48 protein-coding genes, 4 pseudogenes and 1 riboswitch (1 of these 53 only partly in view) are annotated in these 56,265 nt (G+C 63.3%); of the genes and pseudogenes, 25 read left to right on the top strand and 27 right to left on the bottom strand.

From position 1 onward, the window contains the following. The 3 genes from DBO86_RS13850 to DBO86_RS13840 form a co-directional block, all read right to left on the bottom strand. Positions 1-1,252, bottom strand: the 5' portion of a protein-coding gene (locus tag DBO86_RS13850; protein WP_108233956.1) for an alanine/glycine:cation symporter family protein. The gene continues 230 nt to the left of window position 1, outside the view; 1,252 of the gene's 1,482 nt are visible here — the first part of the coding sequence; it begins with the start codon at positions 1,250-1,252; its stop codon lies beyond the left edge, outside the window. A 207-nt stretch (positions 1,253-1,459) separates the two neighbouring features. Continuing rightward, positions 1,460-2,185: a 16S rRNA (uracil(1498)-N(3))-methyltransferase gene (locus DBO86_RS13845; protein WP_108233955.1), complete on the bottom strand. Its 726-nt coding sequence runs from the start codon at positions 2,183-2,185 to the stop codon at positions 1,460-1,462. A 67-nt stretch (positions 2,186-2,252) separates the two neighbouring features. Beyond that, the gene (locus DBO86_RS13840) at positions 2,253-3,656 is read right to left on the bottom strand and encodes an adenosylmethionine--8-amino-7-oxononanoate transaminase (RefSeq protein WP_108233954.1); all 1,404 of its coding nucleotides are present in this window, start codon (positions 3,654-3,656) and stop codon (positions 2,253-2,255) included. Between the two features lie 258 nt (positions 3,657-3,914). Between DBO86_RS13840 and DBO86_RS13835 the strand changes: the two genes are divergently transcribed. Both DBO86_RS13835 and DBO86_RS13830 read left to right on the top strand, forming a co-directional pair. Beyond that, complete coding sequence (locus DBO86_RS13835) at positions 3,915-4,460, top strand: cytochrome b (protein ID WP_108233953.1); 546 nt, start codon at positions 3,915-3,917, stop codon at positions 4,458-4,460. A gap of 60 nt (positions 4,461-4,520) precedes the next feature. Continuing rightward, on the top strand, positions 4,521-5,096 hold the full coding sequence (locus DBO86_RS13830; RefSeq protein WP_108233952.1) for a YceI family protein: 576 nt from the start codon (positions 4,521-4,523) through the stop codon (positions 5,094-5,096). A gap of 104 nt (positions 5,097-5,200) precedes the next feature. On the opposite strand, the gene rhlE2 is transcribed toward DBO86_RS13830, so the two are convergent. From rhlE2 to ahcY, 5 genes are all read right to left on the bottom strand, one after another. Beyond that, positions 5,201-7,078 carry an RNA helicase RhlE2 gene (rhlE2, locus tag DBO86_RS13825; protein WP_108233951.1) on the bottom strand — a complete coding sequence of 626 codons (1,878 nt, stop codon included), beginning with the start codon at positions 7,076-7,078 and terminating at the stop codon, positions 5,201-5,203. A gap of 187 nt (positions 7,079-7,265) precedes the next feature. Then, positions 7,266-8,024, bottom strand: coding sequence for a substrate-binding periplasmic protein (locus DBO86_RS13820; RefSeq protein WP_108233950.1), 759 nt, complete (start codon positions 8,022-8,024; stop codon positions 7,266-7,268). A 52-nt stretch (positions 8,025-8,076) separates the two neighbouring features. Continuing rightward, complete coding sequence (ppnN, locus tag DBO86_RS13815; RefSeq protein WP_108233949.1) at positions 8,077-9,450, bottom strand: nucleotide 5'-monophosphate nucleosidase PpnN; 1,374 nt, start codon at positions 9,448-9,450, stop codon at positions 8,077-8,079. Positions 9,451-9,525: 75 nt separating this feature from the next. Then, positions 9,526-10,371, bottom strand: a complete 846-nt coding sequence (gene metF / locus DBO86_RS13810; protein WP_108233948.1) for a methylenetetrahydrofolate reductase [NAD(P)H] — start codon at positions 10,369-10,371, stop codon at positions 9,526-9,528. Between the two features lie 99 nt (positions 10,372-10,470). Beyond that, positions 10,471-11,865 (bottom strand): adenosylhomocysteinase, encoded by a 1,395-nt coding sequence (gene ahcY / locus DBO86_RS13805; RefSeq protein WP_108233947.1) that lies wholly within the window; start codon positions 11,863-11,865, stop codon positions 10,471-10,473. A 21-nt stretch (positions 11,866-11,886) separates the two neighbouring features. Then, positions 11,887-11,968: riboswitch (S-adenosyl-L-homocysteine riboswitch) on the bottom strand. Between the two features lie 141 nt (positions 11,969-12,109). On the opposite strand from ahcY, the gene DBO86_RS13800 reads away from it, so the two are divergent. Further along, positions 12,110-12,730, top strand: a complete 621-nt coding sequence (locus DBO86_RS13800) for a TetR/AcrR family transcriptional regulator (RefSeq protein WP_003458822.1) — start codon at positions 12,110-12,112, stop codon at positions 12,728-12,730. Positions 12,731-12,888: 158 nt separating this feature from the next. Here the strand turns inward: DBO86_RS13800 and preA are convergent, their stop codons facing one another. From preA to hydA, 3 genes are all read right to left on the bottom strand, one after another. Continuing rightward, the gene (preA, locus tag DBO86_RS13795; RefSeq protein WP_003458824.1) at positions 12,889-14,163 is read right to left on the bottom strand and encodes an NAD-dependent dihydropyrimidine dehydrogenase subunit PreA; all 1,275 of its coding nucleotides are present in this window, start codon (positions 14,161-14,163) and stop codon (positions 12,889-12,891) included. After that, positions 14,164-15,531, bottom strand: coding sequence for an NAD(P)-dependent oxidoreductase (locus DBO86_RS13790; RefSeq protein WP_074855200.1), 1,368 nt, complete (start codon positions 15,529-15,531; stop codon positions 14,164-14,166). A 111-nt stretch (positions 15,532-15,642) separates the two neighbouring features. Further along, the gene (gene hydA / locus DBO86_RS13785) at positions 15,643-17,082 is read right to left on the bottom strand and encodes a dihydropyrimidinase (RefSeq protein WP_090336024.1); all 1,440 of its coding nucleotides are present in this window, start codon (positions 17,080-17,082) and stop codon (positions 15,643-15,645) included. Between the two features lie 576 nt (positions 17,083-17,658). Here hydA and DBO86_RS13780 point away from each other — a divergent pair. From DBO86_RS13780 to DBO86_RS13760, 5 genes are all read left to right on the top strand, one after another. Continuing rightward, positions 17,659-19,146 (top strand): NCS1 family nucleobase:cation symporter-1, encoded by a 1,488-nt coding sequence (locus tag DBO86_RS13780; RefSeq protein ID WP_108233946.1) that lies wholly within the window; start codon positions 17,659-17,661, stop codon positions 19,144-19,146. Positions 19,147-19,222: 76 nt separating this feature from the next. Further along, on the top strand, positions 19,223-20,506 hold the full coding sequence (locus tag DBO86_RS13775; protein WP_108233945.1) for a Zn-dependent hydrolase: 1,284 nt from the start codon (positions 19,223-19,225) through the stop codon (positions 20,504-20,506). Positions 20,507-20,603: 97 nt separating this feature from the next. Continuing rightward, positions 20,604-20,990 (top strand): MAPEG family protein, encoded by a 387-nt coding sequence (locus DBO86_RS13770; protein WP_108233944.1) that lies wholly within the window; start codon positions 20,604-20,606, stop codon positions 20,988-20,990. A 171-nt stretch (positions 20,991-21,161) separates the two neighbouring features. After that, positions 21,162-22,751, top strand: a complete 1,590-nt coding sequence (locus DBO86_RS13765; protein WP_003458836.1) for a methyl-accepting chemotaxis protein — start codon at positions 21,162-21,164, stop codon at positions 22,749-22,751. 111 nt (positions 22,752-22,862) lie between these two features. Beyond that, positions 22,863-23,312 carry a c-type cytochrome gene (locus DBO86_RS13760; protein WP_108233943.1) on the top strand — a complete coding sequence of 150 codons (450 nt, stop codon included), beginning with the start codon at positions 22,863-22,865 and terminating at the stop codon, positions 23,310-23,312. Here DBO86_RS13760 and DBO86_RS13755 read toward each other — a convergent pair. Next, positions 23,306-23,701, bottom strand: a pseudogene (locus DBO86_RS13755) (DUF1090 domain-containing protein). The gene DBO86_RS13760 and the pseudogene DBO86_RS13755 overlap by 7 nt on opposite strands. 84 nt (positions 23,702-23,785) lie before the next feature. Continuing rightward, positions 23,786-25,477, bottom strand: a complete 1,692-nt coding sequence (ligB, locus tag DBO86_RS13750; RefSeq protein ID WP_108233942.1) for an NAD-dependent DNA ligase LigB — start codon at positions 25,475-25,477, stop codon at positions 23,786-23,788. A 216-nt stretch (positions 25,478-25,693) separates the two neighbouring features. Between ligB and DBO86_RS13745 the strand changes: the two genes are divergently transcribed. Beyond that, positions 25,694-26,005 (top strand): hypothetical protein, encoded by a 312-nt coding sequence (locus DBO86_RS13745; RefSeq protein ID WP_108233941.1) that lies wholly within the window; start codon positions 25,694-25,696, stop codon positions 26,003-26,005. Between the two features lie 64 nt (positions 26,006-26,069). On the opposite strand, the gene metK is transcribed toward DBO86_RS13745, so the two are convergent. The 3 genes from metK to DBO86_RS13730 all read right to left on the bottom strand — a co-directional run bounded on the left by metK (position 26,070) and on the right by DBO86_RS13730 (position 29,217). After that, the gene (metK, locus tag DBO86_RS13740; RefSeq protein WP_003458847.1) at positions 26,070-27,260 is read right to left on the bottom strand and encodes a methionine adenosyltransferase; all 1,191 of its coding nucleotides are present in this window, start codon (positions 27,258-27,260) and stop codon (positions 26,070-26,072) included. Next, a complete protein-coding gene (locus DBO86_RS13735; RefSeq protein ID WP_108233940.1) occupies positions 27,261-28,262 on the bottom strand; it encodes an ArsR/SmtB family transcription factor in 1,002 nt (333 codons plus the stop codon). 73 nt (positions 28,263-28,335) lie between these two features. Then, on the bottom strand, positions 28,336-29,217 hold the full coding sequence (locus tag DBO86_RS13730) for a LysR family transcriptional regulator (protein WP_108233939.1): 882 nt from the start codon (positions 29,215-29,217) through the stop codon (positions 28,336-28,338). Positions 29,218-29,327: 110 nt separating this feature from the next. On the opposite strand from DBO86_RS13730, the gene DBO86_RS13725 reads away from it, so the two are divergent. Next, on the top strand, positions 29,328-30,482 hold the full coding sequence (locus tag DBO86_RS13725; RefSeq protein WP_108233938.1) for a TDT family transporter: 1,155 nt from the start codon (positions 29,328-29,330) through the stop codon (positions 30,480-30,482). 46 nt (positions 30,483-30,528) lie between these two features. Here the strand turns inward: DBO86_RS13725 and DBO86_RS13720 are convergent, their stop codons facing one another. Genes DBO86_RS13720 through DBO86_RS13705 form a run of 4 tightly spaced genes read right to left on the bottom strand, consistent with a single transcriptional unit; the run spans position 30,529 to position 36,329 of the window. Further along, entirely contained in the window at positions 30,529-32,433 is a 1,905-nt protein-coding gene (locus DBO86_RS13720) for a class I SAM-dependent DNA methyltransferase (protein ID WP_108233937.1), read from the bottom strand. After that, complete coding sequence (gene dinD, locus DBO86_RS13715; RefSeq protein WP_108233936.1) at positions 32,433-33,278, bottom strand: DNA damage-inducible protein D; 846 nt, start codon at positions 33,276-33,278, stop codon at positions 32,433-32,435. The genes DBO86_RS13720 and dinD overlap by 1 nt, the downstream gene beginning before the upstream one ends. Position 33,279: 1 nt before the next feature. Continuing rightward, on the bottom strand, positions 33,280-33,897 hold the full coding sequence (locus DBO86_RS13710) for a restriction endonuclease subunit S (RefSeq protein ID WP_108233935.1): 618 nt from the start codon (positions 33,895-33,897) through the stop codon (positions 33,280-33,282). Beyond that, the gene (locus DBO86_RS13705; RefSeq protein WP_108233934.1) at positions 33,894-36,329 is read right to left on the bottom strand and encodes a DEAD/DEAH box helicase family protein; all 2,436 of its coding nucleotides are present in this window, start codon (positions 36,327-36,329) and stop codon (positions 33,894-33,896) included. Before DBO86_RS13705 ends, DBO86_RS13710 begins: the two co-directional genes overlap by 4 nt. A 210-nt stretch (positions 36,330-36,539) precedes the next feature. Between DBO86_RS13705 and tkt the strand changes: the two genes are divergently transcribed. The 9 genes from tkt to DBO86_RS13660 all read left to right on the top strand — a co-directional run bounded on the left by tkt (position 36,540) and on the right by DBO86_RS13660 (position 44,994). Then, positions 36,540-38,540, top strand: a complete 2,001-nt coding sequence (tkt, locus tag DBO86_RS13700) for a transketolase (RefSeq protein ID WP_108233933.1) — start codon at positions 36,540-36,542, stop codon at positions 38,538-38,540. Between the two features lie 102 nt (positions 38,541-38,642). Beyond that, positions 38,643-39,713 (top strand): erythrose-4-phosphate dehydrogenase, encoded by a 1,071-nt coding sequence (gene epd / locus DBO86_RS13695; protein WP_108233932.1) that lies wholly within the window; start codon positions 38,643-38,645, stop codon positions 39,711-39,713. 3 nt (positions 39,714-39,716) lie between these two features. After that, positions 39,717-40,877 carry a phosphoglycerate kinase gene (locus tag DBO86_RS13690; protein WP_108233931.1) on the top strand — a complete coding sequence of 387 codons (1,161 nt, stop codon included), beginning with the start codon at positions 39,717-39,719 and terminating at the stop codon, positions 40,875-40,877. Positions 40,878-40,981: 104 nt separating this feature from the next. Then, positions 40,982-41,167: a hypothetical protein gene (locus DBO86_RS13685; protein ID WP_084341276.1), complete on the top strand. Its 186-nt coding sequence runs from the start codon at positions 40,982-40,984 to the stop codon at positions 41,165-41,167. Positions 41,168-41,179: 12 nt separating this feature from the next. Further along, positions 41,180-41,506: an MliC family protein gene (locus tag DBO86_RS13680; protein WP_074855211.1), complete on the top strand. Its 327-nt coding sequence runs from the start codon at positions 41,180-41,182 to the stop codon at positions 41,504-41,506. Between the two features lie 123 nt (positions 41,507-41,629). Next, positions 41,630-42,694: a class II fructose-bisphosphate aldolase gene (fba, locus tag DBO86_RS13675; RefSeq protein WP_084341275.1), complete on the top strand. Its 1,065-nt coding sequence runs from the start codon at positions 41,630-41,632 to the stop codon at positions 42,692-42,694. A gap of 169 nt (positions 42,695-42,863) precedes the next feature. Beyond that, complete coding sequence (locus DBO86_RS13670) at positions 42,864-43,340, top strand: hypothetical protein (RefSeq protein ID WP_108233930.1); 477 nt, start codon at positions 42,864-42,866, stop codon at positions 43,338-43,340. A gap of 13 nt (positions 43,341-43,353) precedes the next feature. Beyond that, positions 43,354-44,454 carry a PQQ-dependent sugar dehydrogenase gene (locus DBO86_RS13665; protein WP_108233929.1) on the top strand — a complete coding sequence of 367 codons (1,101 nt, stop codon included), beginning with the start codon at positions 43,354-43,356 and terminating at the stop codon, positions 44,452-44,454. A gap of 48 nt (positions 44,455-44,502) precedes the next feature. Continuing rightward, entirely contained in the window at positions 44,503-44,994 is a 492-nt protein-coding gene (locus tag DBO86_RS13660) for a YgjP-like metallopeptidase domain-containing protein (RefSeq protein WP_003458870.1), read from the top strand. A 25-nt stretch (positions 44,995-45,019) separates the two neighbouring features. On the opposite strand, the gene DBO86_RS13655 is transcribed toward DBO86_RS13660, so the two are convergent. The 4 genes from DBO86_RS13655 to yccS form a co-directional block, all read right to left on the bottom strand. Beyond that, complete coding sequence (locus DBO86_RS13655; protein ID WP_003458871.1) at positions 45,020-45,253, bottom strand: DUF2789 domain-containing protein; 234 nt, start codon at positions 45,251-45,253, stop codon at positions 45,020-45,022. A 65-nt stretch (positions 45,254-45,318) separates the two neighbouring features. Then, entirely contained in the window at positions 45,319-45,801 is a 483-nt protein-coding gene (locus DBO86_RS13650) for a GreA/GreB family elongation factor (RefSeq protein ID WP_108233928.1), read from the bottom strand. A 251-nt stretch (positions 45,802-46,052) separates the two neighbouring features. Beyond that, on the bottom strand, positions 46,053-47,858 hold the full coding sequence (locus DBO86_RS13645; protein ID WP_108233927.1) for a diguanylate cyclase: 1,806 nt from the start codon (positions 47,856-47,858) through the stop codon (positions 46,053-46,055). Between the two features lie 57 nt (positions 47,859-47,915). Then, positions 47,916-50,087: a YccS family putative transporter gene (gene yccS / locus DBO86_RS13640; RefSeq protein ID WP_108233926.1), complete on the bottom strand. Its 2,172-nt coding sequence runs from the start codon at positions 50,085-50,087 to the stop codon at positions 47,916-47,918. Positions 50,088-50,466: 379 nt separating this feature from the next. Between yccS and DBO86_RS26260 the strand changes: the two are divergent. The 6 genes and pseudogenes from DBO86_RS26260 to DBO86_RS13610 all read left to right on the top strand — a co-directional run. Continuing rightward, positions 50,467-50,847 (top strand): annotated as a pseudogene (locus tag DBO86_RS26260) (NfeD family protein); the annotation flags it as partial. A 249-nt stretch (positions 50,848-51,096) separates the two neighbouring features. Then, a pseudogene (locus DBO86_RS27295) lies at positions 51,097-51,532 on the top strand (hypothetical protein); the annotation flags it as partial. Continuing rightward, positions 51,451-51,816: a glutathione S-transferase family protein gene (locus DBO86_RS27290; RefSeq protein ID WP_425266790.1), complete on the top strand. Its 366-nt coding sequence runs from the start codon at positions 51,451-51,453 to the stop codon at positions 51,814-51,816. The pseudogene DBO86_RS27295 and the gene DBO86_RS27290, both read left to right, overlap by 82 nt. Then, positions 51,813-52,496: a glutathione S-transferase N-terminal domain-containing protein gene (locus tag DBO86_RS13620; RefSeq protein WP_003458883.1), complete on the top strand. Its 684-nt coding sequence runs from the start codon at positions 51,813-51,815 to the stop codon at positions 52,494-52,496. The genes DBO86_RS27290 and DBO86_RS13620 overlap by 4 nt, the downstream gene beginning before the upstream one ends. Before the next feature lie 92 nt (positions 52,497-52,588). After that, positions 52,589-53,531, top strand: a pseudogene (locus DBO86_RS13615) (alanine dehydrogenase). A gap of 44 nt (positions 53,532-53,575) precedes the next feature. Further along, positions 53,576-54,211 (top strand): dioxygenase family protein, encoded by a 636-nt coding sequence (locus DBO86_RS13610; protein WP_003458886.1) that lies wholly within the window; start codon positions 53,576-53,578, stop codon positions 54,209-54,211. 8 nt (positions 54,212-54,219) lie between these two features. Here DBO86_RS13610 and DBO86_RS27285 read toward each other — a convergent pair whose 3' ends face one another. The 3 genes from DBO86_RS27285 to DBO86_RS13600 form a co-directional block, all read right to left on the bottom strand. Further along, positions 54,220-54,399, bottom strand: coding sequence for an anion permease (locus tag DBO86_RS27285; RefSeq protein ID WP_039964269.1), 180 nt, complete (start codon positions 54,397-54,399; stop codon positions 54,220-54,222). 41 nt (positions 54,400-54,440) lie between these two features. After that, the gene (locus DBO86_RS27280) at positions 54,441-54,599 is read right to left on the bottom strand and encodes a hypothetical protein (RefSeq protein ID WP_371254501.1); all 159 of its coding nucleotides are present in this window, start codon (positions 54,597-54,599) and stop codon (positions 54,441-54,443) included. 137 nt (positions 54,600-54,736) lie between these two features. Beyond that, positions 54,737-55,921 carry a BaiN/RdsA family NAD(P)/FAD-dependent oxidoreductase gene (locus DBO86_RS13600; protein WP_108233925.1) on the bottom strand — a complete coding sequence of 395 codons (1,185 nt, stop codon included), beginning with the start codon at positions 55,919-55,921 and terminating at the stop codon, positions 54,737-54,739. Positions 55,922-56,265 lie beyond the last annotated feature (344 nt).

Raw genomic sequence — 56,265 nt, 5'->3', positions numbered from 1 at the left:
CCAAGTCCCAGGCGAAGGTGGCGGTGTGCACGGTGCCGTACACGGTGGCCGCGATGATGCCGAACTTCAGCAGCAGGGTGAGGATGGGGCGCTTCACCTTGCGGTTGATGTAGGCGATGTTGGTTTCGGCGATGTAGTAGTAGGCCAGGATGGTGGTGAAAGCGAAGAAGAACAGAGCAATGGCGACGAAGGCGTTACCGAAGCCGGGCATCATGTTCTCCATCGCGGTCTGCACGTAGCCCGGACCTGCGGCTACGCCAGCGATACCGGTGAACAGCGCGCTGCCATCCGGGGCCTGCACGTTGTACTGACCAGTGATCAGTAGCATGAAGGCGGTGGCGGAGCAGACAAACAGGGTGTCGATATAGACCGAGAAGCCCTGTACCAGACCTTGCTTGGCCGGGTGGCTGACGGCAGCGGCGGACGAAGCGTGCGGACCAGTACCCTGGCCGGCTTCGTTGGAATACACACCACGCTTGACGCCCCACTGGATGGCCATGCCGACGATGGCGCCGAAACCGGCCTCGAGGCCGAATGCGCTCTTGACGATCAGCAGCACGACTTCCGGCAGCTTCTCGATGTTCAGCAGGATGATGACCAGGGCGACCAGAATGTAGCCCAGCGCCATGAACGGTACGACTACCTGGGTGAAGTGGGCGATACGCTTGACACCACCGAAGATGATCAGGCCGATCAGTATGGCCAGCACCGCTGCGGTGACGTTCGGGTCAATACCGAACGCGGTTTGCGCACTGGAGGCAATGGAGTTGGCCTGAACGCCCGGCAGCAGCAGGCCTGTGGCGAACACGGTGACGATGGCGAACAGCCAGGCGTACCACTTCAGACCCAGGCCGCGCTCGATGTAGAAGGCCGGGCCGCCGCGGTATTCACCGTTGAGCTTTTCCTTGTACACCTGACCGAGGGTGGACTCGACGAATGCCGAGCTGGCGCCGAGGAAGGCGACCATCCACATCCAGAACACGGCACCCGGACCACCGAAGGTGATCGCAGTGGCCACACCAGCAATGTTGCCGGTACCGACGCGACCGGCGAGGGTCATGGTCAGGGCCTGGAAGGAGGTGATGCCATGCTCATCGGTCTTGCCGGTGAACATCAGGCGAATCATTTCTTTGAAGTGGCGAACCTGGAGGAAGCGGCCGCGCAGGGAGAAGTAGAGACCAACGCCGAGACATAGAAAGATCAGCGCCGGGCTCCAGATCAGACCGTTTAGGGTCGAGACCAGTTCGTTCATGCAATGCTCCTGGGCATGCGGCCGCTTTTTGGGCGGTGCCGAGGCCCGTTGTTTGTTATTGGAAGAGAACCGACGCTAACGGGCGTCGGCCTCGGCCGTGCGCGGTTCGCTGGTGAGCGGCCCGCGCATGCGGCGCGAAGAGCATGACAAAGACTGTCGATCTTGCAATCTCTTGAAATCACATTTTGTTACGTCCAAGCGACATTCTTATGCCTGGAGGTCGCCCCAGAGCTGTTGAGCGACAGTCAGCGCCACCACGGGGGCCGTTTCCGTGCGCAGAACGCGTGGGCCTAGGCGGGCGGCGTGGAAGCCTGCGCCCTTGGCCTGGTCGACTTCGGCATCGCTCAGGCCGCCTTCCGGGCCGATCAGAAAGGCCAGGGAATGGGGCTTTTCATGGCTTTGCAGAGCAGCGGCAACGGGGTGCAGCACCAGCTTCAGCTCGGCTTCGATCTGCTGCAACCAGGTGTCCAGCTCCTGCGGCGGGTTGATCAACGGCAACACCGAGCGGCCACACTGTTCGCAAGCGCTGATCGCCACCTGACGCCAATGCGCCATGCGCTTGTCGGCGCGCTCGTCCTTCAGGCGTACCTCGCAGCGTGCCGAGACGATGGGGGTGATTTCGCTGGCCCCCAGTTCGGTGGCTTTCTGGATGGCCCAGTCCATGCGTTCGCCGCGTGACAGGCCCTGGCCGAGGTGAATATGCAGCGGCGACTCGCTTAGGCCGGCAAAGGCTTCACGCAGCTCGACGCGCACGCTTTTCTTGCCCACTTCGATCAGCTCGCCGAGGTATTCCTGGCCGCTGCCGTCGAACAGCTGCACGGCATCGCCCACGGCATGGCGCAGCACGCGGCCGATGTAATGGGCCTGGGCCTCGGGCAGTTCATGCTGGCCGAGAGACAGCGGGGCATCGATAAAGAAGCGGGACAGGCGCATGACGTATCAACCTTGAGCAGAGGCGCGAATTCTAGCTGTAGGGTGCGCTGTGCGCACCGCTCCTGAGTCAGCCCGGATCGCGATGATCGGGGTAACGGTTGTCCACTGCCACGCTGATTGACTCTCGGGTGGCGATATCAATGCCCTCACTGGCCACCTCGGCGAGGAAATCGATCTCCTCGGGTGTGATGACGTAGGGCGGCAGGAAATACACCACGCTACCCAGTGGGCGCAGCAGCGCCCCCCGTTCCAGTGCATGCTGGTAGACGTGCAGGCCGCGCCGCTCCTGCCATGGATAGGCTGCCTTGCTGGCCTTGTCCTGCACCATCTCGATGGCCAGAGCCATGCCGGTCTGGCGCACTTCGGCGACGTGCGGGTGATCGGCCAGGTGCGTCGTGGCGCTTGCCATACGCGCCGCCAGGGCCTTGTTGCGTTCGATCACATCGTCGTCACGGAAGATGTCCAGCGTCGCCAGCGCGGCGGCGCAGGCCAGCGGGTTGCCGGTGTAGGTGTGCGAGTGGAGAAAGGCGCGCAGGGTGGCGTAGTCGTCGTAGAAGGCGCTGTACACCTGATCGGTGGTCAGCACCGCAGCCATCGGCAGGTAACCACCGGTCAGTGCCTTGGACAGCACCAGAAAGTCCGGGGTAATGCCGGCCTGTTCGCAGGCGAACATCGTGCCGGTACGGCCGAAGCCGACAGCAATCTCGTCATGGATCAGGTGCACGCCATAGCGGTCGCAGGCCTCGCGCAGCAGCTTGAGGTAGACCGGATGATACATGCGCATGCCGCCGGCACCCTGGATCAGCGGTTCGATGATCACCGCGGCGACTTCGTGGTGATGCTCGGCCAGGGTCTGTTCCATGTGGGCGAACATGACGCGCGAATGCTCTTCCCAGCTCACGCCCTCGGGGCGCAGGTAACAGTCTGGGCTGGGCACCTTGAGGGTGTCGAGCAGCAGCGGCTTGTAGGTGTCGGTGAACAGCGACACGTCTCCCACCGACATCGCTGCCACGGTTTCACCGTGATAACTGTTGCTCAGGGTGACGAAGCGCTTCTTGTTCGCCTGGCCGTTGTTGAGCCAGTAGTGAAAGCTCATCTTCAGCGCCACCTCGATGCCCGAGGAGCCGTTGTCGGCGTAGAACACCTTGTTCAGGCCGGCCGGGGTGATCTGCACCAAGCGCTCGGACAGTTCGATCACCGGCTGATGGGTGAAGCCGGCTAGCATGACGTGCTCAAGGCTGTCCAGTTGCTCGCGGATGCGCGCATTGATACGTGGGTTGGCGTGACCGAAGACGTTGACCCACCAGGAGCTGACGGCATCCAGATAACGCTTGCCGTCGAAGTCTTCCAGCCACACGCCGGACGCCTTGCGAATCGCTACCAGCGGCAGGCGCTCGTGATCCTTCATCTGGGTGCAGGGGTGCCACAACACGTCGAGATCGCGTTGCATCCAGTGATCGTTCAGGCTCATGAGCTATCTCCCAAGGTTCGGCGGCACAGCCTACCAGAAGCCGTCACCGAGTCACGGGCGTTGCTGCTGGTCTGGCAGAATGTACCGCTGCTGCCGTTGCCGGGGAACTCCATGGGCGGCGCGTCATACCAACGGGGTCGGCTTGAGGGGGGGGAAGCGCGAAATATCGCATTTCCTGATATTTCATAGCGAAATTTTCCGCTTTAAATCGATATATTTGCCGTTAGTCTTGCTCGGATCTGGATTAGGAAAGCCACCATGCAATGGCGCAACACTTCTGCTCGTTATGGTCTGGTCAGCGTGCTGCTGCACTGGTCGGTCGCGCTGGTCGTCTTTGGCCTGTTCGGCCTCGGCTTCTGGATGGTAGGGCTTAGCTACTACGATCCGTGGCGCCAGAGTGCGCCTGACCTGCACAAGAGCATTGGCATTCTGTTGTTCGTCGTCATGCTCCTGCGCGTGCTGTGGCGTTTGCTCAACCCGGCGCCCGCGCCGCTTGCCAGCCATGGCAAGCTCACTCGCCAGGCCTCCAGGCTGGGCCACGCCTTGCTTTATCTCGGCCTGTTTGGCGTGATGCTCTCCGGTTACCTGATTTCCACCGCTGATGGTCGTGGCATCGAGGTATTCGGCCTGTTCAGTGTGCCGGCCACCCTGAGCGGCATCGCGCAGCAGGCAGACATTGCCGGCGCCATCCACGAATACCTGGCCTGGGGCCTGGTGATCTTCGCCGCCCTGCATGGCCTGGCTGCACTCAAGCATCATTTCATCGACCGCGACAGCACCCTGCTGCGGATGTTCGGGCGCTGAAGCATTTCATAACCGGGCCAAGGCCCACATAGATCGACAACCTCGCAAGGAGAACACCCCATGTTGAAGAACGCCCTCGCTGCACTGGTTCTGGGCTCGGCCCTGATGGGCGGCCAGGCCATGGCCGCCGACTACGCCATCGACAAGCAAGGCCAGCATGCCTTCGTCAACTTCAAGATCAGCCACCTGGGCTACAGCTGGCTGTACGGCACCTTCAAGGATTTCGACGGTACGTTCAGCTATGACGCTGCCAACCCCGAGGCGAGCAAGGTCAACGTGACCCTGAAGACTGCCAGCGTCGACACCAACCATGCCGAGCGTGACAAGCACCTGCGCAGTGCCGACTTCCTCAATGTCAGCAAGCACGACACCGCCACCTTCGAATCCACCTCGGTCAAGTCCACCGGTGAAGGCAGCGCTGACGTCACCGGCAACCTGACCCTGAATGGCGTGACCAAGCCGGTCGTCATCGCTGCCAAGTTCATCGGTGAAGGTCAGGATCCGTGGGGCGGCTACCGCGCCGGCTTCGAAGGCACCACCACGCTGAAGCTGAAGGACTTCGATATCGCCATGGACCTCGGCCCGGCTTCGGAAACCGTCGAGCTGATCATCTCGATCGAAGGCATCCGCAAGTAAGGAAAACGGCCGCTCTAGCGGCCACCGGATGTGGCCGCATGTTCAGCCTACGGCAATAACGAAAACGCCACCCTATGGGGTGGCGTTTTCGTTAGCGCGGCAGCTTACTCTTCGCGGTTACGCGTCAGCAGCGCCGGCTTCTCGCTGCGTGGACGAGTGCTGTTGCTCAACTCGTCGAGCTGCTCGGCGCTGGGGAAACGATCCAGGCGAGAGCCCTTGTGCACGATGATCGGCTGCTTTTCGCGCGGGTTGCGCACGGCCGCTTCGGCGCGTGGCAGCTCGTCGCGATCCAGCGAGGTGATGCGACCGTCCGCCGGTCGGCCGCGGCCACCGCCACCGCCGTTACGGCCCTGACCACCCTGGCCACGATTCTTAGCGGGGGGGGCGCCAGCGTTGCTGCGGGGCTGCCTGTTGTTGCTGTTGGCTCTCTGGCCTTGGCCCTGAGCAGCGCCATTGCCAGCCGACCCACCGCCTGAACGACGGCCGCGACCTTGCGGCTTGTTCTGCACCGGTACGTAATCGGCACGGTTGCCAAAATTATCGATTTCGTCGTCGAGGAACTCTTCCGGGTCGCGGTCCGGAGGCAATGGTGGAACAGCCGGCGCAGCGCCACGGCTCTGGTTGCGCGGTTGCTGACCACGGCGATTCTGGCCCTGACCCTGCTGTTGCGGCTTGGCTTTCTGTTCCTTGCCGCTGTCCTTGCCCTTGTCTCGACGACCACCGTTGTTGCGCTCGCCCTTGGGCTTGTCGGCGCCTTCGGCTTTGGCCTTTTTCGGCCCGGCATTGCGTGGCTGGCGCGGTTCACGCACTTCCGGACGTTCCGCTTCCACTGCGCTGGCATCGAAGCCCAGCAGATCACCGTCGGGGATCTTCTGCTTGGTCATGCGCTCGATGCTTTTCAGCAGCTTCTCTTCGTCCGGGGCGACCAGCGAGATGGCCTCACCGCTACGCCCAGCGCGGCCGGTACGGCCGATGCGGTGGACGTAATCTTCCTCGACGTTGGGCAGCTCGAAGTTGACCACGTGCGGCAGTTGGTCGATATCCAGGCCGCGGGCGGCGATATCGGTGGCCACCAGGATGCGCACCTTGTTCGCCTTGAAGTCGGCCAGCGCCTTGGTGCGGGCGTTCTGGCTCTTGTTGCCATGAATCGCGGCAGCCGGCAGGCCGTGCTTGTCGAGGTATTCGGCGAGGCGGTTGGCACCGTGCTTGGTGCGGGTGAAGACCAGCACCTGTTCCCAGGCGCCCTGGGTGATCAGGTGGGCGAGCAGGGCGCGCTTGTGGTTGGCGGCCAGGCGGAAGACGCGTTGTTCGATACGCTCGACCGTGGTGTTCGGCGGCGTCACCTCGATGCGTTCGGGGTTGTGCAGCAACTTGCCGGCGAGGTCGGTGATGTCCTTGGAGAAGGTGGCCGAGAACAGCAGGTTCTGGCGTTTGGCTGGCAGCTTGGCCAGCACCTTCTTGACGTCGTGGATGAAGCCCATGTCGAGCATGCGGTCGGCTTCATCGAGCACGAGAATTTCCACATGCGACAGGTCGATGGCTTTCTGGTTGGCCAGGTCGAGCAGGCGACCTGGGCAGGCCACCAGTACGTCGACACCCTTGGCCAGGGCCTGGATCTGCGGGTTCATGCCAACGCCACCGAAAATGCAGGCGCTGACGAATTTCAAATCGCGGGCATAGACCTTGAAGCTGTCATGCACCTGGGCGGCCAGTTCGCGGGTGGGTGTCAGCACCAGCACGCGCGGTTGTTTCGGGCCGTGACGTTGTTCGCGATCCGGATGACCGCCCGGAAACAGGCGTTCGAGGATCGGCAGGGCGAAACCGCCCGTCTTACCTGTACCCGTCTGGGCCGCCACCATGAGATCGCGACCTTGCAACACGGCGGGAATGGCCCGCTGTTGCACCGGAGTGGGCTGGGTGTAGCCGGCGGACTCGACCGCACGGACTAGAGCCTCGGAGAGACCGAGGGAGGCAAAGGACATGAGCAATCCTGTACTAAGTGAGGGCGTGGCCCTGGGGGTGTAGAGCCTGGCTTGAATCACACGTGGGGGGCGTGATCCCGTCCGGTACTGCTGGCTTTAGAGCACCAGCATCCGGGCGCAAGCCTGGCGGGAAGCCCCGAGTATAACAGAGCTGAGGCCTTACGCAGCTACCAGCCTGTCGGTTGGTTCACGGCCTGAGTCGATCGGGGTTGGCGTAGCGCTGCTGCAGCTGGGCATAGGCTGGTTCGCGCTTGAAGCGGCGCAGTTCGTCAGCGAAGTCCCTGGCCAGGCTAGCCAGGGCAGGGTCGTGACGCAGCGCGAGGTATAGACGGTCGTGGCCGACCGCCTTGCGGTTGTAGTCGACCTGCTGTTGCAAGCCCATCTGGGTGGTCAGATAGAGGCCGGCGCGACGGTCATTGATGACCAGGTCGACGCGGTGGCGGATCAGCTTGCCCAGATTGGCCTCGTGAGTCGGAGCCGCTTCGCGACTGAACAAGGGCGAATTGCGGAAGGTTTCGTCGTTGTACCAGTAGCCTGGCGAGATGCCAATCACCAGGTCGCGCAGGTCTTCCAGGCTGTCATAGGGGTAGGGGCGGTTACGTGCGTAGAACAGTACCAGTTCGACGTCGCTCAGCGGCTCTTCGACGAAGAGCATGCTCGCTTCGCGCTCGGGCAGGTGGAAAATATCCAGTATGCCGTCTGCATTGCCTTGTTCCAGCTCCAGCAGGCAGCGCTTCCACGGCAGGAACTGCAGGTCCAGCTTTACCCCTAGGCGCTGCAGTACCTCGCGGGTGAGCTCGTAGTCGAGACCCGCGGCCTGGCCGTCTTCCTCGTAGACGTAGGGTGCCCAGGCATCTGTGACCAGGCGCAGCGTTTCGCCGCGGGCGGCGAAGGCGCAACAGCACAGTAAAAGCGTGGCGATAATCTGGCGCTGGAATAATGGCATGATGCCAGGTTAGCGATTTTGCGGGTGCCGTGAAAGTGCGTCTTGCGCAGCTTCAGTCGACTATCCGATAGCAGGGCTCATAGGCACTGCCGCCCGGCAGCTTCATGCGGTGCTGCTCGACGAAGGCCTGCAGCAGGCGATCCAGCGGGCGCATGATGGTGGTTTCACCGCGAATCTCGTAGGGGCCGTGCTCCTCGATCAGGCGGATGCCGTTCTCCTTGACGTTGCCGGCGACGATGCCGGAAAAGGCCCGGCGCAGGTTGGCGGCCAACTGATGCAATGGCTGCTCGCGGGTCAGGTTGAGGCCGGCCATGGCTTCATGGGTCGGCTCGAACGGGTGCTGGAAGCTCTCGTCGATCTTCAGCAGCCAGTTGAAGTGGAAGGCGTCGTTGCGCTCGCGGCGGAACTGACGCACGGCCTTGATGCCGCTGGCCATTTCGCGGGCGACTTCGGCCGGGTCGTTGACGATCATGCGGTAGCGTTGCTGCGCCGCTGCGCCGAGAGTGGCGCCGATGAAATCATGCAGCTGCTGCAGGTACGTGCTGGCGCTCTTCGGCCCGGTGAGAATGACTGGGAAGGGCAGATCCTGGTTATCCGGGTGGGTGAGGATGCCCAGCAGGTAGAGAAACTCTTCGGCCGTGCCGGCGCCGCCCGGGAAGATGATGATGCCGTGGCCGACGCGGACGAAGGCTTCCAGACGCTTCTCGATATCCGGCAGGATCACCAGCTCGTTGACGATCGGATTCGGTGCCTCGGCGGCGATGATGCCCGGCTCGGTCAGGCCCAGGTAGCGGCCGGTGAGGTTGCGCTGCTTGGCGTGGCTGATGGTGGCGCCCTTCATCGGCCCCTTCATCACGCCCGGGCCGCAGCCGGTGCAGATATCCAGACCGCGCAGGCCCAGTTCGTGGCCGACCTTCTTGGTGTACTTGTATTCCTCGGTGCTGATCGAGTGGCCGCCCCAGCACACCACCATCTTCGGTTCGACGCCGCTGCGCAGGGTCTTGGCATTGCGCAGCAGGTGAAAGACGTAATCGGTGATGCCTTCGGAACTGTCCAGATCGATGCGCTTGTGCTCCAGCTCGCTCTGGGTGAAGACGATGTCGCGCAGGGCGCTGAACAGCATCTCGCGGGTGCTGGCGATCATCTCGCCGTCGACGAAGGCATCGGCTGGTGCGTTCAGCAGCTCCAGGCGGATGCCGCGATCCTGCTGGTGGATCTTCACTTCGAAGTCCGGGTACGCCTCGAGGATGGTCTTGGCGTTATCACTGTGCGAGCCGGTATTGAGGATCGCCAGGGCACACTGGCGGAACAGGCGATACATGCTGCCCGAGCCGGTTTCGCGCAGTTGCTGCACTTCGCGCTGGGAGAGGGTTTCCAGGCTGCCCTTGGGGCTGACGGAGGCGTTGATCGTGGAGCGTTTGAGCATGAGGGGCGATCCTTCGGCGGCAAGGCGGAGTGTGACGCAGACAGGCCGTCCGTGTGGACGGCCCGGAGGGAGCTGTCAACGTGACAGTTTGAGGTTGTTCCAGATGGCCAGGCTGGGGCCAGCCAGGTTCATGCTGTAGAAGTGCAGGCCCGGCGCGCCGCCTTGCAGCAGGCGCTCGCACATCTCGCTGATGACCTGTTCGCCGAAGGCGCGAATGCTGTCGCTGTCGTCGCCATAGGCTTCCAGCTGCTTGCGCACCCAGCGCGGGATCTCCGCGCCGCAGGCGTCGGAGAAGCGCGCCAGCTTGCTGTAGTTGGTGATCGGCATGATGCCCGGCACCACCGGGATATCCACGCCCAGTTTCTGCACGCGCTCGACGAAGTAGAAGTAGCTGTCGGCGTTGAAGAAGTACTGGGTGATGGCGCTGTCGGCACCGGCCTTGGCCTTGCGTACGAAGTTGGCGATGTCGCTCTCGAAGTTGCGCGCCTGCGGGTGCATCTCCGGGTAGGCAGCCACTTCGATATGGAAGTGATCACCGGTTTCAGTGCGTATGAACTCGACCAGCTCGTTGGCGTAGCGCAGCTCGCCGCTGGCCATGCCCATGCCTGATGGCAGATCGCCACGCAGGGCAACGATGCGCTTGATACCGGCGTTCTTGTACAGGTTGAGCAGCTCGCGCAGTTCGGCCTTGCTGTCACCGACGCAGGACAGGTGCGGCGCGGTCGGCACCTTGATCTCGCCATCGAGTTGCAGCACGGTGTTCAGGGTGCGGTCGCGGGTCGAGCCACCGGCACCATAGGTGCAGGAGAAGAAATCGGGTTTGTAGGTTGCCAGTTGGCGCGCTACGTCCATCAGTTTTTCATGCCCGGCTTCGGTCTTGGTGGGGAAGAATTCGAAGCTGTAGCGGCGTTCTTGGCTCATAGGGTTTCTAGCCTTGGAGACGTAGGGTGGATGGCGTTTTTCCATCCACCTTGCGGGAAGTCGGCGGTGGATAGGCCATGGGCTTATCCACCTTACGCATTAGTAGCGATAAGCGTCCGGCTTGAACGGGCCTTCCACGGTCACGCCGATGTAGTCGGCCTGCTGCTTGGTCAGCTGGGTAACCACACCGCCGAAGCCCTTGACCATTTCCAGGGCGACTTCTTCGTCGAGCTTCTTCGGCAGCACTTCCACGGTCAGGCGCTCGGCTTTCTTCTCCGGGGAGAGGTCGGCGAACTTCTGCTCGAACAGGAAGATCTGCGCCAGTACCTGGTTGGCGAACGAGCCATCCATGATCCGGCTCGGGTGGCCGGTGGCGTTGCCCAGGTTCACCAGGCGGCCTTCGGCCAGCAGGATCAGGTAGTCGTCGTTGGCCGGATCGAAGCTGCCAGCACCGGTGCGGTGGATCTTGTGCACCTGCGGCTTGACCTCTTCCCATGCCCAGTTCTTGCGCATGAAGGCGGTGTCGATCTCGTTGTCGAAGTGGCCGATGTTGCACACCACGGCGCGCTTCTTCAGGGCCTTGAGCATGCCCGCGTCACAGACGTTGACGTTACCGGTGGTAGTGACGATCAGGTCGATCTTGCCCAGCAGCGCCTTGTCGATGCTGGCCTCGGTGCCGTCATTGATGCCGTCGATGTACGGCGAAACCAGCTCGAAGCCGTCCATGCAGGCCTGCATGGCGCAGATCGGGTCGATCTCGGAAACCTTGACGATCATGCCTTCCTGACGCAACGACTGCGCCGAGCCCTTGCCTACGTCGCCGTAGCCGATCACCAGCGCCTGCTTGCCCGACAGCAGGTGGTCGGTGCCGCGCTTGATGGCGTCGTTGAGGCTGTGACGGCAGCCGTACTTGTTGTCGTTCTTGCTCTTGGTCACGGCGTCGTTGACGTTGATCGCCGGGACTTTCAGGGTGCCGGCCTTGAGCATGTCGAGCAGGCGGTGCACACCGGTGGTGGTTTCTTCGGTGATGCCGTGGATGCGCTCGAGCATCTGCGGGTATTTCTTGTGCAGGATTTCGGTCAGGTCACCGCCGTCGTCCAGCACCATGTTGGCGTCCCACGGCTGGCCATCCTTGAGGATGGTCTGCTCGATGCACCACTCGTACTCTTCCTCGGTCTCGCCCTTCCAGGCGAACACCGGGATGCCGGCGGCGGCGATGGCGGCAGCGGCCTGATCCTGGGTGGAGAAGATGTTGCAGGAGGACCAGCGCACTTCCGCGCCCAGGGCGGTGAGCGTCTCGATGAGCACGCCGGTCTGGATGGTCATGTGGATGCAGCCGAGGATCTTCGCGCCTTTCAGCGGCTGGCTGGCGGCGTACTTGCGGCGCAGGCCCATCAGTGCCGGCATCTCGGACTCGGCGATGATCAGCTCTTTGCGGCCCCAATCGGCCAGGGAAATGTCGGCGACTTTGAAATCGTTAAAAGCAGCGCTCATGAAAGCTCTCCATTCGTTGTCTGCGAATGGGCGCCGTTGATGCGTATGGTTAACGCCCCATCCGAGCCTGACAGGTTGCCCTGCTGCAGCGCCCCTCGGACAGGTGGCGGGAGCGACCGGAGCTGTGCCGGTCGTTTGAAACTGGCGGATTATAGCTGCGTGCGGCGTGCAGCCCAAGGCTTTCCGTCGCCCCGTCGGTATCGCCAGTGGTAGCCTTGGCAGGTCTAGTCGCAACGGATCGGCCATGGCCAACCACAAAATCGAAATTCGCCGTCGCAACGTCAAGAAGATTCTCCTGGCCGCTGAAAAGGTCTTCGCCGAGAAAGGCTACGGCGGCACTGCCATGGCCGATATCGCCGAGCAGGCCGAATTGCCGCGTTCGAACCTGCACTATTACTTCAGCACCAAGGACGAGCTGTATCGCGCCGTGCTGCTCGATCTGCTCGAAGTGTGGAAGCAGGATGCCCAGTGCTTCGAGGTATTCGATGACCCGCGCGTGGTATTGAGCAGCTACATTCGCGCCAAGATGAACCACTCGCGCAGTCGGCCGTATGGCTCAAAGGTTTGGGCCAACGAGATTATCCATGGCGCGCCGGTGCTCGGTGTCACCCTCGACGAGGGCCTGTACGACTGGGCGAAGATGAAGGAGGCGAAGATCCGTCAGTGGGTCGAGGGCAAGCGCATCCTGGCTGTCGAGCCGTCGGCGCTGCTCTACATGATCTGGGCCTCGACCCAGCATTACGCCGACTTCAGCCATCAGGTGGCGGTGCTCAACGAGCACCAGGCGCTCTCCGAGCCGCAATTCGAGCGAGCGGTGCAGACGGTGACCAGTGTGATCTTGCGTGGGATCGGGCTGGAGCCGTAATCGCAGTCGCTGCCTGTCGCGGCTAAAGCCCCTCCCACGGTCTTTGTCTTTGCTCACCCCATCGGCTAAAGCAGTGCGTCGCTCTGCCCCTCCAACAAGAGCACTACTATCCCGTGGGAGGGGCTTTAGCCGCGAACTGTTTTAGCCGCGAGCTATTTTCAACTGGCCACGCGGTACGGATTGCGCGGGTCGTGGTTCCAGTCGAGGAAGGGTTTGCCAGTGTCCTGAGTCACCATCTCGATGCAGTCCTGCACCGGGCAGGTGATCTGGCACAGGTTGCAGCCCACGCACTCTGCGTCGATCACCTCGTATTTATGCGTGCCGTCGGCCTGGGGCAGGCTGGCGATGGCCTGGTGCGAGGTGTCTTCGCAGGCGATATGGCAGCGGCCGCAGCCAATGCAGGCGTCCTGGTCGATCCTGGCGATCACCTGGTAGTTGATGTCCAGGTACTTCCAGTCGGTGGTATTGCCCACCGCGCGCCCGGAGAAATCTTGCAGGCTGGCGTAGCCCTGGCTGTCCATCCAGCGCGACAGGCCGTCTTTCATCTCCTCGACGATGCGAAAGCCATGCAGCATGGCCGCCGTACACACCTGCACCGCACCGCAACCCAGTGCGACGAACTCCGCCGCGTCGCGCCAGCTACCAATGCCACCGATACCGCAGATCGGCAGGCCGCGGGTTTCCGGGTCGCGGGCGATCTCGGCGACCATGTTCAATGCAATGGGTTTGACCGCTGAACCGCAGTAGCCGCCGTGGGTGCTCTGCGTGCCGACGATGGGGAGAGCGACCATGCGCTCCAGGTCGATGCTGGTGATCGAGTTGATGGTGTTGATCAGCGACACCGCATCGGCGCCGCCACGATGTGCGGCGCGCGCCGAGGTGCGAATGTCGGTGATGTTCGGCGTCAGCTTGACGATCACTGGCAGCGAGCAATAGGTCTTGCACCAGCGGGTGACCATCTCCACGTATTCCGGCACCTGGCCGACCGCCGCGCCCATGCCGCGCTCGGGCATGCCGTGGGGGCAGCCGAAGTTCAGCTCGATACCGTCGCAGCCGGTGGCTTCCACAAGTGGCAGGATGGTTTTCCAGGATTCCTCGACACAGGGCACCATCAGGGAAACGATCAGCGCGCGGTCCGGCCAGTCCTTCTTCACCTGGGTGATTTCGCGCAGGTTGATTTCCAGCGAGCGGTCGGTGATCAGTTCGATGTTATTGATCCCGAGTACGCTTCTGTCAGCCCCAAAGTGCGCCGAGTAGCGTGACGACACGTTGACCGCTGCCGGGTCTTCGCCGAGCGTCTTCCAGACCACGCCGCCCCAGCCGGCCTCGAAGGCGCGGACCACGTTGTAGGCCTTGTCGGTGGGCGGCGCGCTGGCCAGCCAGAAGGGGTTGGGGGCCTTGATTCCGGCAAATTCGATGGATAGATCGGCCATTTATGCGGCCTCCACATTGAGCATCAGGTGAGAGTGGATGGCCTCGGCGGCCAGCTTGCCGTGCTGCACGGCTTGTACGGTGAGGTCCTGGCCCAGGGCGGTGCAGTCGCCGCCGGCATACACGCCTGGCACGCTGGTTTGCAGCTGGGCGTCGACCCAGATGCGTTCGCCTTCGCGCTTCAGTTCGCGGGCCAGCGGGTCGTTCAGGGCTTGGCCGTCAAAGGCCTGGCCGATGGCGGTGAAGATGGCGTCTGCGGCCAGCTCGAAGGTTTGTCCGGTGCTTTGCAGGCGGCCGTTCTCCAGACGCGTGCGGGCGAAGCGCATGCCGCGCACCTGACCCTGATCGTTCAACAGCACCGCGTCCGGCTGTGCCCAGGTCAGCAGGCGTACCTGATTGGCCTTGGCGATGTCCTGTTCGTGTGCGGTGGCGCCCATTTCCTCGAAGCCCCGGCGATAGACCAGGTTGACGTCGCGGGCACCGAGTTTGCTCATTTGCACCGCCATGTCGATGGCGGTGTTGCCGGCGCCGAGGACGATGCAGCGCTCGGCCACCGGCAGTTGCGTCAGGTCATCGCTCTGCCGTAGTTCGCGGATGTAATCGGTGGCGGCGAGCAGCCCCGGCGCCTCTTCGCCCGGCAGGCCAAGGCGTTTGCTGGCCGCCAGGCCGATGCCGAGAAATACGGCGTCGAACTGCTGGTGCAGCTCGCTGAGGCTGAGGTCGTCGCCCAGTTTGTGGCCATGGCGGATCTCGATGCCGCCGATCTGCAAAAGGAACTCCACTTCGCGTTGGGCGAAGTCGTCGACCAGCTTGTACTTGGCGATGCCGTACTCATTGAGGCCGCCGGCTTTCTCGCGTGCCTCGAAGATCACCACTTCATGACCGTGCATGGCCAGGCGATGAGCGCAGGACAAACCCGCCGGCCCTGCACCGACCACGGCAATGCGCTTGCCGCTGGCCGGGGCGCGCTGGAACGGGTGCTCGCTGAACTGCGCGTTGTCGATGGCATAGCGCTGCAAAGGGCCGATCAGCACGGGCGCGCATTCCTGCGCGTTGTTACGCACGCAGGCTTGCTGGCACAGAATCTCGGTGGGGCAGACGCGGGCGCAGCTGCCGCCGAGGATATTCGCCGAGAGAATCTTCTCGGCCGCGCCCTGAACGTTCTCGTGGCTGATATTGCGGATGAACGAGGGGATGTCGATCTCGCTGGGGCAGGCATTCACGCAGGGTGCGTCGTAGCAATACAGGCAGCGAGCGCTTTCCAGTGCGGCCTGGCGGGCGGTGAGCGGTGGGGCCAGATCGCTGAAACGATCGGCCAGTTCGGCCGCCCCGGCATCCGGTCGCGGCAAATGGCTGAGGGTGTCTATCACGGTTATTGCCTCACGGTTTTGTGGCTTTTATTCGGCAGTTAACAGCGGATAAGCGGCCATCCGGCCTCTGCGGGCCGGTGTGGCGAAGTAGTGGGGTGCCTGTGTAGCGGCTTAGCGCTCGACGGCCGTCGGCCGGCTGTGCTCGGCGCGTTTGCTCAGCAGGTCGAACACTGCCGGGTAGGCCGGGCGCTCGACATAACGGCCGGCGCCGCGTTCGGCGCGCAGGTCGCCATCGACCCAGACCAGCTTGCCGGCGCTGATGGTGTGGCTGGGCACGCCACGCACGGTCTTGCCTTCGAAGATGTTGAAGTCAACCTGCTGGTGATGGGTCTTGGCCGAGATAGTGCGTGTGCCTTGCGGGTCCCACAGGACCAGGTCGGCATCGGCGCCAACCTGCAGCGCGCCCTTGCGCGGGTAGAGATTGAAGATCTTCGCGGTGTTGGTGCTGGTCAGCGCGACGAAGTCAGTCATCGACAGCTTGCCGCTGTTGACGCCTTCATCCCAGAGCACCGCCATACGGTCCTCGATGCCTGCCGTGCCATTGGGGATCTTGCTGAAGTCATCGCGCCCTGCGGCTTTCTGCTCGGCGCAAAAGCAGCAGTGGTCGGTGGCGGTGGTGTGCAGGTTGCCCGACTGCAGGCCACGCCACAGCGCCTCCTGATGCCCACGCGGGCGAAACGGCGGGCTCATTACGTAGCCGGCGGCGGTTTGCCAGTCGGGGTGGCGATACACGCTGTCGTCCAGCAACAGATGGCCGGCCAGCACCTCGCCGTACACCGGCTGACCCTTGGCGCGGGCATAGGTGATTTCGTCCAGGGCTTCCTGGGTCGAGACGTGCACCAGATACAGCGGCGTGCCCAGCGTCTCGGCGATGCGGATGGCACGGCTGGCGGCTTCGCCTTCGACCTGGGAAGGCCGCGACAGCGGGTGCGCTTCCGGCCCGGTTAGGCCCTGAGCCAGGAGTTTCTGTTGCAGGTGATAGACCAGCTCGCCGTTTTCCGCATGCACGGTGGGCACTGCGCCCAGTTCGAGGCAGCGCTCGAAGCTGGCCACCAGGGTGTCGTCGGCGGCCATGATGGCGTTCTTGTAGGCCATGAAATGCTTGAAGCTGTTGACTCCGAACTTTGCCACCAGCTCGCCCATCTCGCGGCTGACCTCGTCGCTCCACCAGGTGATGGCGACGTGGAAACCGTAGTCGGACGCGGACTTCTCCGCCCAACCGCGCCAGGTGTGGAAGGCTTCGAGCAAGGATTGCTGCGGATTGGGAATCACGAAGTCGATGATCGAGGTGGTGCCGCCGGCCAGGCCTGCGGCGGTGCCGCTGAAGAAGTCCTCGCTGGCCACCGTGCCCATGAAGGGCAATTGCATGTGGGTGTGCGGGTCGATGCCGCCGGGCATCAGGTACTGGCCGCTGCCGTCGAGCACCTGGCAGCCGGCCGGGGCGTCGAGATCGTTACCGATGGCCTGGATCAGGCCGTCTGCGCAGAGCACATCGGCGCGGTAGCTTTGCTCATGGGTGACCAGGGTGGCGCCACGGATCAACAGCGACATGGTGGGTTCCTCGCAGGCTGGCCGATGCATGTCGGCTCTTGGCTTTCTGGCGCTGACGAGGGTAGGTGTCTATTCCTGTCAGCGTTGACAGGAATTGAATCTAGTTGCAGTAATTGGATTGGGCAAGATTATTTTTTGATCAATTATTTTATATTTAAGTTATTGAAAGTTAACAATAAAAACTAAAAATCACCAAAATGGGGAGGGCTCTCACCATTTTGACGCACTTGACAGAATGCCAATATGGTCAAGATTTCTCATGGAAAATCAGCCGCTTGTGCCCTGGCATGGCGCGACCTTGGGCGGCGAAAAAAAATCGCTTGCACCAGTTTGAATCCTGACTGACAGGACAAGCCGTCACGAGTCTGTCGATGGCGTCTGCTGGCGACGCCTGTGGCTTCAGATAAAACGTTTTCAGATCAGATGCTTAATGTGTTCAAGCAGGCAGGATGCAGACCCAGCCGGGGAATGCGGCACGCTTATTGAGTGGCGCTGCCCCCGTGCTGGCCGGCTCCTGAACTCCGGCCATCGAATTAGCCCGATGCGCTAACAATCAGAAAAATACTGGAGAGGCCCATGCAACAGAGCAGATCGGAAGTGACCGAGCGGGAGGGCTTGTATGAGCTGAACGCTGGCAGCGACGTACTCGACAGCCCGCGCTACAACCATGACATCGCCCCGACCAAGTTGCATCAGCGCACCTGGAACAAGTGGCACATCACCGCGCTGTGGGTCGGCATGTCGATCTGTGTGCCCACCTATACCCTGGGCGGTGTGCTCACCGCCTACTTCGGCCTGTCGGTAGGCGAGGCGCTGCTGGCGATCCTGCTGGCCAACGTCGTGGTGTTGATTCCGCTGACCCTCAACGCCTTTGCCGGCACCAAGTACGGTATCCCCTTTCCGGTATTGCTGCGTTCCTCGTTCGGCATACTCGGTTCCAACGTGCCCTGCTTGATCCGCGCCGTGGTGGCCTGCGGCTGGTTCGGCATTCAGACCATGTTCGGCGGCCTGGCGATCCACCTGCTGCTGGGTTCGATCTTCGAGGGCTGGAAGGCGCTCGGTGGCACCGGCGAGGTGATCGGTTTCATGATCTTCTGGGCACTTAACCTGTGGATCGTGCTGCGCGGCGCCGAGTCGATCAAATTGCTGGAAACCTTGTCCGCACCGCTGCTGGTGCTGGTTGGTGCCGGTCTGTTGGTGTGGGCGTTGCCCAACGTGTCGATGAGCGAGTTGCTGGCGCAGCCGGCCAATCGCCCCGAGGGTGCCAGCGTCACCGGTTACTTTCTCGCCGGGCTGACCGCCATGGTCGGCTTCTGGGCCACTCTGTCGCTGAACATCCCTGACTTCAGCCGCTACGCGAAAAGTCAGAAGGACCAGATTCTCGGGCAGATCTTCGGTCTGCCGCTGACCATGTTCCTCTTCGCTGCGCTCGGTGTGGTGATGACCGCCGCCTCGGAAGGTCTGGTGGGGCAGACGGTGGCCGATCCGGTCAGCCTGATCGGCCATATCCAGAGCCCCGGCTGGGTCGCCCTGGCCATGGCGCTGATCATCGTTGCCACGCTGTCGACCAATACGGCGGCGAATATCGTTTCGCCGACCAATGATTTCCAGAACATCGCCCCCAAGCTGATCGACCGCACCAAGGCGGTGATCCTCACCGGCCTGATCGGCCTGGGGCTGATGGGCCATGAGCTGCTGAAAAAGCTAGGGCTGCTGGTCTCCGAGCTGAGCCTGGAGAGCGTGTACTCCAACTGGTTGCTGGGGTACTCCAGCTTGCTCGGGCCGATTGCCGGGATCATGGTGGTCGACTACTTCCTGATCAAGAAACAGCAACTCGACCTGGCCGGGCTGTACCGCGATGACGTCTACCCGGCGTGGAACTGGATCGGTTTCGCCGCCTTCGCCGTGCCGGTGGCGCTGACTCTGCTGTCGCTCGGTAGCAGCGCCTTCAGCTGGTTCTACGACTACGGCTGGTTTACCGGCTCCTTCCTGGGCGGCTTGATCTATTTCGGCTTGTGCAGCCTGCGCAGCGCAAGGCCGGTGGTGGCCAAGGCACCGGTGTAGGAGCGGGCTTGCCCGCGAAGCGATCCAGCAGACGCGTCCCGCGTCACAGACAACCAGAGAGGCCGAGGAAATGACCATGAACACTGCCACCGAGGTTCTGCAATCCAACCAGCCGCACGTCAACGGCGAGCGCCTGTGGCAATCGCTGATGGAGCTGGCGCAGCTCGGCGCCACCGTCAAGGGCGGGGTCTGTCGCCTGGCCTTGACCGACCTCGACCGCCAGGCGCGTGACCTGTTCGTGCGCTGGTGCGAGGAGGCTGGCTGCACTGTCACTGTCGATGGCGTCGGCAATATTTTCGCCCGTCGTCCCGGGCGCAACGCCGCGCTGGCGCCGGTGATGACCGGCAGCCATATCGACACCCAGCCCACCGGCGGCAAGTTCGACGGCTGCTTCGGCGTGCTGGCCGGCGTCGAGGTGCTGCGCACCCTCAATGACCTGGGCATACAGACCGAAGCGCCGCTGGAAGTGGTGGTGTGGACCAACGAGGAAGGCTCGCGCTTCGCCCCGTGCATGATGGGCTCCGGGGTGTTCGCCGAGAAGTTCACTCTTGAAGAAACCCTGGCCAAGCGCGACGCCGAGGGCATCAGTGTCGGCGAGGCGCTGAATGCCATCGGCTACGCCGGGCCACGGGCGGTGACCGGCCATGCGGTGGGCGCCTATTTCGAGGCGCATATCGAGCAGGGGCCGATTCTCGAAGATCAGGGCAAGACCATCGGCGTGGTGCTCGGTGCGCTCGGGCAGAAGTGGTTCGACCTTACGCTCAAGGGCGTCGAAGCCCACGCCGGGCCGACGCCGATGCACCTGCGCAAGGACGCTCTGGTCGGCGCTGCGGCCGTGGTCGCAGCGGTCAATCGGGTAGCGCTGGAGCATCAACCGCATGCCTGCGGCACGGTCGGTTGCCTGCAGGCCTACCCCGGTTCGCGCAATGTGATTCCCGGTGAGGTGCGCATGACCCTGGACTTCCGCCATCTGCAGCCGGAACGCCTGGATTCGATGATCGAGGCGGTGCGTGGAGTGATCGAGGCGACCTGTGCCAAGCACGGCCTGAGTTTCGAACTGACGCCGACCGCGGACTTCCCGCCGCTGTATTTCGACCAGGGTTGCGTCGAGGCGGTGCGCGGTGCGGCCGCCGGGTTGGGCTTGTCGCATATGGATATCGTCAGTGGTGCCGGCCATGACGCGATCTTCCTCGCCGAGCTGGGCCCGGCCGGGATGATTTTCGTGCCGTGCGAGGGAGGCATCAGCCACAACGAAATCGAGAATGCCGCACCGACGGATCTGGCTGCCGGCTGCGCGGTGTTGCTGCGCGCCATGCTCGCGGCCTCCGTGGCGCTGGCAGAGGGCAAGCTGGCGGCATGATTGGCCGAATCGCCATCGACTTGGGCGGTGGCAGTCATGGACGCCCGTGCCTGCTCGGGACAAGCTGCGCATTCCATTACCAAGCTGCGGAGCCTCCATGACCCTCGCCTACTGGTGCGTACTGATCGCCATCTTTCTGCCCTACCTGGGTACTGCCACCGCCAAGTTCCTTGGCCCCGGCTACGGACCGCGCGCCAATCAGGATCCGCGCGCGTTCCTGAGTACCCTGGAGGGCTGGCGCAAGCGCGCCAACAACGCCCAGCTCAACGGCTTCGAGGTAACCCCGGCGTTCGCTGCCGCGGTGATCATCGCCCACCAGGCCGGTGGTGCCGAGCAGGGGCTGCTCGACCAACTGGCCGTGGCATTCATCGTCAGCCGTGTGCTGTATTTCATCTGCTATCTGGCTGGCTGGGGGCCTGTGCGCTCGCTGGTGTGGTTCGCCGGGATGGGGCTGATCGCGGCGCTGTTCGTGGTGCCCGCCTAGTCGATATCTGCAACTGGTTGTGACGATGAGCTAGAAAGGCGCGCGACCGATTAGTCATCGCACTGTTCTGGTGCATTTTTGAGGTCAATTAGCCTGTAGGGCGGCTGGCCACATTCTTGCTTGCTCCCGATTATTTGGTGGGATTTCCCGCCGTCTGCCAGGGAGCCTCTCATGTCCGCCACCGCCTTTTTCGACCGCCTGCTCTGTGCCATCGGCCTGCGCACGCTGAATCAGCAATTTCTGTTTTCCTATGCGCTGATGTTTCTGCTCGCTGTGGTCGCTTCGGTGGCGCTGTACCTGAGCATGTCGGTATCGCCGGAGACCATCAATGTCGCCGGCGCGCAGCGCATGCTCAGCCAGAAGATGACCAAGGAGGCGCTGTTGCTGCGTGAAGGCGTCCTGCCTGCAACGACGCTGGAAGCTACCATGGCGCAGTTCGACGCCGCCCATCGCGACCTGCTGAGTGGCAACGCGGCGCGCAATATCAGTGCCATCGCCGAGCCCAGCGTCCAGGCGCAGATGAACAAGGTCGGTGGTCTCTGGCAGGGCTTTCGTACGCAATTGCAGCGTGTGGTTGCGGGCGATGCGGCAGTCGACCTCAAGGCCCTGGAGCAGCAGTCGGTCGAGTTGCTGCGCGAGATGAACCAGGTCGTCGGCTTGATGGCCGCGCACGCTGAAGGCAGCCAGCGCCGCCAGATGTGGCTGGCGTTCGGTTGCGTGCTGGGCATTCTGGCGCTGGTGGTGCTGGGCCGTCAGTTCGGCCTGCGCCCGCTGATGCACAACCTCAATGCGGTGGAGGGGGCGCTGACCCGGGTCGGCTCCGGCGACTTCACGCGTAGCCTGGACGGTCGTCAGGGTGACAACGAGATCGGCCGCATCTTCGCCGGCTACAACCGCATGCAGGAGCAGGTGCGTGGCTTGCTGGCGGAGGTCAAGCGCAGCGGCGAGCGTACCGGCGAGCATGTCGGCAATGTGGTCGGCGCCGCCCAGTCGGCGGGCGATGGTGTGCGGCGCCAGTACGAGGATCTCGATCAGGTCGCCACCGCGATGAACGAGATGAGCGCCACCGTGGCGGAGGTGGCGCGTCACGCTGCCCATGCAGCCGAGTCGGCACGCAGTGCCGATGATTGTGCGCAGAGCGGCAAGCAGGTGGTGCAGCGTAGTGCGGCGCAGATCGCCGAACTGGTGGAACAGCTGCAGCGCAGTGGCGAGCAGGTACAGCGCCTGGAGGCCGAAACCGGTGGTGTCGGCAAGGTGCTCGAAGTGATCACCGGCATCGCCGAGCAGACCAATTTGCTGGCGCTCAACGCGGCCATCGAGGCGGCGCGCGCCGGTGAGGCAGGGCGTGGCTTCGCCGTGGTCGCCGACGAGGTGCGCACCCTGGCCAGTCGCACCCAGCAATCGACTGGTGAAATCCAGGCGATCATCCAGCGTTTACAGGGCGGTGCGCGTGATGCGGTTCTGGCGATGCAGCGCAGCGCGGCCCTGGCCGACGGCAACCTTCAGCACATTCGTCAGGCCAGTGAGGCCCTGGAGACCATCGTCGGGGCGGTGGATGGCATCAATGCCCTGAATGCGCAGATCGCCACGGCCGCAGAACAGCAGAGCCAGGTGGCGCAGGAGATCGATCAGCGGGTAACGCACATCTCCAGCCTGGCCGAGCGCAGCCAGGGCGAGACCGAGAGCGTGGTGCAGGTCAGTGCGCAGATTCAGGGCGAGGTGCAGCAGCTCAACAGCCAACTGGGGCGCTTCCGTACCTGAACCCTGGCTGACCAACGCGTACAAACGACAGCTGTTGTGACAAGAGGTCGCTTGGCCCGACCGGGGTGAGCCGCGATACTAGCGGCCCCTTGTCGCCCGGAAGTCGTGTCGATGACCCTGAAGAAACTCCTGCTGCTCACCTGCTCCTGCCTGACCCTGGCCGCCTGTGGTGGGGTCGACCCCAACTCGCCGCTGGGCAAGCGCCAGGCAGCGTTCAAGGAGATGCTCAAGGTCAGCGAAGACCTCGGTGGGATGCTGCGCGGCCGCATTCCCTACGATGAATCGGCTTTCATCAGCGGTGCTGGCGAGCTGGAGCGCCTGTCGCACGAGCCCTGGCAGCATTTCCCCGAGGTGGCGGACGACGAGCGCAGCAAGGCCAGTGCCGAGGTCTGGCAGCGCCAGGAGCAGTTCCAGAAGATGGCGCGTGATCTGGAGCAGGCCACTGCCGCACTGGTACAGGCCACGACCGCACCGCCGCTACGTCGCTCCGAGCTGGAGCCGGCGGTGCAGGCCGTCGAGGACAGTTGCGAGGCGTGCCACAAGGCGTTTCGCGCTTACTGATCAGCGCGCGCTTCGGCCTCGGCCTGCTGCAGTTCGGCGCGTGCCTCGGCCAGTTTGGCCTGACGCTTGGCGATCCTCTCCTGATCGCCCTTGCCCATGGCTTCACGCAGATCCATTTAGCGCTCCCGTACTTCCTCGCGGGCTTCCTTGACGCTGGCCAGGCGCTCCTTGTGCAGCGAAGCGTCATCACAATGGGCATCGACATTGCCCAGTGCTCGTTGCAGTCCATCCAGTTCTCGCGAGTTGCCGCTCTTGTGCGCTGCGTCGATCTTCTCCTGAAGCACCTGGCGTTTGACGGCGCTGCCGCTATCGACCCCGGCGGCCAGAATCGGTGTGGCGTTCAGGTTGGCGGCCAGCAGCAGGCCGAGCAAAGCGGTTTGACAGATCATGGTCTGTCCTCGTGAAGGTCTACTTCGGAGTGACCCTGGTTGCTGCGCGAGGTTCGACCCGATTGAGCCATCTGCTGATTTGGGTCAATCGCGCGGTGAATTTTCCTGCGGCAGGAAACCGACGGTGCCGGCCTCCTGCAGTTGCGCGCCCAGGCGCTGAACCTCCGGGTGGCTGAAGAACGCCAGCAGGCGCTCGGCGCTGTTCTGGCTCATGCCGGGTTGCTGCATCCACTCGGCGTGGCTGCGAGCCACTAGCGTGGCCCAGTCATCCTCCGCGCCGAGCTGGAAACCGGCTGGTGCACCGAGAGCTGTCAGCCATTGCTGCAGTGAGCGCTGCTGGGCCTGGGCGAAGGCCTGCTGCAGCTGCGAGGCGCGCCGTGGGCCGATACCGGGCAGCTGTTGCAGGTGTTCGCTATCGAGCGCCAGCCAATCGAGCAGACCCTCCAGTTTCTGCCCCGCCAGTAGCGTGCTCCAGGTGCCTGGTCCCACGCCGGGCAGGTTCAGCCCCTGTTTGCCGGCGAGCCAGTTCAGGCGTGCCTGGAACTGTTGCTGGCACTCGCCACTGAGCCGCCAGCAACTCATGGCGTGGTATCGATTGGGATCGGGAGCGTGCACTATTGCACGCTCCGGGCTGCGCCAGATCACCTGGTCGAGGCGTGGAATGGTCAGGCCGGCCAGGCGTATCGCCACCTGATCGCCGGGGCGTATGTCCAGCTTCTCCCAGGTTTGCAGCGAGCCGAGCGCGACCCGGCTGATGCGCCGCTCGTCGAGGTCGACCGGCTGCAAACGCAGGATCGGCGTGATGCGTCCAGTACGGCCGATACTGAAATCCACCGCCTGTACCACGGCCAGCGCCTGGCTGGCCGGGTATTTCCAGGCAATCGCCCAGTGCGGCGCTTCTGCCTGCCAGCGCTCTCCGGATGGCCGCGTGCCCTGACGCAGGACCACACCATCGCTGGCAAACGGCTGTGGCTGATCGAACCAGCGTTGGCGCCAACTGCGGGCTTCCTTTGCGTCCCGCAGGGGCTGGGTGTAGTGCAGGCTGTCGCCGAAACCCAGTCTCTGCAGGGCTTGCAGGCGCTCAGGCATGTTCGCCGGGCCATCCGGCCAATCCCAGACGAACAGGCCGATGGCACTGGCCTGTTGCTGGTCGAGCGTTTGTCGCGCCATCAGGCCTGCCGCTTTGCCGCGGGCGCCAACCCCACCGTCGCGGCCTTGCACGTGGCCGTCCAGGCGCCAGTAGAGCTCGCCCTGCAACACGGCATCGAGCGGTTCCTGCAGGCGTGCGGGAATGGCCGGTAGCTGCCGCGCGCGGGCTGTCCAGTCCTGGCCAAGGCGTCCATCGCCACGGCTGATGGCTTGTCGCAGCACGCCGTCTCGGTAGACCAGGGTGACTGCGACGCCGTCGACCTTGGGCTGAATCCACAGATCGTCGCGACTGTTGATCCATTCGGCCACTGCCACATCGTTCAGCTTGCGCAGGCCGGTCTGCGGCACCGGGTGTGCGATCGTCCCGCTGCTGCCAGCCAGAGGGTCGGCCAATGCCGTGCGGGCAGTCGGAAAGCACCGATGCCAGGATTGCAGGCGCTCGCGGGCCTGGTCATAGATTTCATCGGCCACCAGCGAGCGGCCGTGGTTATGGTAGGCGTCGTCCCACTCGGCGATCTGCTGACTGAGTGCGGCGAGCTCGGAGTTGGCGCGACTGGCGGGCCAGTCGGGGCAGGGGGTGGCCTGGGCGGCCAGCGGAAGGAGTAATAGCAGCAGGGCGAGTTTCATCGCGGAGCTTCCTTGCTCAAAGGTACTCACTGAGCCTAGCAGCTGGATGGGTATTCGCTCAGCATTGGCAGCTAAATCTCTGATATTGTTCGGTTTTTTCTTGTTTCCTGGCTATCTGGGTGATAATTTCGCGCGCCTTTTCAACCCCCAAACAAATGGATTTGCCCGGCGTGGGCGCATGGACAGCCGGGCCTCAACCCTTAGAGGTCTTCACTGATGCGTATTGTTTCCGTTGCCTGTGTCGCCGCTCTGGCTTTCGCCGCTCTGCCTGCTCACGCTGCCGAGGTCGCCTCGATCCAGGCCAAATGTCAGGAGCAGATGGCTGCCAATCAGGACGGTCTGGCTCAGCTCAAGCAGTTGGCAGCACTGGCTGGCAACGACAAGGCCAATGAAAACCTGGCTGCGCTCGATGCTGGCTGTGAGCGTCTCAGCGCCGAGGCCGATGCTTCCACTCAGGCTGCTGCACCTGATCAGCTGAATGCCACCAAGGATGCGCTCAAGGGCCTGAGTTCGATGTTCGGCAAATAAGCCTCAGGCACGAAAAAGCCCCGCCAGATCGCTCTGGGGGGCTTTTTCATTTTCAGGGGCTTTCTTACAGGCCAGCGGCGGCGCGCAGGTCCGCGGCCTTGTCGGTGCGTTCCCAGGTGAAGGTGGTGAAGCTGTCTTCGCCGACGGTCTTGGACTGCGGCGTGCGGCCGAAGTGGCCGTAGGCAGCGGTGTCCTGGTACATCGGGTGCAGCAGGTCGAGCATCTTGGTGATGGCGTACGGGCGCAGGTCGAACACGTCACGCACCAGTTTGATGATCTTGTCTTCGGCGATCTTGTGGGTGCCGAAGGTGTTGATCGAGATGGAGGTCGGCTGGGCCACGCCGATGGCGTAGGACACCTGGATCTCGCAGCGCTCGGCCAGGCCGGCGGCGACGATGTTCTTCGCCACGTAGCGGCCGGCGTAGGCGGCGCTGCGGTCGACCTTGGACGGGTCCTTGCCGGAGAACGCACCGCCACCGTGGCGGGCCATGCCGCCGTAGGAGTCGACGATGATCTTGCGCCCGGTCAGGCCGCAGTCGCCCACCGGGCCGCCGATCACGAAGTTGCCGGTCGGGTTGATGTGGTACTGGGTGTCCTTGTGCAGCAGTTCGGCCGGCAGGGTGTGCTTGATGATCAGCTCCATCACCGCTTCACGCAGGTCGGGCAGCGAGACGTCCGGGCTGTGCTGGGTGGATAGCACCACGGCGTCGATGCCGACCACTTTGCCGTTCTCGTAGCGGCAGGTGACCTGGGACTTGGCATCCGGGCGCAGCCAGGTCAGCAGACCGGACTTGCGCGCTTCGGCCTGGCGCTCGACCAGGGCGTGGGAGAAGCGGATCGGTGCCGGCATCAGCACGTCGGTTTCGTTGCTGGCGTAGCCGAACATCAGGCCCTGGTCGCCGGCGCCCTGATCTTCCGGCTTAGCACGGTCGACGCCCTGGTTGATGTCCGGGGATTGCTTGCCGATGATGTTGAGCACGCCGCAGGTGGCGCCGTCGAAGCCGACATCGCTGCTGGTGTAGCCGATGTCACAGATGACGTCGCGGACGATCTGCTCCAGGTCGACCCAGGCGCTGGTGGTCACTTCGCCGGCGACGATGGCCACACCGGTCTTGACCAGGGTTTCCACAGCCACGCGGGCGTGCTTGTCCTGGGTGATGATGGCGTCGAGCACCGCATCGGAGATCTGGTCGGCGATCTTGTCCGGATGCCCTTCGGACACGGACTCGGAGGTAAACAGGGAATATTCGCTCATCTATCGGTTCCTTTCTTGCCGGAGGCTGAAGGCGCTGTGCGCATCGGGTTTGGCAAAGTGCCGTAATTGAATCTGAAAGCCGTTTTTCAGGCCTATGTAGAGGCTTTCGCCGGGCGTCAGGCCGGCGGCCGTCGCCCAGCGCGCCAGGTCTTCCTGTTCGAAGCCGAGCCATAGATCGCCGCAGGCTTCGCGTGCCCAGCTCTGGTCGTGGCTGCACAGCTCGCTGAGCAGCAGGCTGCCGCCGGGTGCGACCAGGGCGGCCAGTTTGCGAAAGGCCTCGGCCGGCGTGGCGAAGTGGTGCAGTACCATGTTCAGTACCACGCAGTCGGCAGGCTGCTGTTCATCCTGTAGCGCATCGGCCAGTTTCAGCTCGACGTTGTGCAGGCCCTCGGTGGCGCAGCGCTGGCTGGCCAGTTCGAGCATAGCCGGGCTGTTGTCCAGGGCCGTGACCTGGGCGAAGCGGCGCGCCAGCTCGGGCAGGAAGGCACCATCGCCAGGCCCGATTTCCAGCGCCGTGGCGTCCGGCGCGAAATGCAGGGCATCGAGCAGGGCCAGCAGGCTGTCGCGGTACTGCGGCAAACCGGCGATCAGATCCTGCTGGGCCTGAAAGCTGGTGGCCATGCGCGCGAAGAAGTCGCGGCTGACGGTGGCGCGTTGCTGGTGCACGGCGGCGATGCGCGCCTGCACCTCGCCCGCCAGCGGCAGTGCGTCGATCTCTTCCAGCAGCGCCGCATGCAGGCGGCCGCCCGGTAGCGCGCGGCGGTAGAAGATCGCGTTGCCTTCACGGCGCGTGGCCACCAGGCCAGCCTGGGCCAGCACCTTGAGGTGGTGGCTCATGCCTGACTGACCCATAGCGAAGATCTGCGCCAGTTCCAGCACGCCGAACGAATCGTTGCTCAGGGTGCGCAGCACGTTCAGGCGCAGCGGATCGCCGCCGGCCTTGCACAGGGCGGCGAGCTCGTCGCAGGGGTCGAAATCCAACTGGGGTGCGCGCAGGGTCATGGGGGCGCAGTCTAGTCGGTCATTTTTCATACAGCAATACCAATATCAAAAAGTTTTGATATTGGTATTGAGGCTAGCCTGGCGCCTGGCTCAGTTGCAGAAAAGCGGCGGGGGCCGGGCTCAGGCTGGTGCCGAGTCGCCATAGCACATGCAGTTCACGCTCGATCTGCATGTCCTGCACTGTCAAGCGTTGGAGTTCGCCGCTGGCCAGTTCACGCTCGACCACCCGCTGCGACAGCCAGGCGATGCCTTGGCCGTCGGCGAGCAGGCGTTTGAGCGCTTCGGTGCTGCCGATGGCCATGCCGGCCTGTGGCTCCAATCCGTGGTCGCGATAGGCCTGCTCGATGCTGGCGCGAGCGCCGGAGCCGGGTTCGCGCATGTACAGCGGGTACGCCTGCAGGTCGCTGGCTCGCAGGCGCTCGGCCCTGGTCAGCGGGTGCAGCGGCGATGCCACCGGAAGCAGGGCATCGCGCGCCAGCAGGCGATGCGCGTAGTCGGCCTGGGCGAACGAGCCTTCGACGAAGCCCAGGCTGATGCGGCCTTCGTCCAGTTGTCGGGTCACGACGTCGGTGTTGCTGACTTCCAAGCTGACGAATATCTGCGGATGCAGAGCGCGAAAACGGGTGAGCAGTGGCGGCAGCAGGTAGGCGCCGAGCGTGGCGCTGGCGCCCAGATGCAACTCGCCCTGCTCCAGCTGGGCGAAGTCACGCAGGTCGCGTTCGGCGGCGCGCTCCAGAGCGAAGATGCGTCGCGCATAGTCATGCAGGCGCAGGCCGCCTTCGGTCAGTCGCACGCCGCGTGGCTGGCGATCGAACAGGCGCAGGTCGAGGCTGGCTTCGAGGTCGCGAATCTCCCGCGTCACGGCCGGCTGGCTGATGTGCAGGCGTTCGGCGCCGGCGCTGATGCTGCCAGCGTCTGCCACGGCCAGAAAGACCTTGAGATGGTGCAGATTCATGGTTAATGCATAAATGAAAGGTATGCATAGAATGCTGAATATGTATTTTTCATATGGCAAGCCAATTCTTACCCTTGCGCCATCACTCATGTCACGGGACTACCCGACTCATGCCACGCCCCTTCAGTCGTTTACCCGAGCCGCTCGCTTTTATCCGTCACTTCACGCCCAGCTGGTTTGCCATGACCATGGGCACCGGCGTGCTGGCGCTGGTGATCGCTCATCTGCCCTGGCAGCTGCCTGGATTGCTGATGCTCGCCGAGGGGCTGTGGTTTGTCGCGGTCAGTCTGTTCGCGCTGTTCAGCCTGCTGTTTCTGCTGCGCCTGGCGCTGTTTCGCGACACCGTCTGGCCGATGTTGCTGCATCCGGTGCAGTCGATGTTCCTTGGTGCCATTCCCATGGGCCTGGCGGTGCTGATCAAGGGCTTGCTGCTGTTCGGCGTGCCGCGCTGGGGCGAGGGGATTTACGCGCTGGCCCATGCGCTGTGGTGGCTGGATGCGGCGCTGGCGCTGCTCGGCGCCTTGTTGGTGCCTTATCTGATGTTCACCCGCCAGCATCATGCGCTGGAGAAGCTCACCGCGGTCTGGCTGCTACCTATCGTCGCACCGGAGGTCGCCGCCAGCACGGCAGGGGCGCTGGCGCCGCATCTGGCGGCCGAGGCGGCGCAACAGTTGCTGGTGGCCGGTTTCGTGCTCTGGGGATTGTCGCTGTCGCTGGCGTTCTCGCTGATCACGCTGGTGCTGCTGCGCCTGGCCCTGCACAAATTGCCGGATACCGATTTCGCCGCCACCAGCTGGCTGCCGCTAGGGCCGCTGGCTACCGGCTGTCTGGGCTTGCTCAGCATGGGGCAGGCGGCGCCGCTGGCTTTTGCCGGTACGTCGCTGCTCAGCGCCGCCGAGCTGGCGCGGGATCTCGGCCTGATCGGCGGCCTGGCGCTGTGGGGCGCGGGCTTGTGGTGGCTGGTGATCGCCACGCTGTTCACTCGCCACTACATCCGCGACAACATGCCGTTCAACCTCGGCTGGTGGGGGTTTACCTTTCCGCTGGGGGTATTCGCCCTGGCCACCTTCGAGCTGCAGGCGGTGACCGGCTTGAGCTTTTTTGCCTTCATCGGTCTGCTGCTGGCGGTGCAACTGGCGGCAGTCTGGACGCTGGTGTTCAGTCGCACGCTCGCCGGCGTCTGGCATGGCGAGTTGTTTCAGGCGCCTTGTCTGGGCGGACCGGGCAGCCCGGCGGTGAGTGTGCTGAGCGAACAGAGCACGTAAAGAGCTGACGCTCAGGCTGGCTTTAAGCTCTGCCTGAGCGTGCCGCTTAGGATGCAGTATCCAGCAAGCTTTGCAGTCGACTCAGTGCCTGCACCACGATCTGTCCTTGCGCGTTTATGCTGGCGAGGATCTGTGCGGGAGTGCGTTCATCTGCCACGGTCGTTGCGTTTGGGTTGACGGCTTTGAGATCGAATACAGCGGCGTCGATAACGGCTGCTTCGTTTTCCAGGTCACGCGCGGCTTTTTCCTGCTCACGAATCTTGGCTTCTAGTGCTGCTATTGCGCTCGGCGCTGACTTGTCTTTTTTCAGGTGCCTGAGGTTTTCCTTGAGCCCTACGACGGCCTCCCTGATACCCGTGGCCTGATCAAGTAAAGGCTGCATTCTTTCGCGAGCTTCGCTGCGACGTTTGGCGAAGTCCACTGTCCATGAATAGCGACTTTCACTGCGCGTCGCTAACTGCCGGGCATAGCTGGGGAAAGGCTGGCCTGCATTGGTCTCGTCGGCTTGCCAGCTTGCCAGCAAGTTAGCGGGCAAGGCGTCGTCGCTCAGGACAGAGCCATCCTGTGCAAAACCAAAGTGCGCCAGCGTCAGTGGTGTTTTCTTGCCGACTTTCACCCACGAGAGGTCGTAATACCAGATACGCTCGGTCTTCTTGCCGCGAGTGAAGAACAGCAGATTGGTCTTGACCCCGGCACCTGCTGTGGAGAACACACCGCCCGGCAGGCTGACGATGGCCCAGAGATCGCATTCGTCGGTGAGCTTGCGTTTGGTTTCGACGAAAGATGACTCGTTAGTGCGGAACAGCAAGCCCTCGTCCAGCACAATGGCGCAGGTGCCAGTTGGTGCCAGTTCGGCGAGGATGTCCTGAACGAACAGCACTTGGGTGGCGCTGGTAGGGAAGGGGAAGTTGTTCTGCGCCGTTTTGCCTTCCTTGCCGCCGAAGGGTGGGTTGCTCAGAATCAGATCGAACTGTTTGGGCGCATGAGTAAACAGCGCGCCATAGGTCGCGCGCCGCTCGAGGGTATTGCCATGCCACAGATTGGGCTGGTCGATACCGTGTAGCACCAGGTTCGCCAGGGCGATGGGGAAAACCAGGTTTTCCTTTTCGCGCCCGAAGAAGGTGTCGTGCTTGAGTTTCTCCAGATCGGTACTGGCGGGAGACTGGCCCATTTTTCGCGCGATGTGCTCGTAGGCCACGGCAAGAAAGCCCCCGGTGCCGCAACAGGGGTCGTAAATCGTTTGGCCTAAAGATGGATCCACTGTATGCACCATGGCGCGGATCACCTCACGCGGGGTGAAGAACTGGCCGCCATCGGAGTTCTTTTCACCCATCTTCAACAGCAAGTCTTCATAAACCTGCGACAGGGTGAAGAAATGGGTGTCGTCGATGTGATCGATGCTGATTTCGTGTACGCGGTCGAGAATGTCGCGCAGGTTGGTTTCATCATCCACCCGCACTCGCTCCACGGCGGTCATGATCCGGCCGATGATGCGTTGCTTGGCGCTGGCTGCCGGGTTGGGCAGGCCCGTTTTAGGGTCGACATCCAGTGCGTGAAGATATGGCAACAACTCCCTGTTGATAAAGTCGAACAGGCTGCCGTCACCGGTGGTGAACAGCTCCTGACGCTTCCAGCCCTGGGGTTTGCCGTCACGCGTCAGCGGATGACCGGGCTTGTCTGACCAGGGGGCCGCCCAATCCTGCCAGCGATAAGGGCGTAGCAAGGCCGGCGAGAAGCTCGATCCAAGCACTTCGGCTTGTTCCGCCTCACGGGTTTCTTGCGCGTCGAGGATGCGCAAAAACAGAATCCAGGTCAGCTCTGGTACGTATTGCAGTGCGCTGGCGCAGTTGGAGCGACGCATCACGTCGCAGATGCTTTTGACGAAGGTGGCCAGTGACTGGGTGCTGGCAATTGACTTGGGTTGTTTTGCGGTGTTCTTCGGGCGTGGCATCAGGTGTCTTTCTTCTTGAGTTGTTTCTTCTTGGCCGATTCGAGCTGCTGAATGCTGTGCTCCGGCGCGGGTAGATTTTCGGGCAAGGTGCCGCCCAGTTCCTCGATGGTCTGGCGAACCTTTTTTCCGACTTCCAGATGTGTCTGGTTGGCTTGGGCCTTACCGCGTATCTGGTCGCGCTGCAGTTTCTCCTCGGTTTGCGTGGCGCGGAACAGGTTGGCGGCCAGCTCCGTACTGCCCATGTGATCGAGGATTTTCTGGCTTTTCTTCAGGCCCTTGCGAGCGTGTATGTCCTTGGCGCCCAACCCGCCGTACAAGCCCCTGTAGCCGTGATCCTGAAAAATTGCGTAGTCCAGCGGGGTCTCGACGCCTGCGTCCTTGGCGGCTGCGGCCAGGTGCTTGTTGTGTGTCGCTAGCTCATTGCGGATGGCCAGGCGCTTTTCATCTTCGGAGAGCTGAGCGAATTTGCGCTCGTCTTCCAGCTCCTGGCGGCGAGTTTGCAGAGCGAAGTAGGTCTGTCCATGGGCGATCACGGGCTTGGACGGATCGCCGTTCTGCACGATCAAATAGCAGGCGTAACGTGAGAGTTGGACGTCCTCCACCTCGCGTTGCGCCCCGGAACCGAGCTCGACCATTTTGCTGACGTCAGCAAAATGGTCGGTGATCTGGTTTCCGCTCTGCTGGCAGGCCTGTCTGGCCTTTTCCACCACCTGCATGAAATTGCGCCACTGCACGTACTCCAGCAGCGGCGCCAGCTCTCGGGCCAACCAGTAATCGTTGCCCTCGGCATCCTGGTGGCGGATGGAGTCGAAGGTCAGGTGTTGTTCGATCCGGCTGTCGCTCATATCACGCTCCTTGTGCATTGAAAGCTTGCGCCAGCAGCTTTTGCGGCAGCCGTTCGATCTCGGCCAGTTGCATGACTGCTGCCTTTCGTGCGTTCTCCACTTCGGCTAGTTGGGCTTTTAGGCGGTAAGCGATTTGATGTTGCTCGGGGAGTGGCGGTAACCGCAGTGGGATCGCTTTGATAACGTCTTGGGAGATATTGCGCATCGAGTCACTGGTGCCAGTGGCATAGTGCTCTATATGCTCGCGGGCTTGGTTCGTGCGTAGTGCAAACAGCAGGTATTCTTTGCTTGCTTTCGTTTCGTCAACGATCAAGCGCAAGGTCTTGTCCGATAGCAGGCGCATCGGATAATCGTCTTCGACTAGCACGACAGCCCCGACAAGCTCTCTGGTATTTGCTCGGGAGATCAGTAGATCGTCTCGCTTTACCTTGTGGCTTTCTGCTGGTTTGTACTCGCCCTTTAGTGCCTTTGCTTCGCTCGGAAGGAACTCCGACCACGATACTGCGCTGACTTTCAGGACTCCCAACTGGTCGGGGCGAGCAGGAATCTCAGATGTCTGGAAGCTTTTTCCTGTTTCAATTCCGATTAGGATATCGCCCAGTGTGCTCTTTTCGCTCATACCCCAAATAACCTCATCTTCGCCTCGTGCATGACATCAACCGGCTTGCCTAACGTATGCAGTGCTTTGAAACCGCCAGCCATTGCGATTTCAGGTACATCCCACAGTGACTGGCTTTCCAGGGCTTCGGTGCCGCCCTGGGCGAACTGTTTGCCCAGGCCCTTGAGCACGATGGCTGTTTTGTCGTTCATGTTGCCGAACCATGTGGCGTTGGCGCTCAGGTAATGCGCGCCACGTTCCGTCTTTTTCAGCGCACGGGCATGGTAGCCGTGGTGGCCGAGGAAGTCGTAGAGGTCGAAGTCGTTCATCTGGTCGATCTGGCGGATTAGGTTCGGGTCGAAATGTTCGCCCAGTAGGTGGGCGATCAACTGCTCGCGCTTTTGCTTCTCGATCCATAGCGCACGGAAGTCGTCTAGGTTGTGCGCTTCGCTGAGTACGCGGGCGATGATGGCGCGACGGTATTCGTCCACCGGGATCGGCAGCGCCTGGCCGTTATGGTTGGTCAGGATGAAACGGCCCTGCGGGGTGATGCTGACGTACTGGCCGCCGATTTCCGCGACGTGGAAGTCCGCGCCGCCATCCTCGCCACCCGTATCGCCACCGCCACTCGTTGTGCCGCCCGTGCCGCCGGGGCGAGAGGGCTGGGTGATGAAGTCCGCGCCGAACAGATCGGTAACGCCGGTGTAGTCGTAGAGCCAGAACTTGTACTTCTGGGTGGCTTCGTCGATGCGCGTGCCGCGCCCGACCATCTGGTAGAACTTGATGGCCGATTGCAGGTAGCGGAAGAACACTACGGCGTTAAGGCATTCGATGTCCACGCCGGCTTCCAGCAAGTCCACGGTGCAGGCGATAAAGGCACGTTCGCTGTTGCCACGCATGACTTCGATCTTTTCCGCTCCAGCCGCCGCCGTGCATTTGAAGGCGTAATCCTCCTTGCGCTGCTGGCCGTTTTCCTTGCACCACTTGGCGTAGAGGTTGTTCATCTGCATCGACACGCGGTCGGCATGAATGTCGCGGGTGCAGAAGATGATGACTTTCTGCTCCGGCCCGCCGTTTTCGCACAACAGTTTGAACAGGTCTTCGCACATTTTCGGGGTGCGCAGCTCGATGAACAGTTCGTCGTCGAAGTCCTTGCCGGAGTATTCGGCCTTGGTCAGGTCTTCTTCGGTCAACGGCCTGCCGGTTTTGAGGTCGCGCACGCCGGCCTGCAGGATTTCCTTGCGGGTGAAGGTCTTGTTGTCGATATCGGCTTTGCGCTTGATGATTTCGCAGGCTGCCAGGTAACCGTCGTCCTGGGCTTGCGCCAGGCTGTACTCATAAACCGGCTCGCCGAAATACTCCACGTTATGTGCGGTGATGGCGTCATCTTCGGCGCGTGCGGCTTCAAGTTCCTGCGATTTCTTCTCGCGCTTGGGTGGTTCTAACTTGCGTGGGGTGGCGGTAAGACCGATATGGATCGCATTGGGGTTGCGGGTAAGCACCTGTGACCATCGGCCCCAGGCCGAGCGGTGACATTCGTCGATGATGATGACGCTGAAGGCATCTTCACCGTAATGCCGAGTGAGGAAGCTGTCGCCAACGTCGCCTTGTTCGTCATCGCCGTCGATGCCCAGGGTCTGGTAGGTGGCGATATGGATGCGTGCATTGGCTGCGGTGTTCTTGCCTTTTTCGGTGGCTACGATACGCGCATTGCCGCCGAACGCAGCCTTGAGTTTGTTGTAAGCCTGCACGCGAAGTTCGTCGCGGTCGCAGAGAAACAGCGCCGGCTTTGTCAATAGCCCGGCCTTGCTCATGCGCCAGAGCAGGTTGGTGGCAATGATGGTCTTGCCCGCACCAGTGGCTAAAGTCAGCAATGCGCGTGGCGCATTACCTGCTTGGCGCTCAAGGATGATCTTCTCGAACGTGGCGCGGATGGCCGCGTCCTGGTAGTAACGCGGCGCTGACCACGCAGGGCTGTCGGCCTGAAACAGCAGGGCAGAGTCGGGCTGGCTGAGATCAATGCCCTTATCCTGGGCATAACGCGCACAGAGATCGGTGTGTGGCGGGAAATCAATGAGTGGGAAGGGGCCGGTCTGGAGCCCGGAAGGCTTGTCATATTCCCCGTAGCGGTGGCCGTTGCTGGAGAATACGTACTGCACATCGAAACGCTGGCAATCGGCATAGCCCTTGGCTTGTTGCATGCCTTTGAGCGGGTCTTCGCTTTCCTTCTTGGCCTCCAGCACGGCAACGGGTAGGGGCTTGGGCATGTCACCGACTTGTACGCAGAGCAGGTAGTCGGTGCGGCCCACGCCTTTGCGGCGGCGCCCTTTCGGCCCAATGGGCTCTACTGGTGTTGGCGTTTCCAGTTTGATGCGCTGTGGGTCGAAATAGCCCTTGCGCTCAAGCACAGGATTGATGAGGAAGTAGCGAGTTTCTTCTTCATTAAATGCCACTAGTTGTTCCTCGACCTTGTCCTTGTGGCTGTCATAAGCGCTTGTAACCGGAGCAGATTATCAGGCGAGCTCTGTGCTTCCAGCAAAAGATTATGTCCGGGAAATCATGGCTACGACTATCTGTCATTGCCCCACAGGGCCTGGCTGGGCGAAAATAGGCGTCTTTTTCGCCCCCTTCATTCAGAAGCAGCCCCCGTAGGAGATTCAGCGATGCCCAGCCGTCGTGAGCGAGCCAATGCCATTCGTGCCCTGAGCATGGATGCCGTGCAGAAAGCCAACAGCGGCCACCCAGGTGCCCCCATGGGTATGGCGGACATCGCCGAAGTGCTGTGGCGCGACTACCTCAAGCACAACCCGCAGAACCCGAACTTCGCCGACCGTGACCGCTTCGTGCTGTCCAACGGCCATGGTTCGATGCTGATCTATTCGCTGCTGCACCTGACCGGCTACGACCTGTCCATCGACGACCTGAAGAACTTCCGTCAGCTGCACAGCAAGACCCCGGGCCACCCGGAATACGGCTACACCCCGGGCGTCGAGACCACCACCGGCCCGCTCGGCCAGGGCATTGCCAACGCCGTCGGTTTCGCCATCGCCGAGAAGGTGCTGGGCGCGCAGTTCAACCGTGAAGGCCACGAGATCGTCGATCACAACACCTACGTGTTCCTCGGCGACGGCTGCATGATGGAAGGCATTTCTCACGAAGTCTGCTCGCTGGCCGGCACCCTGGGCCTGGGCAAACTGATCGCCTTCTATGACGACAACGGCATCTCCATCGACGGTGAAGTCGAGGGCTGGTTCACCGACGACACGCCCAAGCGCTTCGAAGCCTACGGCTGGCAGGTGATCCGCAACGTCGACGGCCACGACGCCGAAGAGATCAAGATGGCCATCGAGACCGCGCGCAAGAGCGTGGATCAGCCGACCCTGATCTGCTGCAAGACCACCATCGGCTTCGGTTCGCCGAACAAGCAGGGCAAGGAAGAGTGCCACGGCGCGCCGCTGGGCAACGACGAAATCGCCCTGACCCGCGCCGCCCTGGGCTGGAACCATGGCCCGTTCGAAATCCCGGCCGAGATCTACGCCGAGTGGGACGCCAAGGCCGCCGGCGCTGCTGCCGAAGCCGCCTGGAACGACAAGTTCGCCGCTTACGCCGCTGCCCATCCCGAGCTGGCTGCCGAGTTCAAGCGCCGTATCGCCGGTGAGCTGCCGGCCGATTTCGCCGAGAAGGCCGCTGCCTATATCAAGGACGTCGCCGAGAAGGGCGAGACCATCGCCAGCCGCAAGGCCAGCCAGAACGCGCTGAATGCCTTCGGTCCGCTACTGCCGGAATTCCTTGGCGGTTCGGCCGACCTGGCCGGCTCCAACCTGACCCTGTGGAAGGGCTGCAAGGGCGTCTCCGCTGAAGACGCGTCCGGCAACTACATGTTCTACGGCGTGCGCGAGTTCGGCATGAGCGCGATCATGAACGGTATCGCCCTGCACGGCGGTTTCGTGCCCTACGGCGCGACCTTCCTGATCTTCATGGAATACGCGCGCAACGCCGTGCGCATGTCCGCGCTGATGAAGAAACGTGTGCTGTACGTGTTCACCCACGACTCCATCGGTCTCGGCGAAGACGGCCCGACCCACCAGCCGATCGAGCAACTGGCCAGCCTGCGTGGCACGCCGAACCTCGACACCTGGCGCCCGGCCGATGCCGTGGAGTCCGCCGTGGCCTGGAAGTACGCCATCGAGCGCGCCGACGGCCCGAGCGCCCTGGTGTTCAGCCGCCAGAACCTGCCGCATCAGCCGCGTGATGCCCAGCAGCTTAGTGATATTGAACGTGGCGGTTACGTACTCAAGGACAGCGTCGGCGAGCCGGAACTGATCCTGATCGCCACCGGTTCGGAAGTCGGGCTGGCCGTTGCCGCCTACGACAAACTGACCGCCGACGGGCGCAAGGTGCGCGTGGTCTCCATGCCGTCGACCAGCGTGTTCGACCAGCAGGACGCCGCCTACAAGCAGGCCGTGCTGCCGCTGCAGGTCGGTGCGCGCATCGCCATCGAGGCCGCGCATGCCGACTTCTGGTACAAGTACGTGGGCCTGGAAGGTCGCATCATCGGCATGACCAGCTTCGGCGAGTCGGCCCCGGCTCCGGCCCTGTTCGAGCACTTCGGCTTCACCGTCGACAACATCGTCGCCACTGCCGAAGAACTGCTGGACGCCTGACCCTTCCGTAGGAGCGAGCTCTGCTCGCGAAGCTGTTTGCCTCGCGCAGGGTTCGCGAGCAGAGCTCGCTCCTACCGGGTTCCTTTTGCCTTGCGAGCGCCTATGTCACGACAACGCCCCTATCGTGTCGCCCTCAACGGTTATGGCCGCATCGGCCGTTGCGTGCTGCGCGCGCTGCACGAGCGTGGCAATTCAGCGAGCCTGGAAATCGTCGCGCTGAACGACCTGGCCGATCAGGCCAGCATCGAATACCTGACCCGCTTCGACTCCACTCACGGGCGCTTTCCCGGCGAGGTGAGGGTCGATGGCGACTGCCTGCACATCAACGGCGACTGCGTGAAGGTGCTGCGTCAGAGCGAGCCTGAGGCCATTGACTGGGCAGCGCTGGACATCGATCTGCTGCTCGAGTGCTCCGGGCAGTACGTCACCCGTGCCGAGGCGCAACGCTTCATCGAAGCCGGTGCGCCGCGCGTGCTGCTGTCGCAGCCGATGGCCAGCGAGGCGGATATCGATGCCACCGTGGTCTACGGCGTCAACCAGGCCTGTCTGTCAGGTGCCGAGCGCCTGGTGTCGAATGCCTCCTGCACCACCAACTGCGGCGTGCCACTGTTGAAACTGCTCGATGAGGTGGTGGGTCTGGAGTACGTCTCCATTACTACCATTCACTCGGCGATGAACGACCAACCGGTGATCGATGCCTACCACCACGAAGACCTGCGTCGCACGCGCTCGGCCTTCCAGTCGGTGATTCCGGTGTCCACCGGCTTGGCACGCGGTATCGAACGCCTGCTGCCGGAGCTGGCCGGGCGTATTCAGGCCAAGGCCATCCGGGTGCCGACGGTCAACGTCTCGTGCCTGGACATCACCCTGCAGACTGCGCGCGATACCTCTGCAGAAGAGATCAACCGCGTGCTGCGTCAGGCGGCGGAAAGTGGCCCGCTCAAGGGGCTGCTGGCCTACACCGAGCTGCCGCACGCCAGCTGCGACTTCAACCACGACCCGCACTCGGCCATCGTCGACGGCAGCCAGACCCGCGTGTCCGGCCCGCGCCTGGTCAACCTGCTGGCCTGGTTCGACAACGAGTGGGGGTTTGCCAACCGCATGCTCGATGTCGCTGAACATTTTCTCGCTGTATCCACTTCCTCCGTACCACCAGCCTTTGTGAAGGACTGATCCATGACCGTTCTGAAGATGACCGACCTCGACCTCGCTGGTAAGCGCGTGTTGATCCGCGAAGACCTCAACGTCCCGGTGAAGGACGGTGTGGTCAAGAGCGACGCGCGTATCCTCGCCTCCTTGCCGACCATCAAGCTGGCGCTGGAGAAGGGCGCTGCCGTGCTGGTCTGCTCGCACCTGGGTCGCCCGGAAGAGGGCATCTACAGCGAGGAAGACAGCCTGGCGCCGGTCGCCGCCTACCTGAGCAAGGCGCTCGGTCGTGACGTGCCGCTGGTCAAGGACTACCTTGGCGGTGTCGAGGTCAAGCCTGGCGAGCTGGTGCTGCTGGAGAACGTCCGTTTCAACAAGGGCGAAAAGAAGAACACCGACGAACTGGCCCAGCAGTACGCTGCCCTGTGCGACGTGTTCGTGATGGACGCCTTCGGAACCGCTCACCGCGCCCAGGGCTCGACCCATGGCGTGGCCAAGTTCGCCAAGGTCGCCTGCGCCGGCCCGCTGCTGGCTGCCGAGCTGGATGCCCTGGGCAAGGCGCTGGACAAGCCGGCCCGGCCGATGCTGGCCATCGTCGCCGGCTCCAAGGTGTCGACCAAGCTCGACGTGCTCAACTCCCTGGCCGATATCTGCGACTCGCTGATCGTCGGCGGCGGCATCGCCAACACCTTCCTCGCCGCTGCCGGCCTGCCAGTGGGCAAGTCGCTGTACGAGGCCGATCTGGTCGACACCGCCAAGGCCATCGCGGCCAAGGTCAGCGTACCGCTGCCGGTTGACGTGGTGGTGGCCAAGGCCTTCGCCGAGGATGCCGAGGCCACCGTCAAGGCGGTCAAGGACGTGGCCGAGGACGACATGATCCTCGACATCGGCCCGCAAACTGCGGCGATGTTCGCCGAAATGCTCAAGGCCTCGCAGACCATCCTGTGGAACGGCCCGGTCGGTGTGTTCGAGTTCGACCAGTTCGGCAACGGCACCAAGGCGCTGGCCCTGGCCATCGCCGAAAGCCCGGCGTTCTCCATCGCCGGCGGTGGCGACACCCTGGCGGCCATCGACAAGTACGGCGTGGCCGAGCAGATCTCCTACATTTCCACCGGTGGCGGCGCGTTCCTCGAGTTCGTCGAAGGCAAGGTGCTGCCGGCTGTGGAAGTGCTGGAGCAGCGCGCACAGTGATCGCCAGCTAGGGTGAAGGGAGTCACCCTACGCCGCGGCCGATAAAACCCTGACGTTAACGGGTGGTCTGTAGAAAACCGGATCATCGTACAAGGAATCATGTCATGGACAAGTTAGCCGCTTTGGGCGTGGTTGGTATGTTGCTGGCCGGTTGTGCCGGCGCAGGAAGGGAGGCGGCCTGCGAGGTATTCAGCCCGGCACAGATCGAAACCCCGACCACTCAGGATGATCAGCGTGTCGAGCAAAGCAGTGGTCAACCCACTGGCGCGGCACCGGAACAGCGTTGCTGACGAGGAGAAGCAATGAGCGGAATCAGACTGGCGGGGCTTGCTGTCGCCGCCACGCTGCTGGCGGCCTGCAGCAGTCAGCCGGCGGCGCCGGAGCAATGGAATCGCTGGGTATGCGACAGCCAGACCGAAGTGCTGTGGCGCTTCGCCAACGGCAGCGTCGACCAGGTGGATGTGCGCCTGGGTGGTGACGACATCGTCTATCGTCTGACTCAGGAGCCAGCTGCATCCGGCGCGCTGTACAGCGATGGGCGTCTGTCCTTCCACACCAAGGGTGAGGAAGGTCTGGTCTACTGGACCGCAACAGATGACCTGATCGGCCGTGGCTGCAAGGCTCCGTAACATCCTCGGCGACGCCGAGATGAGAGCTGCGGGCATGCCCCAGCTTCACGAAACTTGAACAACGCCTGCCCCTGCGGCAGGCTTGCACGATTAACGACCTCCAAACCGGGAGACAGAAACACCATGGCACTTATCAGCATGCGCCAGATGCTCGACCACGCCGCCGAATTCGGCTACGGCGTGCCGGCCTTCAACGTCAACAACCTCGAGCAGATGCGCGCCATCATGGAAGCCGCCGACAAGACCGATTCGCCGGTCATCGTCCAGGCCTCCGCTGGTGCCCGCAAGTACGCCGGTGCGCCGTTCTTGCGCCACCTGATCCTGGCTGCCATCGAAGAATTCCCGCACATTCCGGTGTGCATGCACCAGGACCACGGCACCAGCCCTGACGTGTGCCAGCGCTCCATCCAGCTGGGCTTTTCCTCGGTGATGATGGACGGCTCGCTGAAAGAAGACGGCAAGACCCCGGCCGATTACGACTACAACGTCCGCGTAACCCAGCAGACCGTAGCCTTCGCCCACGCCTGCGGCGTGTCCGTGGAAGGCGAGCTGGGTTGCCTGGGCAGCCTGGAAACCGGCATGGCCGGTGAAGAAGACGGCGTCGGCGCCGAAGGCGTGCTCGATCACAGCCAACTGCTGACCGACCCGGAAGAAGCGGCGGCCTTCGTCAAGGCTACCCAGGTCGATGCCCTGGCCATCGCCATCGGCACCAGCCACGGCGCCTACAAGTTCACCAAGCCGCCAACCGGTGACGTGCTCTCCATCGAGCGCATCAAGGAAATCCACAAGCGCATCCCCAACACCCACCTGGTGATGCACGGTTCCTCCTCCGTGCCGCAGGAATGGCTGAAGGTGATCAACGAGTTCGGCGGTGACATCAAGGAAACCTACGGTGTGCCGGTCGAGGAAATCGTCGAAGGCATCAAGCACGGCGTGCGCAAGGTCAACATCGACACCGACCTGCGTCTGGCTTCCACCGGTGCGATCCGCCGCATGATGGCCGAGCACCCGAGCGAGTTCGACCCGCGCAAGTTCTTCGCCAAGACCATCGTCGCCATGCGCGACATCTGCATCGCCCGCTACGAAGCCTTCGGCACCGCTGGCAATGCCTCCAAGATCAAGCCGATCTCCCTGGAAGGCATGTACCAGCGCTATGCCAGCGGTGAGCTGAACGCCAAGGTCAACTGAGCCTGATGCGTGACCCGGAGCCCCGCCATGTGCGGGGCTTCTGCTTTTTACAAGGCGGGTTCGGCGTGAGCAACGCGGCGAGAGGTAAAACCCTGTAAAACTCCCGAAGCGTGAGGGCAGGCGGGGTGCGCCATAATTCGTGGACTGTCGTTCCGGGAAACTGCCACCCATGTCCAGCAAGCCACGTCTGTTGCTCGCTTTTCTCCTCGCCGTGTTGCTGGCCTCGCTGCTTGCCTCGATCTTCCAGACCCAGACCAATCTGGCTGCCCTGCAGGCCATCGGTGCACCGGTGCCGCTGAGTGTGCGCCTTGGCACCACCGCACTCGACCTGCTCGGGTTTACCCCGACGTTCATCCTGCTCAGCGCCCTGGGCTTTGTCTTTGCCTTACCGCTGGCCGCCTGGCTGGCGCGCCGCATGCCGGCGCTACGGTGGCTAATTTTCGTGCTGGCGGGCGCGGCAGCGATCTGGACGGCGCTGGCGCTGGCCAATGCGCTGGCACCGATGCCGACGCTGATCGCCGCCGACCGCAGCCCGTTCGGTACGCTCGGGCTGATGGCCTGCGGCAGCGTCGGTGCGCTGCTGTTCGGTCTGCTCGGTCGGCGGGTGCGCTACCGGGCGCAGCCAACTTCTTCCGATTCTCTGTGACAAGGCGTTGCCCATGTTGAGAAGCACCCGCGCGCTGATGCTCTGCGCCCTGTTCGTCAGTACGCCGCTGCTGGCCCTGGATTACCGCATCGAAACCTTCAGCGAAGGGCTGGAGAATCCCTGGGCCATGGCCTTCCTGCCGGACGGACGCATGCTGGTCACCGAGCGTGTTGGGCGCCTGCGCATCATCGAAGCCGACGGCAGTGTCGATCCCAAGCCGTTGGCGGGCCTGCCCGAGGTCTTCATCGCTGCCCAGGCCGGGCTGATGGAAGTGGCGCTGGACCCGGACTACAGCGACAACCGCTGGCTTTACCTGACCTACGCGCACGGCTCGCTGGAGGCCAACAACACGCGTCTGGCGCGTGCCCGCCTGGTGGATGACGAACTGCACGACTTCGAAGTGCTGTTCACCGCCCAGCCGCTCAAGGCCGGCGCCGCGCATTACGGTGGGCGCATCGCCTTTCTCGCCGACAAGACCCTGGTGCTGACTCTGGGCGACGGTTTCGACTGGCGTGAGCAGGCGCAGAACCCAGCCAACCACCTGGGCAAGATCGTGCGTCTGAACCGTGACGGCAGCGTACCGCAGGACAACCCGCTGATCGGCCAGGACGGCGCGGCGCCGGAGATCTACAGCCTCGGCCACCGCAACGTGCAGGGCATCTTCTTCGATGCCGAGCACAATCGCCTGTACAGCCATGAGCATGGCCCACGCGGGGGTGATGAACTCAACCTGATCGAGGCCGGCAACAACTATGGCTGGCCGCTGGCGACCTTCGGTATCGATTACACCGGTGCGCGCGTCAGCCCCTACACCGAGCTGCCGGGGCTGACCGCGCCACTGCTGCACTGGACACCCTCGGTAGCGCCGTCGAGCCTGACCCTGTATCGCGGCGAGTTGTTCCCCGAGTGGCAGGACGACCTGTTCGCGGCCACCCTGGCCGAGCGCAGCGTACGCCGCATCCGTGTCCGTGACGGCATGCTGGCCGGTGAGGAAATCCTCTTCGAAGAGCTGGGCGAGCGGATTCGCGATGTGCGCAGCGGGCCGGATGGTGCGCTCTATCTGCTCACCGATAACCCAGAGGGGCGTCTGCTGCGTGTGGTGCCCAGCGAGTAATGCCGCATCCGTTACACTGACGGTCCAGATGAATTCGGGATCGTAGCGTTGAAGTATCTACAGGGTTATCCGGTCGCCTTGCAGCAGCAGGTTCGTCAGCTGATCGCCGATGATCGGCTCGGTGACTACCTGGCGCAGCGCTATCCGGGCCGGCATGAAGTGCAGAGCGACAAGGCGCTGTATGGCTACGTGATGGCGCTCAAGCAGGAACACCTGAAGAACGCGCCGGCTATCGACAAGGTGCTCTACGACAATCGACTCGATCTCACCCACCGCGCGCTGGGCCTGCATACGGCGGTCTCGCGGGTGCAGGGCGGCAAGCTCAAGGCGAAGAAGGAAATTCGCGTTGCCTCGCTGTTTCGCGACGCCGCGCCGGCCTTCTTGCAGATGATCGTGGTGCACGAACTGGCACACCTGAAAGAGAGCGAGCACAACAAGGCCTTCTACAAGCTGTGCGACCACATGTTGCCGGGCTATGCGCAGATCGAATTCGACCTGCGCATGTACCTGACCTGGCGCGAGATGACGGCGGCCAACTGAGCAGCCGATGCGCTGACCTGTGAGCTCAGCCGTGCAGGCGCAGGTTGAGCTGATCGACTACTTCTGCCCAGTCGGCGTCTTCGAGAATTTCTTCGCGCAGCAGCGCGGCCTGCGCCGGCGTCCAGAACGGAGCCTCGGACAGTTTGCAGGCATCCGGCAGTGGCGAATGGGTGCTGATGAAGGCGTTGATGCTGGCGGCATCGTCAGGCAGGCCGAGTTGCTTGAACAGGGCTGGCAGGCTGTGGACTGGATTTTCCATGGTATTGGCTCTCGCTAGACGTGGTGTTCATCGCTAATTACCAACCCTAGCCCAGATAGTTCCGCTTACGTGGCTGCCAGCACCTCGAAAATTTGCTGGCGACTCCCTACTGGCAGGCTTATCTCGTCGCCGGGCTTCTTGCCGAGCAGCAATTTCCCGAGCGGTGCGGTATTGCCGAGCACCTGGATGGTCTGGTCGGCCAGTTGCAGTTTCATGCTGGCGCCTGGAGGACCAAGGAACAGCCATTGTTCGTGGCCATCCTCGGCCGCAAGCTGAACCAGCGCGCCGAGCTCGATACCCTGCTCGATATCGAAGGGACGCGGGCGCAATTGGCGCCAGGTGATCAGGGTCTGGCGCAGTTCTTCGACGCGGCGCGCCTGACCGCTGGCCAGGTAGGCGGCCTCCAGGCCCAGGGTGTCGTACTTGTTCTCGGCGACGTTCTCTTCGTGGGTGGCCGCTTCGTGGGCGCTGAGGGCGGCGAGGCTGGCCTGTTCGAGGTCGGTCTGCAGATGGTTGAGTACGTCTTGCAGCAGCAGATACTTGTCCATGGTGTGCTATCGGGTTCGAGTTGATGAAGAGACGACGGCCTGACGCCGATCAGGTAGGGCTTCCAAGGCGGCCTAGGGTCTGTTGCCGTTTCGCGCACGGCCGCGTCGAAACGGCAACAGACCCTAGTGTAGGAGCCCCGCCCCGGGGCGAAGCTTGCAAGTGCGTGTTGCCCTGATTCGCGGCGGGGCGCCGCTCCTACGCATTGACTGCGTTGATACTTAACTGACGGGCACTAGGCAGGGGGCCCTGTTCAAAGGTATTGGGTGGCCAGTTGCACTCGGTTGCGACCTTCGGCCTTGGCCCGGTACATGGCGGCATCGGCCAGGCGAATCAGCATGGTGGCATCGTCGGCGCCGCGGCTCAGGGCGATGCCGATGCTGGCGCCGACGCGTACGGTACGATCTTCCAGGTACATTGGCGTGTCCAGCCCTTCCAGCAGACGTTTGGCCAGGTCGTGCGCATCTTCGGCCGATTGCACGCTCTCGCAGATCACCACGAACTCGTCACCGCCGAGGCGCGTAGGCAGATCGGTATCGCGCACGTATTGCCGCAGGCGCTGCGCCACTTCGGCCAGTACCAGGTCGCCGTAGCCGTGGCCGTGCTGGTCGTTGATCGGTTTGAAACCGTCAAGGTCGATCAGCATCACGGCGAGCAGTTCGTTGCGGCGTTGGCTGCGCGCCAGTGCCTGCTCCAGGTGTTGCTGCAGGGCGGTGCGGTTGGGCAGGCCGGTCAGTGGATCCTGCAGGGCCAGCTCACTGAGGCGCTGATTGGCCTGTTCCAGGGCCTGGGTGCGTTCGGTGACGCGTTTGGCGAGGATCTGCTCGTTGAGCTGCAGCGCGGCTTCGCGTTGGCGCTTGAGCTCGATGAAGCGCGCCGCCAGGGCGAAGGACAGCAGGATCATCTCCAGCCCCGAGCCGATCTGCATGGCGTACAGGGTAATGAAGTTCGACGGAATCAGGGCGAAGTTGCGTAGCGCCAGCAGCACCGCGCCGGTCAGCAGCATCAGCCAGGCCAGGGCGAACAGGCGAGCACCGGGCACTCGGTAGCCAATGCAGACGAAGCTGGTGACCAGCAGCGTCAGGGTGGCGATCAGGCCGGTCAGCGACATCAGCTGCAGCGCGCGCTGCAGTGGCAGCAGCACACTGGCCAAGACGGCCGCACCGATGGCGATGGACAGCATCAGCAGGCCCTTGTCCCAGCGTGGCAGCCACTGGCGGGTGTCGAGAAAGCTGCGCGCAAACACCACCGACAGCAGCGCTGCCGTTGTCAGGCTGACCGGCAGCATGCGGTTGCTCCAGGGCGCCGCTTCGGGCCACAGATACTGCGCGCCAAGACCATTGAGCGACAGCACGCTGAGGGCGAAGGCGAACATGAACAGCACGTAATTGAGGAAAGGCCGCTCGCGCAGGGCGAGAAACAGCAGCAGGTTGTACAGCCCCAGGGCGATCAGCACGCCGAAGTAGATGGCATGCATCAGGTAGCCGTTCTGGCTGTGCTGCTCGAAATCGCGCGAAGACATCAGCGCGCCGCTGAGGGTCATGCTGCCGCGCGAGTCGACGCGCAGGTACAGCGTGCGTTGCTCGCCGGGCTGCAGAGTGATCTCGAATACCGGGTTGCGATGGCCGACGCTGCGCTGCGCGTAGGGCACGGTGTCGCCGCTGCGCGACTCGCGCACGCCATCGGCGCCGATGTCGTATAGACGCACCTCGTCCAGCGAGGCGTAATTCAGTTCCAGGCGCCAGACGCGTGTTTGCTGGGCATCCGATTGCAGCGCCAGGCGCAGCCAGATCACCCCCGGCACATAGCCGAAGCTGAGGTCACGGCGGTTCAACGAGGGCTGGAAAGGGGCATCGACAGCGCGAACGTCGTCCAGGCTCAGGGCGCTTTGGGGATCGGCGAGAAAGTCGACCAGGCCGTAGAGATCCTGTGCTGCGCTGCTGTCACCCAGGCGCGTGCTGGCGAGGGTAATCTGGCTGGCCAAAAGCAGACTGCACACCAGCAGCAGACCCGGCAACGAGACCAGGTAGGCGAGGGTGGTGTGTCGGTTGGCTGGCATAGGCAAGGCCTGGGAGCTAGGCGTCGTCAGATAGTGGCAGAAAGCCCCATGAGCCTGCTAGTGGCGATCCTTCTGCAGATGCGCGGCCAAGGTGCGCAGTGGCGCCAGCTGGCGGCAGATCAGCGCCAGTTGCGTCTGCACCAGACGTTGGCGTTCGTCGACGTCGTCGGCAATCTGCTCCAGGCTTTGCGCCAGTGCCTGTTCTTCATCGCTGTGGATGGCCAGCGGCTGCTCACCGCGCAGGCCGGTGGCGATTTCATCGAGGCTGCTCGCCAGCGCTTCGGCCTGTTCCAGCAATTGTGCCTGGGCCGCCTGCGGCAATTGCTCGCCACGATGGGCGCCGAGCCCGGAGAGATAGCTGAGCAGGGTGTGCGACAGCACCAGAAAGCGAAAGCCAAGGTCGGCGTCCTTACGGAAGTGCCCAGGCTCCATCAGCATGTTGCCGAGGGTGGTGGACAGAGCCGCGTCGGCGTTGTGCGCGTTGCGTCGGGCCAGGCGGTAGCCAAGGTCGTCACGTTTGCCGTGTGCGTACTGGGCGATGATCTGCCGCAGGTAGGCGCTGTTGCAGCTCAGTGTGTTCGCCAACATGCGCCCCAGGCGTCGACCCTGCCAGTCCGGCAGGATCAGGAACACCGCCAGCCCGGCCAGCATGCCGCCGAGCAGGGTGTCGACCAGGCGCGGCAGGAACAGGCCGTAGCCATCGCCGATCTGGTTGAAGCAGAACAGCACCAGCAGGGTGATCGCCGCCGTGGCCAGGGTGTAGCGCGTGCTGCGTGTGGCGAAGAAGGCGACGCCAGCGACCACGGCGAACAGGGCCTGGATGCGTGGGTCGGGAAACAGTTCGATCAATGCCCAGCCCAACCCCAAGCCGATCAGGGTACCGACGATGCGCTGCACCAGTTTGAGACGCGTGGCGCCGTAGTTCGGCTGACAGACGAACAGGGTGGTCAGCAGAATCCAGTAGCCCTGGGTCGGATGAATCAGGTGCAGCAGGCCGTAACCGGCGGCCAGAGCTATGGACAGGCGCAGCGCGTGGCGAAACAGCAGCGAGGTGGGGGTCAGTTGCTGGCCGATGCGCTCGATCACCTCGCGCAATGAATGGGGTTCGCGATCGAGCAGGCTGCTGTCCTGCTCATCAGCCAGAGCGTCGGGGTTGCTGGCGTTACCGAGTAGCAGGTCGAGGCTGGCGAGGTTGCCGGCCAGGGCGCCGAGCGAGCGCAGCAGGCGGCGCCAGGCCGGGTTGCTCTGCAGGTGCAGGTGGTCGAGCGAGGCATGCAGGTCTTCCAGGGCCTGGCTGCACAGCTCGCGGTATTCGAACGGCTGGCGCAACTCGATGGCGCTGCCCAGGCGCTGGCAGGCTTCGCCGTGCAGGCGCAGCAGGCGCTGGCAGCGAAACAGCACATCGCTGTGGAAGAAGGCTTCGGCCAGTTCGTTGTAAGGGTAGTGCGACGAGCTGGCGCGTTCGTGAATGTCCTGGGCGAGGAAGTACAGCTTCAGGTAGCGATTGACCTTCGGTGCCGGCCGACCACCCCCGACCCGATGCAGGATGATCTCCTTGGCCGCGTTGAGCGCGGAGACGACGCGGCCATTCTGCTTGGCCAACTGCAGGCGGCGTTGTTCCACATCCAGCTGGCGCACGGGTTCGAACAGCGCTGCCTTGAGTTTGAGGTACTTGCCCAGTTCGCGAAACAGCCGGGCCAGGGCGAGTTGCACCGGCTGATGGGCGAACAGCGCGTGCCAGATCACCGACAGCAGGCCGTACCAGGCGGCACCAGCCACCAGCAGCAGTGGCTCCAGCCACAGGCCGGCGACGCCGCCGCGCTGCTCGACGCCGATCATGCTGTACACCGCGAGGATCAGGGTGCCGGAACCCAGGGTGGCGAAGCGCTCACCGAGTGCGCCGAGCATGGTCAGGCAGAAGGCGGAAAAGGCCAGGGCGATGACGAACAGCCAGGGATAGGGGAAGAGGAATTCCACTGCATAGGCCGCCGCGCTGAAGCAGGCCAGGGTGACCAGCACCGCGCCGAGGCGGCCTTGCCAGCTGTCATCAGTCTCGGTCAGGGCGCTGGCGATGATGCCGAGAAACAGGGGGATCAGCCCATGCATCCAGCCCTGCCACCAGCACAGCGCCAGGGCTCCGGCCAGGGCGATGAATACCCGCAGGCTGGCGCTGAACTTGTCCAGTGCCCAGAGGCGGCGCAGTGATTGGCGAAGGCGAGGTCGGGGCATAGGGAGTCTGGTCGGAAAATATCTGAGCAGCCTACCGGAACTGGCCAGCCACTGGGTATCTGTCTGCCGGCAATCTGTTTGGCCTGGCGCCTTTCGTAATTTCGTCGTCCGTCTCGCGAATAAATCTGCTCCTGCAGCGAGCAGTACATCCCCTGTAGCACATCCGCCAGCCCTGTCGGGGACCCGCTGGAGCATGGACTATGCTCAATAAAGACCCTCCGCCACCTGTCCGGTATCACCGGGGCCTGGGAGTCGAACGTGTTGCCTGGCTGGTTGCGTCTATGTCTGTGTGCTCTGATCCTCTGCGGTTCGGTGGGGGGCGAGTGCGGTGCCGGGCGCGGTGGTGCGCTTGCAGGTGGATGGGGTGATCGGCCCGGCCAGTGCCGCCTACATTCGCGGTCTGGCGAATATGCGCGGGCGCAATGCCGAGTGGGCTGAACAGGCAGTGCGCGAGGCGGTCAGCCTGTCCGCCGAAGAGGCGCTGGCGCAGAAAGTGATCGACTATCAGGCGACGGAGCTGAGCGACCTGCTGCGCCAGCTGGACGGCAAGACCCTGCAAGCTGCAGGCGTCGAAGTCACCCTGGCCACCGCCGGTGCGCCCTTGATCAGCCATGAGCCGGACTGGCGTACCCGGCTGCTGGCGGTGATCACCAACCCCAGCGTGGCGCTGATCCTGATGATGATCGGCGTCTACGGCCTGTTCTTCGAGTTTTCCAACCCGGGCAGCGGCATCGGCGGCGTGCTAGGGTCTGTTGCCGTTTCGACGCGAGCCGCGTTGCTGCGCCAAATTGCGCCACGCGAGGCGCGGGATGCAGGTAATGGTCGTTCCCTTGCCAAATCCCGCAACGACGCATGGCGCAATTTGCCGCGCAACCCGAAGGGACGGGCCAGTTTTTGCGTGGTACGTCGTTACTCGACGGCTCATTTGGGCGACCAAACTTCGCGTCTCGCGCCTAGCCCCACGCAAAAACTGGCTCCGTCGCGGCCGTGTGCGAAACGGCAACAGACCCTAGGTGGCAATCAGTCTGATCCTCGCCCTCTACGCCCTGCAGTTGCTGCCGGTGAACTACGCCGGGGTGGCGCTGATCCTGCTCGGCATCGACGTGCCGGGCTTCGGCATCCCGCTGGCGCTGATCGTTACCCTGGCGCTGACCAGCGCCGGGCTGATCCTGGCCATCCTCGGCATGGCGTTGAAGGCCAGGCGGCGCCAGCAGGTGGCCGGCGACAGCGGCCTGGTCGGCAGCCTGGTGGCGGTCGCCGCGGTGCAGGCCGAGGATCCTTGTCAGAACCGGCGCTGGTGCCGGTTCTGCAGCGAGCCACGGCGGGTATCTGCCAGGTCTTCGAACAGGCGCTCGAACGCGCCGTGGTCAGCGTTATCCACAACGTCCCTTGCTCGGCCGACCCCGAGTATTTCCGCACTAGCCGGGAGAAGGCGCTGGGCATGAGCCTGGAGGCATTCGCCGATCCACAGGGCGGTGAGCGGTTGTTCCGTGAAGGCGTGGCGCCGCTGGAAATGTGGCTGCGTGATCAGCCCTTCCTCGAGGGCCAGGCCCCTGGCGGCTGCGACTACCTGCTGGCTGGCATGTTGTTCTGGGCCTGGTGCCTGGGCGCGCAACCCTGGGCCGAGGATTCTGCGCTGGGCGTCTGGTTTATGCGTATCCTGCAGACGTATGAAACGACTCACGGCCTGGTCAAGCGGGCCGCGATCCACCTGGAGGAAAACCCATGATCGACCTGTACTACTGGACCACACCGAACGGCCACAAGGTCAGCATCTTTCTCGAGGAAGCCGGGCTGGACTACCGCATCGTCCCGGTGCATATCGGCAAGGGCGAGCAGTTCGCACCCGAGTTTCTCAAGATCGCACCGAACAACCGCATTCCGGCCATCGTCGATCATGCCCCGGCCGATGGCGGTGAGCCCATCGCCCTGTTCGAGTCCGGGGCGATTCTCGAGTACCTGGCCGACAAGAGCGGGCAATTCCTGCCGCGCGAGACACGCGCGCGTTTCACCGTGTTGCAGTGGCTGTACTGGCAGGTGGGCGGCGTTGGTCCGATGGCAGGGCAGAACCATCACTTCGTGCGCTACGCGCCGGAGCCGATTCCGTATGCCATCGACCGCTACGTGAAGGAAACCGCGCGCCTCTACGGCGTGCTGGACCGCCAGCTGGCCGGGCGCGACTACGTGGCGGGCGATTATTCCATCGCCGACATGGCCATCTATCCCTGGGCCAAGCTGTGGAAGATGCAGCAACAGAAACTGGAGGACTTCCCCAACATGGCTGCCTGGCTCGAACGCATTGATGCACGCCCCGCGGTGCAGCGTGCCTACGCGCTGGTAGAACAGGTGAACGCCGATCCGCAGGCCTTGCTCACCGCAGAGGCGCGGCGCCTGCTGTTCGGGCAGTGACGGACGGACGAAATTTATCGTGGAATTTCCTGTGAGCTGGCTCATGCTTTCCTAGACTTCAGACTGTTGGCTCGCAATGGTTGGAGATGGTTATGCGAATCGGCATACCCAAGGAAATCAAGAACCACGAGTACCGAGTCGGCCCACGCCACAGTCGGTGGCCGAGCTGACGGCGCTCGGTCATGAGGTGTGGGTCGAAACCCATGCCGGTGCGGCCATCGGTTTTGCCGACGAGGATTACCTGGAGGCCGGCGCGCAGATCGCCAAGAGTTCGTCCGAGGTGTTCCAGCAGGGGCAGTTGATCGCCAAGGTCAAGGAGCCCCTGGCGGTTGAGCGCGCCAGGTTGCGAGCCCACCACACGCTGTTTACCTACCTGCACCTGGCGCCGGATCGGGCGCAGACCGAAGAGCTGATGGCCAGCGGCGCCACCTGTATCGCCTACGAGACGGTGACCGATGCGTAGCGCCGCCTGCCTTTGTTGGCGCCGATGTCACGGTGTTGGACAAGAGCGTCGATGCGTTGCGCCGGCTCGATGCCCTGTACGGCAATCGCATCACCACGTTCTACCCCACTCGCGCGGCGGTGCGCGAGCAGGTGTTGGCGGCCGATCTGGTGATTGGCGGGGTGCTGATTCCCGGTGCGGCCGCACCCAAGCTGATCACTGCGGACATGGTGCGGCAAATGAAGGCCGGCGCAGTGTTGGTGGATGTCGATATCGACCAGGGCGGATGCGCCGAGACTTCCCGCGCTACTACCCATACCGAGCCCACTTATGTGGTCGATGATGTGGTGCACTATTGCGTGGCCAACATGCCCGGCGCGGTGGCGCGTACCTCGACCCTGGCGCTGAACAACGCGACCCTGCCGTTCGTCGTGGCGCTCGCCCAGAAGGGTACACGCCGCGCCTTGCAGGATGATGCGCATCTGTTGAACGGGCTCAACGTGGCCAGGGGTGTGATCACCTGCGGCAGCGTGGCCGAGGCCCACGGCTTGCCCTTTCAATCGGCCGCCGGAGTGCTGGAACATCTGTCATAGCGTATCGCGGGGCCGCCTGGACCACGCTACGGAGGAAAAAGACCATGTCCAGCCGTCGTCATCTCCTCTTCGCCGCTGGCGGCGCGTTGCTGGTCAGCCCGGCACTGGCGCTGGCCGAGCGGTTGCTGACGCCGCGCCAGACGCTGGGCCCCTTCTACCCCGACCAACTGCTGCTGGACCGTGACAACGACCTGGTGCGGGTCGACGGTCAGGCCGCAGAGGCGCGCGGGATTCGCGTGCAACTGCACGGTTCGATCCTCGATGCGGGCGGCCGGCCACTGGCTGGGGCGCTGGTGGAAATCTGGCAAGTGGATGCCAACGGTATCTATTTGCACAGTCGCGGCGGTGACCGCCAGAGGCTCGACCCCGGGTTCCAGGGGTATGGCCGTTTCACCACGGCGGCCGATGGGCGCTACCGTTTTCGCACCATTCGCCCGGTGCCCTATCCCGGCCGTACCCCGCATATCCATCTGGCGGTGACCCTGCCCGGCATACCGCGTTTCGCCACGCAGTGTTATGTCCACGGCGAGCTGCTCAATCAGCGCGATGGCCTGCTCAACGCCATCCGCGACCCACGCTTGCGCGAACTGCTGGTCGTGCCCTTCGTACCGGTGAGCGGGCAGAGCGACGAGCAGATCGCCCGCTTCGATGTGGTGCTCGGCATCACCCCGAGCTTCTGAATGGCGGATTACAACGGCCAGATCCACAGCAGCATGGGCACACTGATCAGCGCTACGAGGATTTCCAGTGGCAGGCCCAGGCGCCAGTAGTCGCCAAAGCGGAAACCGCCGGGGCTGAGGATCAGGGTGTTGTTCTGGTGGCCAATGGGCGTGAGGAACGAGCAGGAGGCGCCGATGGCCACGGCCATCAACAGCGAGTCCGGGCTGACGCCGAGCTGGCTGGCGGCGCTTAGCGCGATGGGGCATACACCGCCGCCGTCGCCGCGTTGTTCATGACGTCCGCCAGGGTCATGGTCACCACCAGCAACAGGGTGATGATGGCGTTGCCCTGTGCCAGATTCTCCATCGGCAGGCGTGCCAGCAGATCGGCTGCGCCCGTGGCGGACATCGTACCGGCCACCGGCATCAATAGTCACGCAGCGGCGTCGTGCCTGTGATTGCAGCTTTGCATCTGCTGTCAAGGCAGAGTCTGCGCCGCGTCGGCAGTTCCCGCTGCACCGTTAAATGGGGCGCAATATTTAAGCCTCAGACGTATTGCGCGGCGGCGTAGCCCGACGCCCAGGCCCACTGGAAGTTAAAGCCGCCCAGGTGGCCGGTGACGTCGAGCACTTCGCCGATGAAATACAACCCCGGTACCTTGAGCGACTCCAGGGTCTTGGATGACACCTCGTCGGTATTCACCCCGCCCAGGGTCACTTCCGCCGTGCGGTAGCCTTCGGTGCCAGCCGGCACCAATTGCCAGTCGGACAGGCGCTCGGCAATCGTCTTGAGCTCGCCGGGCGTGTACTGCTTGAGCGGCTTGTTGCTGAACCAGCTGTCGACCAGCAGGGTCGCCATCTTCTTGGTGAACAGCTCGGCCAGCAGGGTTTTCAGCTCACTGTTGCCACGTTCGCGCTGCTGGGTGGCCAGCCATTCGGGCAGGTCGATATGTGGCAGCAGGTCGATATGTACGGTATCGCCCGGCTGCCAGTAGGACGAGATCTGCAGGATCGCCGGGCCGGACAGGCCGCGGTGGGTGAAGAGGATGTTCTCGACGAAACTCTGGCCATTGCAGCTCACCCGGCAGTCCTCCACCGAGGTTCCGGAAAGCTCCGTGCACAGCGTCTTGAGCTGCGGCTCGGTGATGGTGAAAGGCACCAGCCCGGCGCGGGTCGGCAGCAATTCGTGACCGAATTGCCTGGCTACCTGATAGCCGAAGCCGGTGGCGCCGAGGGTCGGGATCGACAGCCCGCCAGTGGCGATCACCAGCGACTGGCAGGCCACTTCGCCGAGGTCGCTTTGCAGCAGGAAGCCGCCTGCGGTTTTTTCGATGCTGTGTACTGCCGTGTCCAGGCGAAGCTGTGCCCCGGCCTCGGCACATTCGGCCAGCAGCAATTCGAGGATGTCGCTGGACTTGTTATCGCAGAACAGCTGGCCAAGCTTCTTCTCGTGGTAGGGCACGCCGTGCTTGGCCACCAGGCCGATGAAGTCCCACTGGGTGAAGCGCGCCAGGGCGGACTTGCAGAAGTGCGGGTTGCCGGAAAGGAAGTTGCTCGGCTCGCAGTACAGGTTGGTGAAGTTGCAGCGCCCACCACCGGACATGAGGATCTTCTTGCCGGCCTTGTTGGCATGGTCGAGCACCAGCACGCGGCGGCCACGGGCTGCGGCGGTGGCTGCGCACATCAGGCCGGCGGCGCCTGCGCCGATGATCAGTACGTCGGTTTGCAACACGAAATGTCCTCAGGTGAATCGCTGACGCAGCGAGCGCTGCGCGAAAACCGCTGAAGTTTACCCGAAGCCGCTCTGGGCCGACGCTTCTGTCGCCGTGCGGCAGGCAAGCGTATAACGCCCGCCTGACTGTCTCAGATATGAGACAGTGACGAGCGGCGTTGTGCCTGCTATCACTAGGGTCTGTTGCCGTTTCGCGCACGGCCGCGACGGAGCCAGTTTTTGCGTGGGGCTAGGCGCGAGACGCGAAGTTTGGTCGCCCAAATGAGCCGTCGAGTAACGACGTACCACGCAAAAACTGGCCCGTCCCTTCGGGTTGCGCGGCAAATTGCGCCATGCGTCGTTGC

This window comes from Ectopseudomonas oleovorans (assembly GCF_003052605.1).
Lineage (GTDB): Bacteria > Pseudomonadota > Gammaproteobacteria > Pseudomonadales > Pseudomonadaceae > Aquipseudomonas > Aquipseudomonas oleovorans_A.
Note: the sequence above shows the minus strand (reverse complement) of the source record. Positions and strands in the feature narration are given on the sequence as shown.

Bases quoted from the DNA above. Each gene is read 5' to 3' on its own strand.
- DBO86_RS27285 (WP_039964269.1), bottom strand. From the start codon at position 54,399: ATGGCCGTGGCCATCGGCGCCTCCTGCTCGTTCCTCACGCCCATTGGC.
- DBO86_RS13620 (WP_003458883.1), top strand. From the start codon at position 51,813: ATGATCGACCTGTACTACTGGACCACACCGAACGGCCACAAGGTCAGC.
- DBO86_RS13780 (WP_108233946.1), top strand. From the start codon at position 17,659: ATGCAACAGAGCAGATCGGAAGTGACCGAGCGGGAGGGCTTGTATGAG.
- DBO86_RS13655 (WP_003458871.1), bottom strand. From the start codon at position 45,253: ATGGAAAATCCAGTCCACAGCCTGCCAGCCCTGTTCAAGCAACTCGGC.
- DBO86_RS27280 (WP_371254501.1), bottom strand. From the start codon at position 54,599: ATGTCCGCCACGGGCGCAGCCGATCTGCTGGCACGCCTGCCGATGGAG.
- DBO86_RS13765 (WP_003458836.1), top strand. From the start codon at position 21,162: ATGTCCGCCACCGCCTTTTTCGACCGCCTGCTCTGTGCCATCGGCCTG.
- DBO86_RS13835 (WP_108233953.1), top strand. From the start codon at position 3,915: ATGCAATGGCGCAACACTTCTGCTCGTTATGGTCTGGTCAGCGTGCTG.
- hydA (WP_090336024.1), bottom strand. From the start codon at position 17,082: ATGTCGCTGTTGATCCGTGGCGCCACCCTGGTCACCCATGAGCAAAGC.
- DBO86_RS13800 (WP_003458822.1), top strand. From the start codon at position 12,110: ATGGCCAACCACAAAATCGAAATTCGCCGTCGCAACGTCAAGAAGATT.
- DBO86_RS13730 (WP_108233939.1), bottom strand. From the start codon at position 29,217: ATGAATCTGCACCATCTCAAGGTCTTTCTGGCCGTGGCAGACGCTGGC.
- DBO86_RS13710 (WP_108233935.1), bottom strand. From the start codon at position 33,897: ATGAGCGAAAAGAGCACACTGGGCGATATCCTAATCGGAATTGAAACA.
- DBO86_RS13610 (WP_003458886.1), top strand. From the start codon at position 53,576: ATGTCCAGCCGTCGTCATCTCCTCTTCGCCGCTGGCGGCGCGTTGCTG.
- metF (WP_108233948.1), bottom strand. From the start codon at position 10,371: ATGAGCCAAGAACGCCGCTACAGCTTCGAATTCTTCCCCACCAAGACC.
- ligB (WP_108233942.1), bottom strand. From the start codon at position 25,477: ATGAAACTCGCCCTGCTGCTATTACTCCTTCCGCTGGCCGCCCAGGCC.
- DBO86_RS13775 (WP_108233945.1), top strand. From the start codon at position 19,223: ATGAACACTGCCACCGAGGTTCTGCAATCCAACCAGCCGCACGTCAAC.
- DBO86_RS13770 (WP_108233944.1), top strand. From the start codon at position 20,604: ATGACCCTCGCCTACTGGTGCGTACTGATCGCCATCTTTCTGCCCTAC.
- DBO86_RS13680 (WP_074855211.1), top strand. From the start codon at position 41,180: ATGAGCGGAATCAGACTGGCGGGGCTTGCTGTCGCCGCCACGCTGCTG.
- DBO86_RS13725 (WP_108233938.1), top strand. From the start codon at position 29,328: ATGCCACGCCCCTTCAGTCGTTTACCCGAGCCGCTCGCTTTTATCCGT.
- DBO86_RS13830 (WP_108233952.1), top strand. From the start codon at position 4,521: ATGTTGAAGAACGCCCTCGCTGCACTGGTTCTGGGCTCGGCCCTGATG.
- ppnN (WP_108233949.1), bottom strand. From the start codon at position 9,450: ATGCTCAAACGCTCCACGATCAACGCCTCCGTCAGCCCCAAGGGCAGC.
- DBO86_RS13670 (WP_108233930.1), top strand. From the start codon at position 42,864: ATGTCCAGCAAGCCACGTCTGTTGCTCGCTTTTCTCCTCGCCGTGTTG.
- rhlE2 (WP_108233951.1), bottom strand. From the start codon at position 7,078: ATGTCCTTTGCCTCCCTCGGTCTCTCCGAGGCTCTAGTCCGTGCGGTC.
- epd (WP_108233932.1), top strand. From the start codon at position 38,643: ATGTCACGACAACGCCCCTATCGTGTCGCCCTCAACGGTTATGGCCGC.
- DBO86_RS13720 (WP_108233937.1), bottom strand. From the start codon at position 32,433: ATGCCACGCCCGAAGAACACCGCAAAACAACCCAAGTCAATTGCCAGC.
- DBO86_RS13840 (WP_108233954.1), bottom strand. From the start codon at position 3,656: ATGAGCCTGAACGATCACTGGATGCAACGCGATCTCGACGTGTTGTGG.
- dinD (WP_108233936.1), bottom strand. From the start codon at position 33,278: ATGAGCGACAGCCGGATCGAACAACACCTGACCTTCGACTCCATCCGC.
- DBO86_RS13690 (WP_108233931.1), top strand. From the start codon at position 39,717: ATGACCGTTCTGAAGATGACCGACCTCGACCTCGCTGGTAAGCGCGTG.
- fba (WP_084341275.1), top strand. From the start codon at position 41,630: ATGGCACTTATCAGCATGCGCCAGATGCTCGACCACGCCGCCGAATTC.
- DBO86_RS13645 (WP_108233927.1), bottom strand. From the start codon at position 47,858: ATGCCAGCCAACCGACACACCACCCTCGCCTACCTGGTCTCGTTGCCG.
- ahcY (WP_108233947.1), bottom strand. From the start codon at position 11,865: ATGAGCGCTGCTTTTAACGATTTCAAAGTCGCCGACATTTCCCTGGCC.
- DBO86_RS13665 (WP_108233929.1), top strand. From the start codon at position 43,354: ATGTTGAGAAGCACCCGCGCGCTGATGCTCTGCGCCCTGTTCGTCAGT.
- DBO86_RS13745 (WP_108233941.1), top strand. From the start codon at position 25,694: ATGCGTATTGTTTCCGTTGCCTGTGTCGCCGCTCTGGCTTTCGCCGCT.
- DBO86_RS13650 (WP_108233928.1), bottom strand. From the start codon at position 45,801: ATGGACAAGTATCTGCTGCTGCAAGACGTACTCAACCATCTGCAGACC.
- yccS (WP_108233926.1), bottom strand. From the start codon at position 50,087: ATGCCCCGACCTCGCCTTCGCCAATCACTGCGCCGCCTCTGGGCACTG.
- DBO86_RS13760 (WP_108233943.1), top strand. From the start codon at position 22,863: ATGACCCTGAAGAAACTCCTGCTGCTCACCTGCTCCTGCCTGACCCTG.
- metK (WP_003458847.1), bottom strand. From the start codon at position 27,260: ATGAGCGAATATTCCCTGTTTACCTCCGAGTCCGTGTCCGAAGGGCAT.
- DBO86_RS13735 (WP_108233940.1), bottom strand. From the start codon at position 28,262: ATGACCCTGCGCGCACCCCAGTTGGATTTCGACCCCTGCGACGAGCTC.
- DBO86_RS13845 (WP_108233955.1), bottom strand. From the start codon at position 2,185: ATGCGCCTGTCCCGCTTCTTTATCGATGCCCCGCTGTCTCTCGGCCAG.
- preA (WP_003458824.1), bottom strand. From the start codon at position 14,163: ATGGCCGATCTATCCATCGAATTTGCCGGAATCAAGGCCCCCAACCCC.
- DBO86_RS13820 (WP_108233950.1), bottom strand. From the start codon at position 8,024: ATGCCATTATTCCAGCGCCAGATTATCGCCACGCTTTTACTGTGCTGT.
- tkt (WP_108233933.1), top strand. From the start codon at position 36,540: ATGCCCAGCCGTCGTGAGCGAGCCAATGCCATTCGTGCCCTGAGCATG.
- DBO86_RS13685 (WP_084341276.1), top strand. From the start codon at position 40,982: ATGGACAAGTTAGCCGCTTTGGGCGTGGTTGGTATGTTGCTGGCCGGT.